We start from the raw sequence: 54,247 nt of genomic DNA on the forward strand, positions 1-54,247 counted from the left end.
TCATCGTTCAGTTTTCAAAGTCCAATATGTCATTTGACGACTTTTAAATCTTACAGTAAAGTAATAAGTGATGTCAATTACTTTTTTGAAGTTTTTTTCGTCTGTGACGCTCGCGTTTGGCGTGTGCCTCAGCGACATGTATTAATATATCAACTCTTGTTTTTTTCGTCAACTGTTTTTCTAAAAAAACTTTAGAAAAAAGATAGACCCGCTTGAACTGGTAAAACACTACCCGTTCGCGGGTCTTTTTCGTTACGCCTGTTTTTGCGATTGTCCTTGAGAAGCTGGCTTTTCTTGCAAGCGATGCAGCATTAGAATCTGATACGCATTACAGATTAAAAGTGTCGCAAGCGCCGCCCATAACATCCGCTTATCTTGTGTTGCCTGCAAAGCAGGTACCCATTCGATCAACGTGATGACTGTCATGAGGAACAAAGTCGGAATGAACGCTGTGAAGTTCGTTTCCCGTGCTTTCGTCCGCGCGACTAAGAACGCTATTACAAGCAAGACGACCATCTCACCAATATAAAGACTCGTCTTATCAAAGCCGTATGCTAATCCGCGCAGGTAGACACCATCAAATAGTGCAAATGCGATCAAGACGACCTGGACACGGTTCCAAAGCTTTGCACCGCGGAATAAATCGAGTCCGACGCGATGTAAGATCAAGTACGAGAAGAATCCCATCAAACTGATGGCTGTCCACGTACTACTGTAGGAGAGAGCCGTCACATATCCGCTAATCGATTGATTTCGGATATATCCAGGTTCTGCTACCAAGTTAAACACGAAGCCGGCGAGCGTTCCGATTAGGAGCGTCATCCAAAACAGCTTCAAAAATCCTTTAATCTTCATTCTTATCCCTCTACTTTTTCGATGACACGCGTGGCGAGTTCATTATAGTATGTCTCAAATGGATGTTCATCGCGATAGATCGATGGGGCGAAGTCCGCATCATTCGCATATGGTTGTCCAAGTGGAATCTTAGCTAGAATATCGGTTTTTAACGCTTCTGACAACCTCTCTCCGCCACCACTACCGAAGACATATTCTTTTTCGCCTGTCACTTTACTTTCAAAGTACGCCATGTTCTCGACGATTCCGAGGAGACGGTGGTTCGTTTTGATTGCCATTGCTCCTGCTCGTGCTGCAACGAAAGCGGCTGTTGCGTGAGGTGTCGTGACGATGACTTCCTGACAGCTCGGGAGCATCGAATGAATATCGAGTGCGACATCCCCTGTTCCTGGTGGAAGATCAAGCAACAAGTAATCGAGATCGCCCCATTCGACGTCTGCGAAGAAGTTGTTGAGCATCTTCCCGAGCATTGGTCCCCGCCAGATGACTGGTGCATTATCTTCGACGAAGAAGCCCATTGAGATGACCTTGACGCCAAAGCGTTCTGGTGGAACGATTCGGTCGTTCACGACAGTCGGACGTGTTTCGATTCCCATCATGTCTGGAACACTAAAGCCGTAGATATCGGCATCAATCAAACCGACCTTCTTCCCTGCTCGTGCGAGGGCGACTGCTAAGTTAACGGAAACCGTCGATTTCCCGACGCCCCCTTTACCAGAAGCGATCGCGATGAACGTCGTACCAGATTCTGGTTTGAGAATTGATGGTGTCGTAGCTGCTTGAATCCCGTGATCACCGAGTGCCTCAAAACGGAGTCCCACCGTCTTGAATCCTTTTTCTTTCAGTTCCTTGACGATTTGCTGTTGGAGCACGAGTTGCTCCCCAGAACCGGATTGTGCTAAAGCGATTTTCAGACTGACATAATCACCTTTAATCCGGACGTCACGAATGCCGTTCGTATCTGCAAGCGGGCGGTCAATCGTCGGATCGACGAGCGTTCCGACTACCTCGCGAATTTCTTGTTCATTCAACATAGTGCCTTCCCCCTGAAAACGTTCGATTTAATCCCTATTAGTATAACAAAAATAAGAGAGCGCTTGCACATTTCGACACCGGAAAGGATGACTTTTCCATGTCCAGTGTCAGTTTTCATCATTTTACTCGATCATTCGCTCGTTTTAGAACATTCGGTTCCATGTACGAGGACCCACGACACCATCAACGTCAAGTCCTTGACGTGTTTGATAGGCACGCACCTTCTGAGCCGTCTCTGCATCAAAGCGCCGAGTCACGGTTGCTTTGACTGCACGCTGAATTCGTTCGATATCCCGTGGATTCATATTGGTTGCCCCTTGATACAACGGACGACCTGGATACGGAACGATCGCACGAGAGCGATTCGGCGTTTCTTCAGACACTCCTAGTAATTCAAAGTGTGGATAATCCTTAAAGCTCGTCCAGTCCCCACCCCAAGAAAAGCCACGTCGTTTCATCGCAGCAACAATCTTTTGAAAGCTTTGGTCATTTCGAAATAGCGCTTGTGTACCGTCATGGGAATATTGAAAGAGGTCGACGGCAATTCCACGGTTATGATTCGATTGTCCCCCGCGTGCATTCGTTACGATTGGTCCCGGTAGTGTCCGTCCCTGTGCGTACAACCGATTCTGTTCTGCGATCGATCGGTACCCTTGTGCGACGCCTACATAAATCCCTTGTGCATGCATCTCCCGAATGACCTCTTGCGTTCGTTTAGCGACTTCTCGTGACAGTCCCGAAGCATTCAACTTCCGATTCGCTCGCTCGAGTAACCAGCTGATCGATAATGCCATCTACGCTCACCCCTTTGTCTCCTGTTCCCGAAAACAAAATCCGCTATACTTATGGAATGTAGAATGATTTTAACTCATATCAAAAGGAGCATCCTATGAAAAAACGCATCATTTGGACACTTAGCGTCACCTGTCTTTTAGATCTTAGCTTCGTCCTGTATCTGACGTTGCAACCGACTGTCGCTACCAAGACGGAGTTACCGGACAATACAACCGTCTTAAGTGAAGAAACCTCTTTTACGGGACATGTCGGTCAAACGACGGCACATACACCTACCCAATTCATACAATCTCTCTTTGTTTGGAGCATCCCGCTGACGATCGTCATCTTCTATCTTCTTCTGACGGTGTTGCACCGATTACGCTCCACTAAATCGACTTGACTTGAATCGCTGTTCTGACACTTCTCAGGAGAGCAATTTTTTAGTGCACAAAAAAACCTCCCACCACAAGGGTGAGAGGGATTCGAAAAGAATTAACGTTTCGAGAATTGTGGTGCACGACGAGCTGCTTTAAGACCGTATTTTTTACGCTCTTTCATACGAGCATCACGAGTCAAGAAGCCTTTCGCTTTGAGTGCGCCGCGGAATTCTGGATCCGCTTGAAGAAGAGCACGTGAGATACCGTGACGGATAGCGCCTGCTTGACCAGTGAAGCCGCCGCCTTTGACCGTTACGATTACATCGTACTTGCCTTCTGTTTCTGTGATTACGAGTGGTTCTTTTGCAGTCATGATCAATGTCTCATAACCGAAGTATTCGCTGATATCGCGACCGTTAACTGTGACTTTACCGTCTCCAGCAACGAGGAAAACGCGCGCTGCCGCGTGTTTCCGGCGACCAGTGCCGTAGTAACGTACATCTGCCATCGTGTAGTTCCTCCTAAATTCGTATTAACCGCGAAGTTCGTAAACTTCTGGTTGTTGTGCTTCGTGCTTGTGTGCAGCTCCAGCGTAGACGTGGAGTTTGTTGAACATTTGACGACCGAGGCTACCTTTTGGAAGCATCCCTTTGATCGCGAGTTCAAGCATGCGCTCAGGTTTGTTAGCAAGCATATCGCGTGCAACAGTCTGCTTTAAGCCGCCTGGATGACCAGAGTGACGGTAGTAGACTTTTTTGTCGAGTTTGTTACCAGTTAAAACGATTTTCTCAACGTTGATGAGGATAACGTTATCCCCACAGTCAACGTGTGGTGTGAACGTAGGCTTGTGCTTACCACGGAGAAGTGATGAAACTTCGCTCGCAAGGCGACCGAGTGTTTTACCTTCAGCGTCGATAAGGAGCCATTTGCGTTCTACATCAGTAGCTTTCGCCATGAAAGTTGTGCGCATGTAAAATACCTCCTAAGGAATTAAAAGTTCTGTTTTTGATTTTTCATTTATTCACTAGGTGAATCTATCATAATCTTAGGTGTACGGGGCTAAGATTGTGGTTTCATAATAAATGAAATGCCAATAAACATTGTATGTTTTTTAATAGCCAATGTCAATTGCCTTTTTTTACTCCGGATAGAAAACTTCCCATAGATAGAGTCCATGAGGAGGCGCCGTCACGCCTGCGACGTTCCGGTCCTTTGCCAGCAACATTTTTTTAATGTCCTCTGGTGCAAAACGACCGCGTCCGACGTCAAGTAACGTCCCGACCATGATCCGGATTTGATTATAGAGAAAACCACTGCCCTGGAACCGAAAGACGAGTTCGTCACCGATCGTCATCAACTCTGCCTCGTAAATCGTCCGGACCCGGTTATCCGTTTCCGTCTTCGCGACACAGAACGAACTGAAATCGTGCGTGCCGACGAGATGTGCTATCCCTTGACGGATGCGCTCGAGATCGAGCGGATACGGAATATGAACCGATAGATTCCGACGAAACGCATTTTCTTCGCGGCGGACGAAATAGCGGTATTCCTTCCCTACGACATCGTAACGCGCTTCAAAGGTCGGTTCGACCTCCTCGCAGCTCCGGACACGAATATCCGCTGGTAAGAGCGTATTCAGTGCCTTGACGACGTTCTCCGGGGGAATCGCTAGTTTTGTATCAAAATGAATGACTTGCCCGTAGGCATGCACCCTCGCATCCGTCCGTCCCGACCCGATGATCTTGACGGGATGTTTGTGCATCCGCGCAAGCGTCGTTTCAATCACTTCTTGAATCGTCAATCCGTTTGGTTGCACCTGATACCCGGCGTAGCCGGTTCCATCATATTGAATCGTACATTTTAAACGACGCATTACCCGATCCCTCGCAATCCTACTAAACTGATCGTCAGGAGGACGAGCAAGATCATCAGACCCGTATCCCGCATCGTCCACTTGGACTCCCGTAGACGTGTCCGTCCCTCTCCTCCACGGTACCCCCGCGCTTCCATCGCTGTCGCAAGATCCTCTGCCCGCTTAAAGGCGGAGATGAACAAGGGAATCAATAACGGAATGATCGCCCGTAAACGTTCCTTAATCGGTCCTGCTGACAAATCGACACCACGTGCTTGCTGTGCCTTCATGATTTTCTCTGTCTCCTCTGCTAAGGTTGGTAAGAACCGAAGTGAGATCGACAACATTAAGGCGATCTCATGCGTCGGGACACGGACGACCTTGAACGGCTTCAATAACAATTCAATCGCATCCGTCAATTCGATCGGTGAGGTCGTCAACGTGACGAGTGTCGTGATCGAGACGAGATAGAAGAAACGTAATGAGACGATGATCGCGAGTCGCAGTCCTTCTTCATAGATCCGAAGCCAGCCGAACTCAAAGAGGACAGACCCTTCGCGCGTGAAGAACAGCTGGATGACGAACGTAAAGACGATCAGGAAAAGAATCGGTCGCAGTCCTTTTAGAACATACCGAAGTGGTAACCGACTACTCATGAGTGCTAAGAACGTAAAGACAAGTAAAAAGATGTTCGTTGCTGCATTGTTTGCGAGAAAGACGAGCGGAATGAAGCAGAAAGCAAAGATGATCTTCGCAAGTGCCGACGACCGATGCAAGTACGACTGACCGGGAATATGTTGTCCGACGATCATTCGCTCACCCCTTTCGTCATCAACCACTCGATCAATTCGGTCTCCGTCCGGATCTCCGGTCGTTGCAATCCACGCCGATCAGCGACTTGCCAAGCAAGCGATAGGACGTGCGGGAGATCGAGGTGGAATTGCTCGAGCAATGTCTCTTCTTTAAACAGATCAAGCGGTAGCCCGTCAAACGCCACCTGGGCGTCTTCCATGACGATCACACGCTCAGCATACTCAAGCACCTGATCCATGTCGTGCGTGATCAGGAGCAACGTCATACCGGTTTCAGCATGGAGCCGGGCAAACAGACTCAGCATATGCTTGCGCCCTTGCGGATCGAGTCCTGCCGTCGGCTCATCGACGATCAACACGTCTGGTTGACTAGCGAGTACGCCGGCAATTGCAACACGCCTCATTTGCCCACCAGACAGGTCAAACGGCGAACGACTCCAAAAGACTTCATCGAGTCCGACAGTCCGTAATGCCTCTTTCGCTAATTGCTCAGCCATCGCGGCATCATGACCGAAGTTCATCGGACCGAACATGACATCCTTTAAGACCGTCTCTTCGAACAATTGATATTCCGGATATTGAAAAACAAGCCCGACGCGACGTCTTAATGGCTTGAGGTCCTGTTTTTTCTTCGGTTCGACGATGATGTCATCGACTTGTACCTTCCCCGCTGTCGGCTTGAGCAACCCATTGATGTGCTGCACGAGCGTCGATTTCCCGGATCCGGTATGCCCTACAAACGCAACAAGCGCCCCTGACGGAATCTCAAGATTCACATCACGTAGCGCGACTCGTTCGAACGGACTATTGAGTTGATACGTATAATTTAATTCCTGGATTAAGATTGGCATAAACGGTTCACCAATTCTCTTTCATCTAGTATCGTCTCCTCGAGTGAGAGACCTTGCGCCCGTAAACGTTCTTGTACCCGAACAACGAATGGAACATCGAGTCCGATGTCTTCTAAGAACGATGCATGACGAAAGACTTCCTGAGGGGATCCTTCTAATACGATTTTCCCGGCATCCATGACGATGACACGACTAGCCCGTAATACTTCGTCTAATTCGTGTGTAATCGCGATGACCGCCATTGGGTGAGTCGCATGGAGTTCCTGAACGGTCGACATGACCTCTTGTCGTGCTAATGGATCAAGCATCGATGTAGCTTCATCGAGCACGAGAACATCAGGGCGCATCGCAAGCGCCGAAGCGATTGCGACACGCTGCTTCTGTCCGCCGGATAGTTGATGGGGTTCCCGATCAACAAAATCCGTAAGGCCAACGCGCGCTAGACTGTCGTCGATACGACGAACCATTTCCTCGCGTGGCACACCCCAGTTTTCTAGAGCAAATGCCACGTCGTCGCGCACGGTCGTGCCAACGAATTGATTATCTGGATTTTGGAAGACGATGCCGATTGCTCGGCGCATCTCCCACAGTTGCTCCGGATTCGCACTTGAAAAGCGCTCAGCAACCGTAACGGTCCCTGTCTCCGGTAACAACAATCCATTAAACAATTTCGTCAGCGTTGATTTTCCAGAGCCGTTGTGACCAACGATGGCGACCCATTCACCTGAACGAATCGTCAGAGAGACCTCGTGTAAGGCTGCTTGCTCCTGTTCCGGATACCGATAGGTGACCTGTTCCAGTTCAATCAGCTTGTCCATGATCTCTCCTCCTTCATCAAATCAATACTTTCATTTTGTAGCAAAAGGGCAGAAGCGGGATACGCACTGCCCTTTTATGGCGAATCATTTAATGAGGATTAAACGAGTTCGATGATGACCATTTCTGCGCCGTCACCACGACGTGGTCCCATTTTCATGATGCGTGTGTAACCACCTTGACGCTCAGCAAAACGTGGAGCCACATCAGCGAATAATTTTTGGATCGCGTCTTGTGCTTTGCCCTCTGCGTTTTGACCAGCAGCTTCACGGCGAACGAACGATGCAACTTGACGACGAGCGTGGAGATCACCGCGTTTACCTAAAGTGATGAGTTTCTCTACGACTGGACGAAGTTCCTTCGCTTTTTGTTCTGTAGTTTGGATACGCTCATTGATGATGAGATCAGTCGCAAGGTCACGCAAAAGTGCCTTACGTTGTGAGCTTGTACGGCCTAATTTCGAGTATGCCATGGATGGATTCCCTCCTTCGTGCAATTAATAGTATTAGTCTTCTTTGCGCAAGCCTAGTCCGAGTTCGTCGAGTTTCGCTTGAACTTCCTCGAGTGATTTACGTCCGAGGTTACGGACTTTCATCATCTCGTCTTCGCTCTTGTTCGCGAGTTCTTGAACCGTGTTGATACCAGCGCGTTTCAAACAGTTGTACGAACGAACTGAGAGATCGAGTTCTTCGATCGTCATTTCGAGTACTTTTTCTTTTTGATCTTCTTCCTTTTCGACCATGATTTCAGCATGGAGCGCTTCGTCTGTAAGACCAACAAAGATGTTTAAGTGTTCTGTCATGATTTTCGCACCGAGTGACACTGCTTCTTCAGGGCGGATTGAACCGTCCGTCCAAACATCAAGCGTCAATTTATCGAAGCTCGCATCTTGACCAACACGTGTTTTTTCAACTTGATAATTTACACGTTGAATTGGCGTGTAAATTGAGTCGATTGGGATGACACCAATTGGCATATCGTCCCGTTTGTTATCTTCAGCCTGAACATACCCACGACCACGGCGTGCTGTAAGACGCATATGAAGTGATGCACCTTCTGCAAGCGTTGCGATGTGAAGTTCTGGGTTGAGGATTTCGACGTCGCTGTCATGCGTAATGTTCGCAGCAGTGACAACACCAGCGCCTTGAATATCGATCTCAAGCGTTTTCTCTTCTTCCGAGTACACTTTGAGGGCGAGTTTCTTAAGGTTCAAGATGATTTGGGTAACGTCTTCTACAACGCCATCAATCGTCGAGAACTCATGAAGAACGCCATCGATTTGGACTGCAGTGACTGCAGCACCCGGAAGTGAAGACAATAGGATACGACGCAATGAGTTACCAAGCGTTGTACCGAATCCACGTTCAAGCGGCTCAACTACGAATTTACCAAACGTAGCGTTCTCGCTTAACTCGATCGTTTCAATCTTCGGTTTTTCGATTTCGATCATCTGAACCCCTCCTTGAATATCGTCATGTTGGCCATCGCGTTCAATCGCCAACCGCCTTGTGTACGTTTCTACTGCCTTGCTTGGTCAAACGATCAACAAAAGTCTACTCGAATCCCCGCTCTGCAGTACAAGACGGGTTACACGCGACGACGTTTTGGAGGGCGGCAACCGTTGTGTGGTACTGGAGTAACGTCACGGATTGCAGTGACTTCGAGACCGATTGCTTGAAGAGCACGGATAGCTGCTTCACGACCTGCACCAGGACCTTTAACGTTAACTTCTACAGTACGCATACCGTTATCCATTGCTGTTTTAGCAGCTGTTTCAGATGCCATTTGTGCAGCGAAAGGAGTCGATTTACGTGAGCCTTTGAAGCCCATGTTACCTGCAGTTGCCCAAGAGATTGCATTCCCTTGCATATCAGTGATCGTAACGATCGTGTTGTTGAATGTTGAACGGATATGCACGATACCAGATTCAATATTCTTTTTGACTTTACGTTTACTACGAACGTTCTGTTTGCGTTTTGCCATCTTAGTTTACCCTCCCTTACTTCTTCTTGTTCGCTACTGTACGGCGTGGGCCTTTACGAGTACGCGAGTTGTTTTTAGTGTTTTGACCACGAACTGGAAGACCACGACGGTGACGAACACCACGGTAGCAACCGATTTCGATCAAACGTTTGATGTTGAGTGAGATTTCACGACGAAGGTCACCCTCAACTTTGATTTTATCTAAACCATCACGAAGTTGGTTCAATTGTTCCTCAGTCAAGTCGCGAGTACGAGTATCTTCAGAGATACCAGTTTCTTTCAAGACTTTTTGAGCAGTCGTTTTACCAACACCATAGATGTAAGTGAGTGAGATGACGATGCGTTTCTCACGTGGAATATCTACACCAGCAATACGTGCCATGTGTGCACCTCCTTGTTTAATTACCCTTGTTTTTGTTTATGCTTAGGGTTTTCGCAAATAACCATTACTTTGCCTTTACGGCGGATAACTTTACATTTTTCACAGATCGGTTTAACCGAAGGTCTTACTTTCATTGTGAATACCTCCTCCTGAAAAAATCGGAGTTTTTATTTGAAACGGTATGTGATCCGTCCGCGAGTCAAGTCGTATGGTGACAACTCAACCGTTACTTTATCTCCTGGCAAGATCCGAATGAAGTGCATCCGAATTTTTCCTGAGACGTGCGCGAGGACCGTGTGGCCGTTTTCTAACTCCACCTTAAACATCGCGTTTGGAAGCGGCTCGATAACCGTACCTTCCACTTCGATTACATCTTGTTTCGCCATCAATTATACCCCTTTCTCTATAAAGTTGATTGGGAGCCCAGACGATTTGTAGCGCTAGGGGCTTTCTACAAGAGCCATTGAGAGATCATCGGTCACAAACACGAGTGGATACTGGCTTATAGAAAGGTGACACCAATAACGCGCACAGCTCACTCTGCATCGACCGTTAAGATCTCGTAGCCGTCGTCTGTGATGGCGATGGTGTGCTCAAAGTGGGCGCACATGCTACCGTCCACCGTCACTACCGTCCAATTGTCGGATAGTGTGCGAACATAGCGTTTCCCGACGTTGACCATTGGCTCAATTGCCAGTGTCATGCCGGTTTTCAGGCGCGGCCCTTTCCCCGGTGGTCCATAATGTGGAATTTGCGGATCTTCATGCAAATTTTGTCCCACGCCGTGGCCCACATATTCGCGGACTACAGAAAAATTCGCTGCTTCAACATGTGACTGAATCGCATGCGAAATATCTGTCAGGTGCACGCCAGCTTTGGCGCGCTCCAATCCTTTATACAGAGATTCTTCAGTTACGTCAAGTAACCGCTTCGTCTCTTCAGAGATTGTACCTACCGGATATGTCCAGGCTGAATCTCCGTGATACCCATTGTACTCTGCTCCGATGTCAATCGAGATGATGTCACCGTCCTGAAGTACACGATCTCCCGGAATACCATGGACAAGCTCTTCGTTCACGGAAGCACAGATGCTACCCGTGAAACCATTATACCCTTTAAACGATGGTGTTGCCCCTTGACTTCGAATATAGCGTTCAGCGATCGCGTCGAGTTGCCCCGTCGTGATACCTGGACGAATATGAGCTTGAAGCTCCTTATGCGTCCGGGCAACGATTTGTCCTGCTTTACGCATGATGTCGATTTCACGCGGCGCTTTCGTGATGATCATTACTGATCACCAAGGAGTGCCTGAACATCGGAATATACATCGTTGATTGGACGATCACCGTCCAAATTACGAAGATACCCTTTTTCTGCGTAAAAGTCAATCAAAGGTTGCGCTTGAGCGACGTTGACTTCCAAGCGACGACGTACTGTCTCCTCTTGGTCATCTTCACGTTGTACAAGTGCTGATCCGTCGATATCACAGATCCCCTCCACTTTTGGTGGGTTGTAGAGAACATGATACGTTGCTCCGCAAGTTGGGCAAATCCGGCGACCTGTCAAACGAGGGACAAGTTTCTCCGGGTCTACACCGATGTGGATGACGTGATCAATTTGTTTGCCCAGATCTTCAAGTAATGCTTCAAGAGCATCTGCTTGTTTCACTGTGCGTGGGAAACCGTCAAGGAGAAAACCATTTGCACAGTCTTCTTTGGCGAGACGCTCACGTACGATGCCGATTGTGACTTCGTCCGGAACGAGTTCCCCTTTATCCATGTATGATTTCGCTTCTTGTCCGAGTGGCGTTGAATCTTTGATCGCCGCGCGGAACATGTCGCCTGTCGAGATGTGGGGGATCGCATAGTCTTCGATGATTTTCGCAGCCTGCGTTCCTTTACCAGCACCCGGCAAACCCATCAATACTAGATTCATGTCGGTAGCCTCCACTTCTATAGCTCTATAGACACAACAGAAAGGAAAGGGATGGTCCCCTTCCTCCCGCCTTATCGGATAAAGCCTTTGTAGTGTCGTTTAACCAATTGACTTTCAATCTGTTTCATCGTCTCTAGTCCTACACCGATGACGATCAGCAAGCTCGTACCACCAATCTGCACCGAGTTCGGCAAGCCAGCAAACTTAATAAAGAATGTCGGCGTTACCGCGATGACAGCGAGGAAGAGTGAACCGAAGAATGTCAGACGGTATAGAATCTTCGTGATGTACTGCTCCGTTTGCTTACCAGGACGAATACCAGGAATGTATCCGCCTTGTTTTTGAAGGTTCTCTGCCATTTGTTCCGGGTTAACCTGAACGAATGTGTAGAAGTACGAGAACGCGATGATCAGTGCCACATAGATCGACATACCGATTGGACTCGTATAGTCGAAAATGTCACGGATCTTCGTTGCCGTCTCCGGACTTGCAAAGAAACTCGCAATCGTTGGTGGCGTCACCATGAACGACACCGCGAAGATGACAGGGATAACACCGGCAGCGTTCAATTTGATCGGCAAGTGTGCCGATTGACCGCCAACTGGTGTCCGGTTCACCGTACGCTTAGCGTACTGAATCGGAATCTTACGTGCAGCTTGCTGAACATAGATGACTCCGACGATGACCGCGATGATGATTAAAAGCAAGAGTACGATATAAAGCACGTTTACAAACAAAGCATCCCCTGCATTTTGGAGCTTCGTTTCGTAAATCTGGCGGAATGCATTCGGGAAGCCCGCGACGATCCCAGCGAAGATGATCATTGATATCCCGTTACCAATGCCCTTCTCCGTGATGAGTTCACCGATGAACATCAAGAATGCTGTTCCCGCTGTCAATACGAGTGCAATCATAACGTATGTCCAGGTGCCGAACTGTTCGTCGACAAGACCTGGGTAGATACGGTTAAATCCAAGCGCGATTCCAAACGCTTGGACTAAGCCGAGTACGATCGTTCCATAGCGCGTTACCGTTGCTAACTTCTTACGGCCCGCCTCTCCTTGTTTTGCCCATTCGGCAAACTTTGGAACAACGTCCATCTGTAAGAGTTGGACAACGATCGAGGCCGTGATATACGGCATGATTCCCATCGCAAAGAGTGAGAAATTCTGCAAAGCATTCCCGCCGAACGAGTTCAAGAAACCAAGAATACCATTCTGGTCGATCTTGAACACTTCCGTGTTTACCATCGGCACCGGGATATGTGCTCCGATCCGGAACACGATGACCAATGCCAAGGTAAAGAGAATGCGCCGACGAATGTCAGCTACGCGCCACATATTGGAGATCGCTTGAAACATTAGATCACCTCAACCGTACCGCCGGCAGCTTCGATTGCTTGCTTCGCAGCGTCGGAGAACTTATGAGCTTTGACTGTTAGTTTCTTTTCGATCTTACCGTTAGAAAGAATTTTCACGCCGTCTTTCATGCCTTTGACTGCACGAGTCTCGACAAGAAGTTCTGGAGTGACTTCAGTTCCTTCTTCAAAACGGTTGAGTGTGTCAAGGTTAATGACCGCGAACTCTTTACGAGTTGGGTTGTTGAAGCCGCGTTTTGGTAAACGACGGTAAAGTGGGTTTTGTCCACCTTCGAAACCTGGACGAACACCACCGCCTGAACGAGCTTTTTGACCTTTGTGACCACGGCCAGAAGTCTTACCGTTACCAGAAGACATACCGCGACCTACACGGTTGCGTTCTGAACGTGAACCAGCAGCTGGTTTCAATTCATGGAGTTTCATAGTGGGGCACCTCCTCATAAAATTATATCGAACTATTACTCTTGAATTTCTTTTACTGTCACTAAGTGTGACACGTGGTTAATCATCCCACGCATAGCAGCGTTGTCAGGTACGACAACAGTCTGGTGCATCTTACGGAGACCAAGCGTACGAGTAGTAACGCGTTGGTTCTCCGGACGACCGATCATGCTGCGTGTGAGGGTAACTGCGAGTTTCGCCATCTGTTTTCCCTCCCTTTCTTAACCGCGAAGTTCTTCGACGGTTTTACCGCGGAGTTTCGCAACTTCTTCAGCACGTTTGAGTGATGTGAGACCTTCGACAGTCGCACGAACCATGTTGATTGGAGTGCTTGATCCAAGTGATTTTGAAAGAATGTCGTTGATTCCCGCTAATTCGAGAACCGCACGAACTGGACCACCAGCGATGACTCCAGTACCTTCAGAAGCAGGCTTCAAGAAGACGTGACCTGCACCGAATACACCGTTGACTTCGTGTGGAATTGTTGTGTTAACGATTGGAACGTTAACCATGTTTTTCTTAGCATCTTCGATTGCTTTACGGATCGCTTCAGGCACTTCCTGAGCTTTACCCGTACCGAAACCTACGTGACCATTCTTGTCACCAACGACGACGAGGGCAGCAAAACGGAAGCGACGGCCACCTTTTACTACTTTCGCGACGCGGTTTACGGTAACAACGCGTTCTTCGAGTTGATCCATGTTAATTTCTAACTGGCGCATGTAGAGGTTCCCTCCTTTTCTATTAGAATTTGAGACCAGCTTCACGAGCTGCTTCAGCTACAGCTTTGATACGTCCATGATAGAGATATCCTCCACGGTCGAAAACGACTGTTTCGATACCTTTTTCAAGAGCGCGCTCAGCTGCGAGCTTACCAACTGCTGCCGCAGCGTCAGTCGTGTTGCCTTTTTCAAGGTCGAGTGATGATGCAGATGCGAGTGTTGCATGTGTTGCATCGTCAATGACTTGTACGTAAATGTTCTTGTTCGAACGGAATACGTTCATACGTGGACGTGTTGCAGTCCCGATGATTGTACGACGGACACGACCATGACGTTTTTTACGCGTAGCGTTTTTATCTGCCTTTGAGATCATTTATGCCACTCCTTTCCGGTCAATTCGCATGTGCGAATTACTTACCTGTTTTACCTTCTTTACGACGAACGACTTCATCACTGTAACGAATACCTTTACCTTTGTACGGCTCAGGTTGACGGTACGAACGGATCAATGCAGCGACGTGACCAACACGTTCTTTGCTGATTCCGCGAACGATGAGTTGCGTATTCGTAGGAACTTCGACTTCGATGCCTTGTTCCGGAGTGTACTCGATTGGGTGTGAGTAACCGAGGTTGAGTACGATTTTGTTACCTTGCTTTTGTGCACGGTAACCAACACCTTGGATATCGAGTGTCTTAGCGAAACCGTTGCTTACACCTTCGACCATGTTCGCGATAAGCGCACGAGTCGTTCCGTGGATCGTACGGCTTGCTTTCTCGTCGTTCGGACGAGTGACAGTCAATTCATTACCTTCTACGTTGATCGCCATAGCTGGGCTGAACTCGCGTGAGAGTTCCCCTTTAGGACCTTTTACCGTAACCGTGTTGTTTTCAACTGTTACTGTAACGCCTGCTGGGATGACGACTGGCTTTTTACCAATACGTGACATTTAAGACACCTCCGTTCTTTTTATGCGTGTATTACCAGATGTATGCGATCACTTCGCCGCCGACTTTTTGTTGGCGAGCTTCTTTATCAGTCATTACACCTTTAGATGTTGAAACGATAGCGATTCCGAGACCACCGAGTACTTTCGGGATTTCATCAGCTTTCGCGTAAACGCGAAGACCTGGTTTCGAGATACGTTTGAGTCCAGTGATGACGCGCTCGTTGCTTGCGCCGTATTTAAGGAATACGCGGAGCGTACCTTGTTTGCTGTCCTCGAGATATTCAACATCGCGGATGAAACCTTCACGTTTGAGGATTTCAGCGACTTCACGTTTGATTGTAGAAGCTGGCATTTCCAACTTCTCATGGCGAACCATGTTTGCATTACGAATGCGTGTAAGCATATCTGCAATCGGATCTGTCATAACCATGCGATGTACCTCCTTTCACAACTTTAATGAATTACCAGCTTGCTTTTTTAACACCAGGGATTTGACCTTTATGAGCAAGATCACGGAACTTAATACGGCTGATACCGAATTTACCAATGTAACCGTGTGGACGGCCAGTGATACTACAACGGTTGTGTAAACGAACCGCTGAAGAGTTACGTGGGAGTTTGCTCAAGCCGATGTAGTCGCCTTGTGCTTTCAATTCTGCGCGTTTTTCAGCGTAGCGCTCAACGAGTGCTTGACGTTTTACTTCACGTGCGATCATTGATTTCTTAGCCATGTTGTCGACCTCCCTTATTTTTGGAATGGCATGCCGAGTGCAGTGAGAAGCTCACGTGACTCTTCATCCGTGTTAGCAGTAGTTACGATAACGATGTCCATACCACGGACTTTCGATACGCGATCGTAGTCGATCTCTGGGAAGATCAATTGTTCCTTCACGCCTAGCGTGTAGTTACCACGGCCATCGAAAGATTTTTTCGATACGCCACGGAAGTCACGTACACGTGGAAGTGACACGTTGATCAACTTGTCGAGGAATTCGTACATGCGCTCGCCACGAAGTGTAACCTTCGCACCGATTGGCATACCTTCACGAAGTTTGAAACCAGCGATTGATTTCTTAGCTTTCGTGATGAGTGGTTTCTGACCAGTGAGGAGCTGAAGCTCTTCAACTGCCATGTCAAGTGCTTTAGAGTTCGTAACAGCGTCACCAACACCCATGTTGATTACGATTTTATCGACTTTCGGCGCTTGCATTACAGAACTGTAATTGAATTTCTCCATCATTACTTTGACGATTTCGTCTTGGTATTTAGCTTTTAAACGGTTCATCAGAAAGTGGACCTCCTTTCTTTAAATCTTCTTATTTATCTAAAGCTTCGCCCGATTTTTTAGCGATACGTACTTTCTTGCCGTCAACCACAGTGAAACCAACGCGTGTTGGGTTACCTGTCTTAGGGTCGATGAGCATAACGTTCGATACGTGAATCGGTGCTTCTTTCTCGACAATTCCGCCTTGCGGGTTGAGTTGAGAAGGTTTTGAGTGTTTTTTGATCATGTTAACGCCTTCGACGATTACGCGATCTTTTTTAGGCATAGCTGTAAGGACAACGCCTTGTTTGCCTTTGTCTTTACCAGTCATAACCTGAACTTTATCACCTTTTTTGACATGCATCGTTAGAGCACCTCCTTGTAGGAATTCTTTGGAATTAAAGTACTTCCGGTGCCAACGAGACGATCTTCATGAAGTCTTTTTCACGAAGTTCGCGTGCGACTGGTCCGAAGATACGTGTGCCACGTGGGCTTTTGTCATCTTTGATGATGACTGCTGCGTTTTCGTCAAAACGGATGTACGAACCGTCTTTACGACGAACGCCACGTTTAGTACGAACGACTACTGCGCGTACAACTTCACCTTTTTTGACAACGCCACCTGGTGTTGCTTGTTTTACTGTACAAACAATAACGTCACCGATGTTAGCAGTTTTACGACCAGAACCACCGAGGACTTTGATCGTCAAGACTTCACGAGCTCCTGAGTTGTCTGCTACTTTTAAGCGAGATTCTTGTTGAATCATACGATTGTACCTCCCTCCGGATGTTTATTCACCCGAACTAATTAGAGTTTAGATGATTACTGCTTCTTCAATGACTTCTACGAGACGGAAACGTTTGTCCTTAGATAATGGACGTGTTTCTTGAATGCGTACAACATCACCGATTTTAGCTGTGTTGTTTTCATCATGCGCTTTGTACTTTTTAGAGTAGTTTACGCGTTTGCCGTAAAGCTTGTGCTTTACTTTTGTTTCAACTGTAACTACGATCGTTTTGTCCATTTTGTCAGAAACGACGCGTCCAGTTAACACTTTGCGGTTGTTAGTGCGTTCCATTGAGTGTTCCTCCTCTCAGAATCCGAGTGAATTATGCGTTGTTGATGCCGAGTTCGCGTTCACGAAGAACGGTTTTCGCGCGTGCAATCGACTTGCGCACTTCACGGATACGAGCAGGGTTCTCAAGCTGACCAGTCGCGAGTTGGAAACGAAGGTTGAACAACTCTTCTTTCCACGAACCGACTTTACCGTTAAGCTCTTCAGTTGTTTGCTGACGGAGATCAGTTGCTTTCATTCGTATCACCACCATTTTCTTCACGTTTTACGAACTTACATTTTACTGGAAGTTTGTGTGATGCAAGACGGAGAGCTTCGCGTGCGATCTCTTCCGATACTCCTGCGATTTCGAACATTACTTTACCCGGTTTGACGACTGCTACCCAGCCCTCCGGAGCACCTTTACCTGAACCCATTCGGACTTCAAGAGGTTTTTTAGTGTATGGCTTGTGTGGGAAGATCTTGATCCACACTTTACCACCACGTTTCATATAACGAGTCATCGCGATACGCGCTGATTCGATTTGACGGCTAGTGATCCAGCTAGCTTCTTGAGCTTGGATACCGAACTCGCCGAAGTGTACTGTAGTACCACGTTTCGCTTTACCACGCATGTTGCCGCGGTGAACACGACGATATTTTACACGTTTTGGTAACAACATGTTGTGTTGCCTCCTTCCCTAGACGGATGTGGATTATTCTTCGTTTGCTGCTGCTTTTTTCGTAGGAAGCACTTCACCGTGGTGGAGCCATACTTTTACGCCAATTTTGCCGTAAGTTGTATCAGCTTCTGCAGTACCGTAATCGATGTCTGCACGGAGTGTATGAAGTGGAACTGTTCCTTCCGAATACTTCTCAGAACGAGCGATATCAGCGCCACCAAGACGACCAGAAACTTCAGTCTTGATTCCTTTGATACCAGAACGCATTGAGCGTTGGATTGATTGCTTCATAGCACGACGGAACGATACGCGACCTTCAAGTTGGCGAGCGATGTTCTCAGCGACGAGCTTAGCAACTGCATCCGGGTTTTTCACTTCAACGACGTTAACGTGAACGCGTTTGCCTTTTGCAAGGTTAGTGATGTCTTTACGAAGTGTTTCGATTTCAGAACCGCCTTTACCGATAACCATACCAGGCTTAGCAGTGTGAAGTGAGATGTTCAAGCGGTTAGCTGCGCGCTCGATTTCTACTTTAGAGACACTAGCGTCTTTAAGACGTTTTTCGATATATTCACGAACTACGTAGTCTTCATGAAGGAGATCAGCATAGTCTTTATCTGCGAACCAACGTGATTCCCAGTCTTTGATGATACCTACGCGAAGACCAGTTGGGTTAATCTTCTGACCCACGGTAATCCCTCCTTATTTTTCAGATACCACGATGTGAACGTGGCTCGTACGTTTGTTGATGCGGCTTGCGCGACCCATTGCACGTGGGCGGAAACGTTTGAGCGTTGGACCTTCGTTTACGTAAGCCTCAGTGACTACGAGGTTTTCGATGTTCATGTCGAAGTTGTGCTCAGCGTTCGCGATTGCCGATTTCAATACTTTCTCAACGATTGGCGTTGCTGCCTTGTTCGTGTAAGCAAGAATCGAAAGTGCTTCGCCGATTTGCTTCCCGCGGATTAAGTCTACTACGAGACGTGCCTTACGAGGAGCAATGCGAACCATATTAGCCGATGCTTTTGATTGCATAATGAGTACCTCCCCTCAGATTAACGTTTCGTTTTCTTATCGTTTCCAGCATGTCCTTTGTAAGAACGTGTTGGAGCGAATTCACCAAGTTTGTGACCGACCATATCTTCTGTCACGTAAACCGGTACGTGTTTACGACCATCGTAGACAGCGATCGTGTGACCGATGAACTCTGGGAAGATTGTCGAGCGGCGTGACCAAGTTTTGATGACATGTTTGTCACCAGCTTCGTTGGCTTTATCAACCTTAGCGAGCAGATGGTGATCTGCGAATGGACCTTTTTTCAAGCTGCGACCCATAGTTGTACCTCCCTTTGGCATGATTTCTGAACGGTTCCTACGAACCGTTCAGAAATCATGTAATTATTTTTTAGAACGACGGACGATATATTTATCGCTCGCTTTGTTTTTCTTACGAGTTTTGTATCCGAGTGCCGGTTTACCCCAAGGAGTAAGTGGGCCCGAACGACCGATTGGAGCACGTCCTTCACCACCACCGTGTGGGTGATCGACTGGGTTCATGACAGAACCACGAACTGTAGGACGTTTTCCGAGCCAGCGTGAACGACCAGCTTTACCGATATTGACGAGCTCGTGCTCTTCATTACCGACAGCGCCGACTGTTGCACGGCAAGTAGCAAGGATCATACGAGTTTCGCCTGATTGAAGACGAACGATCGCGTATTTACCATCTTTACCGAGAAGCTGAGCAGAAGTACCAGCTGCGCGAACGAGCTGACCACCTTTACCTGGCTTAAGTTCGATGTTGTGGATCAACGTACCGACTGGGATGTTTGAAAGTGGAAGAGCATTACCGACTTTAATGTCAGCTTCTGGTCCAGCCATGACTTGCATGTCTACTTTCAAGCCTTTCGGTGCGAGGATGTAGCGTTTTTCACCATCGATGTAGTGGATCAATGCGATGTTAGCAGAGCGGTTTGGATCGTACTCAATTGTAGCGACACGACCAGCGATGCCATCCTTGTTCCGTTTGAAGTCGATGATACGATATTTACGTTTGTGTCCGCCACCTTGGTGACGTACTGTCAAGCGACCTTGGTTGTTACGTCCGCCCTTTTTCGAAAGCTTTTCAGTTAACGATTTTTCAGGACGTGAAGCCGTAATCTCAGCAAAGTCAAGTGCAGTCATATTACGACGACCGTTAGTGGTCGGTTTAAACTTTTTAATTCCCATCGAGAGTTCCCTCCTTTTCTACAGAGTTCCGATTAACCGAGGTAATCGAGTTCTTTGCTATCTGCAGTAAGCGTGACGACCGCTTTTTTGCGGCGTGCTGTGTAACCAGCGTGACGACCTACGCGTTTTGCTTTTGGTTTTGAGATCAATGTGTTGACTTTGTCAACTTTCACTCCGAAGATCGCTTCGACTGCATCTTTGATTTGAGTCTTAGATGCCTTCACGTCTACTTCGAATGTGTACTTTTTCTCAGCCATTTGGTTTACTGAACGTTCAGTAATGACAGGACGTTTGATAATGTCGTGTGTGTGTGCCATTATGCAAGCACCTCCTCTACTCTCGCAACAGCGTCCTTCGTAATGATGACTTTGTCATGAGCGACAAGATCAAGGACGTTTACACCTGCAGCGTCAACGACTGTGACACCTGGGATGTTGCGTGTTGAAAGAACGACTGACTCGTTGTAATCAGCAGTAACGACGAGAACTTTACGTTCGATTGAAAGAGCAGCGAATACTGCGATCATGTCCTTAGTTTTAGGAGCATCGATTGTCAATCCTTCAAGAACGATGAACTCGTTGTTAGCGACTTTCGAAGAAAGTGCTGAACGAAGTGCGAGACGACGAACCTTTTTAGGAAGTTTGTAAGCGTACGAACGTGGTGTTGGACCGAAGACTGTTCCACCGCCAACCCATTGTGGCGAACGGATCGAACCTTGGCGTGCACGACCAGTACCTTTTTGTTTCCATGGTTTACGGCCGCCACCGCGAACTTCCGAGCGACCTTTTGTATCATGTGTACCTTGGCGACGTGAAGCTTGTTGCATGACGATTGCATCGTATACGACTGCTTCATTTGGCTCGATTCCGAAAACGGCATCTGCGAGCTCGATGTCTCCAACTTGTGTACCTGTTTGGTTAAGCAAAGCTACTTTAGGCATTCGTTATTCCTCCTTTCCTTGCAAACGGATTAGTTGCCTTTAACCGCAGTTTTGATGACAACTTGGCTCTTACGTGCGCCTGGGATAGCACCCTTGACGAGGAGTAAGCCGCGTTCTGCATCAACTTTTACGATTTCAAGGTTTTGAACAGTGATTTGCTCTCCACCCATGCGTCCAGGGAGCAATTTCCCTTTGAATACACGGTTAGGAGCAACAGGACCCATTGAACCTGGGCGACGGTGGTAACGCGAACCGTGAGCCATTGGACCACGTGATTGGTTGTGACGCTTGATTGCACCAGCGAAACCTTTACCTTTCGACGTACCTGTTACATCAACCATTTCGCCTGCAGCGAAAGTATCTGCTTTAATCTCTTGACCGATTTCGAAATCTGCTACTGATGTACGGATTTCTTTAATGAAGCGCTTAGGTGTCGCGTTTGCTTTCGCAGCGTGACCTTTTTGCGGTTTGTTTTGACGACCTTCTTTGATATCACCAAAGCCGAGTTGAACTGCTTCGTAACCGTCAACTTCCGTTGTTTTCAATTGAAGAACAACGTTACCTTCGACTGAAACGACAGTAACAGGGACGACTTCGCCTGACTCGTTGAAGATTTGTGTCATACCGAGTTTAGTTCCTAAGATTCCTTTAGCCATGAGATACACCTCCTAATATTGAATGATTTTGATCTTCTGGCTAGTATCAACTATCTATAGAAGAAAAATTAAAGTTTGATTTCGATGTCAACGCCCGATGGAAGTTCGAGACGCATAAGCGCATCAACAGTTTTCGGTGTTGGGTTAACGATGTCGATCAAACGTTTGTGTGTACGCATTTCGAACTGCTCACGAGCATCTTTGTACTTGTGAACGGCACGAAGTACTGTGTAGACCGCTTTCTCCGTTGGGAGTGGGATCGGACCAGATACAGTAGCACCTGAACGTTTTGCTGTGTCGACAATCTTCTCAGCCGATTGATCAAGCACGCGGTGATCGTATGCTTTCAAACGGATCCGAATTTTTTCATTTGCCATGTTATTTCCCTCCTTTTCGCCTATTTCGTAAATAGACATTCTCCGCGGAAATTTCCACACTAGCCATGGCAATGCCGCCTGGTGTGTCATAACCTCCCGCTTCATCGCGTTGTGTTTGTGACCAACATATTCTATCATACTGAATCACCAGCAAGAATGCAAGCACTAATAAAATAGAATATGTATTCAAGTCTCTCACCACTCGCACAAACACTTTCCTCAGTATATAAGATGTCAGACCATGTTGCAAGACTGTTTTCAAAGAAATGAAAAAAGGTCTTCCGCCACGGGAGACGGAAGACCTTTGTCTTAAAAATTACTCAACGATTTCTGTAACTGATCCAGCGCCTACTGTACGGCCACCTTCACGGATTGAGAAACGAGTTTCTTTTTCAAGAGCGATTGGTGCGATGAGTTCAACAGTCATTTCGATGTTGTCCCCAGGCATAACCATTTCAGTACCTTCTGGAAGTTGAACCATACCAGTTACGTCAGTTGTACGGAAGTAGAACTGCGGGCGGTAGTTCGCGAAGAATGGCGTGTGACGGCCACCCTCTTCTTTAGAAAGAACGTAAACTTGCGCTTTGAACTTTTTGTGTGGTGTGATTGTGTTTGGTTTCGCGAGAACTTGTCCACGCTCGATGTCGTCACGTGATACACCACGGAGAAGAGCACCGATGTTGTCGCCAGCTTCAGCATAGTCAAGAAGCTTACGGAACATCTCTACACCAGTACATACTGATTTTTTAGTTTCTTCGTGAAGACCAACGATTTCGATCTCGTCGTTGACTTTAAGAACTCCACGCTCAACGCGGCCAGTAGCAACTGTACCACGACCAGTGATTGAGAAGACATCCTCAACTGGCATCATGAAGTCTTTTTCAGTGTCACGAGTTGGTTCTGGGATGTACTCATCGACAGCTGCCATGAGTTCCATGATTTTTTCTTCCCATTTAGCTTCGCCGTTAAGCGCGCCAAGAGCAGAACCTTGGATAACTGGGAGGTCATCACCTGGGAAGTCGTACTCAGAAAGAAGCTCACGGATTTCCATTTCGACGAGCTCAAGAAGCTCTTCGTCGTCAACCATGTCAACTTTGTTCATGAATACTACGATGAAAGGAACACCTACTTGACGTGAAAGCAAGATGTGCTCACGTGTTTGTGGCATTGGACCATCTGTTGCAGAAACAACGAGGATCGCGCCGTCCATTTGTGCAGCACCAGTGATCATGTTTTTAACATAGTCAGCGTGACCTGGGCAGTCAACGTGTGCATAGTGGCGTTTTTCTGTTTCGTACTCGATGTGAGCTGTTGCGATTGTGATACCGCGCTCGCGCTCTTCTGGAGCACCATCGATTTGGTCAAACTTAGTTGCAGCTTTACCTTGTGCTTTTGCAAGTACAGCTGAGATAGCTGCTGTTAAAGTTGTTTTACCGTGGTCGACGTGGCCGATTGTACCAACGTTAACGTGCGGTTTAGAACGGTCGAATTTTTCCTTACCCATTCTGAATTCCTCCTCTATGTGTCTAATAATTTTTTATAACTAGGAAGGTGAGTCGTAAGATAACGTACACCTTCCTTAGCTTACACTAATCATAAAAGCGTGACAACCTGTGAAGGATTAGCCGTTCGCTTTTTTGATGATTTCTTCCGCAACTGATTTCGGTACTTCTTCGTAGTGATCGAAGTGCATCGAGTACGTTCCGCGACCTTGCGTGCGTGAACGAAGACCAGTAGCGTATCCGAACATTTCAGAAAGTGGAATCATTGAACGGACAACTTGAGCGTTACCGCGTGCTTCCATACCTTCTACGCGACCACGGCGTGATGTAACATCACCCATGATGTCTCCCATGTATTCGTCTGGGATGACGATTTCAACTTTCATCATTGGCTCAAGGATAACAGCGCCGCTCTTATCTTTGAGTTGTTTGACTGCCATTGAAGCCGCAACTTTAAATGCCATCTCGTTTGAGTCGACATCGTGGTACGATCCGAAGACGAGTGAAGCTTTTACGTCAACGACCGGGTAACCAGCAAGGATACCGTTTTGAAGTGCTTCTTCGATTCCGTTCTCAACCGCTGGGATGTATTCACGTGGAACAACACCACCGACGATTTTGTTGTTGAACTCGAAGCCAGCGCCTTCTTCGTTCGGCTCGAATTCTACGACGACGTGACCATACTGACCACGACCACCAGATTGACGAGCGAACTTCGAATCGATCTTCGCCGCTTGGCGGATCGTTTCACGGTAAGCTACTTGTGGAGCACCAACGTTTGCTTCGACTTTGAACTCGCGACGCATACGGTCAACGATGATGTCGAGGTGAAGCTCACCCATACCTGAGATGATCGTTTGACCAGTCTCTGGGTTTGTTTCAGTGCGGAACGTTGGATCCTCTTCAGCAAGCTTAGCGAGGGCTTGACCCATTTTATCTTGGTCAGCTTTCGTTTTTGGTTCGATAGCGACCGAGATAACTGGTTCTGGGAATGTCATTGATTCGAGAACGACGTTGTCTTTCTCTGCACAAAGCGTATCTCCAGTAGTTGTATCTTTCAAACCTACAGCTGCAGCGATGTCACCCGCGTATACCATCGGGATCTCTTCACGGCTGTTTGCGTGCATTTGAAGGATACGTCCAAGACGCTCACGTTTGCCTTTTGTTGAGTTTTTAACGTACGATCCTGCCGAAGCTGTACCAGAGTACACACGGAAGAATGTAAGTTTACCGACGTAAGGGTCAGTCATGACTTTGAACGCGAGTGCAGAGAATGGTGCTTCGTCCGAAGACTCACGCACGATTTCTTCATCCGTATCCATGTCGATACCTGAGATCGCTTTAACGTCGATTGGTGATGGGAGGTAATCGAGAACTGCGTCAAGCATAAGCTGAACACCTTTGTTCTTGAATGCCGAACCTACGAGTACAGGATAGAAGTCAACTGTCAGAGTTGCTTTACGGATAGCCGCTTTCAACTCGTCGATTGTGATTTCTTCACCCTCGAGGTATTTCATCATCAATTCTTCTTCGTAATCCGCAACTGCTTCGATCAATGATCCACGGAGTTCTTCAGCTTGATCAGCGAGATCAGCTGGGAAACCGTCAGTCACTTCGATGTCAGTTCCGAGATCGTTGCCGTACATGTATGTTTTCTGTTCGACGAGGTCGATGATTCCTTTGAATTCATCTTCCGCACCGATTGGAAGTTGGATCGCGTGTGCGTTCGCTTGGAGGCGTTCGCGAAGCGTTCCGACCGAGTACAAGAAGTCTGCACCGATTTTATCCATTTTGTTAACGAAAACGATACGTGGTACGCCGTAAGTTGTAGCTTGGCGCCATACTGTCTCAGTTTGTGGCTCAACACCAGACTGAGCGTCAAGTACTGCTACCGCACCATCAAGTACGCGAAGTGAACGTTCAACCTCAACTGTGAAGTCTACGTGTCCAGGTGTATCGATGATGTTTACGCGGTTACCTTTCCATTGAGCAGTTGTTGCTGCCGATGTAATCGTGATCCCACGCTCTTGCTCTTGCTCCATCCAGTCCATTTGTGAAGCACCTTCGTGCGTTTCACCAATCTTGTGGATACGACCCGTGTAATACAGGATACGCTCAGTCGTTGTTGTTTTACCAGCATCGATGTGAGCCATGATCCCGATGTTACGAGTGTTCTTAAGGGAGAATTCTCTTGCCATCTTTAAACATTCTCCTTTCGCATTTTAGTTTAGTGGTCGTGTGTTGCCACACGTCATGACTATACCCGAAAGCCACCTCATAATTCCATTAAAAATGGCATGCATGAGGTGGTGATTTTCGGAATTACCAGCGGTAGTGAGCAAACGCTTTGTTCGCTTCCGCCATTTTGTGCATATCTTCGCGCTTCTTAACAGAAGCACCAGTGTTGTTTGCAGCGTCCATGATTTCGTTAGCAAGGCGCGCATCCATAGTTTTTTCGTTACGGAGACGTGAGTAGTTCACGAGGTAACGAAGTGCGAGTGTCGTACGACGCTCTGGGCGAACTTCGACAGGAACTTGATAGTTAGCTCCACCTACACGGCGTGCTTTAACTTCAAGAACTGGCATGATGTTGTTCATCGCTTCTTCAAAGACTTCCATTGCATCGCGACCTGAACGTTCAGCGATAGTTTCGAAAGCTTTGTATAAGATTTGTTGAGCAGTACCTTTTTTACCATCTAACATAAGACGGTTGATAAGGCGGGTAACGAGTTTAGAGTTGTAGATCGGATCAGCCATTACATCACGACGTTCTGCTTGACCTTTACGTGGCATTCCGAGTCCCTCCTTTCATATAGTGAGGTGATATCTTAAGATATCTAAATTATTTTTTAACTTTAGGACGTTTAGTACCGTATTTCGAACGACCTTGCATACGGCCGTCAACACCAGCTGTATCAAGCGCACCACGAACGATGTGGTAACGTACCCCTGGTAAGTCTTTTACGCGGCCGCCACGGATAAGAACAACACTGTGCTCTTGAAGGTTGTGGCCGATACCTGGGATGTAAGCTGTTACTTCCATTGTGTTCGTCAAACGTACACGTGCGTATTTACGAAGAGCCGAGTTCGGTTTCTTCGGAGTCATTGTACCTACACGAGTACAAACACCACGTTTTTGTGGTGAGCTGATGTCAGTACGAGCTTTAATGAAGCTGTTGTACCCTTTGTTCAGCGCTGGCGAATCTGATTTCACAACTTTTGATTGACGTCCTTTACGGACTAATTGGTTGATAGTAGGCATCTTTGAGATCCTCCCTTCCTGAATTCATGACAAATTTCAAAACCACCGAGCCGGGTGGTTCATCGAAAGTCATAATGAAACGTTTTGCGTGGCTCAGGCATTCCATCGCCACACAAAACGCATTATCAAACTTTCTTAATGGCAACAGCGGTTGCTGCGACATCGATTCCACAAGCTTTTCCAAGCTCTTGCTTAGAAGGAACATTCACGACTGGAACGTTTGCTTGTTTCGCCGCATCGAGCAATGCTTGTTTTACGTGTTCATCTGCGTCATCCGCAATGATCACTTCCGACGCCTTGCCAGATCGCAATGCTTTGAGCGTTTGCTTTTGACCGACAAACTTCAAATCTGCGCCGACTACTTTTTTGTAAGACATGAAGATATCCTCCAAAATAACACAGCCGGTTGGCAACACTATATCATAGTAGCACCGCCATACCGGCGTGTCAAGGCGTTTTATTCTACCGGAGAATCGGCTTCTACAGGTGCTTCGCCAGCTACTTCGAGATCGATCTGACGGTAACGTGACATCCCAGTACCAGCTGGAACCAACTTACCGATGATGACGTTCTCTTTCAAGCCGCGAAGGTAGTCGCTCTTCCCTTTAATCGCTGCATCCGTAAGGACACGAGTCGTTTCTTGGAACGACGCAGCCGATAGGAATGAATCTGTTTCAAGTGACGCTTTCGTGATACCGAGAAGAACTGGTTTCGCCGAAGCGAGAGCTTTCCCGTTACGGAGCGCTTCTTTACAAGCTTCCTTGAACGTGCTGATATCGACGAGCGAACCTGGTAAGAGTGAAGTCTCACCAGACTCGATGACACGTACGCGACGGATCATTTGGCGAACCATGACCTCGACGTGTTTGTCACCGATCTCAACCCCTTGCATCCGGTATACTTTTTGAACTTCTTGAAGCAAGTAGTTCTGAACGCCGGATACACCTTTAACGTTCAAGAGTTCTTTCGGATCGATCGAACCTTCCGTGAAGACTTGACCAGCTTTGACCTCGTCCCCGAGCTGAACACGTAGACGCGAACCGAATGGGATCGTGTATGTGCGTGTTTCGCTGAGTCCTTGGACCGTCAATTCACGTTTGTCACGCGATTCCGTGAAGTCGATGACTTGACCATCGATTTCCGAGATGACCGCTTGACCTTTCGGGTTACGCGCTTCGAACAACTCTTGGATACGCGGAAGACCTTGTGTGATATCGTCTCCGGCAACCCCACCTGTGTGGAAGGTACGCATCGTAAGCTGCGTTCCTGGCTCACCGATTGATTGTGCCGCGATGATACCGACAGCTTCGCCGACTTCGACGTCGTTGCCTGTTGCCAAGTTGCGTCCGTAACATTTCTTACAGACACCATGGCTTGTGTTACATGTGAAGGCAGTACGGATCTCAACGTTATCGACACCAGCGTCAGTGATGACACGCGCGATGTCTTCATCGATGAGTTCGTTCGTTGAAACGAGGACTTCTCCTGTTTCAGGGTGAACGACGTTTTCGAATGCCGTACGGCCGACGAGGCGGTCGTAGAGGCTTTCGATTTCTTCCGTTCCTTCACGGAGTGCTGTGACGCGGATACCACGATCCGTTCCACAATCATCTTCACGGATGATGACGTCTTGAGCAACGTCAACGAGACGACGAGTCAGGTAACCCGAGTCAGCCGTTTTCAAGGCTGTATCGGCAAGACCTTTACGTGCACCGTGTGTCGAGATGAAGTATTCCTGTACCGTTAGACCCTCACGGAACGATGATTTGATCGGGAGCTCGATGATCCGTCCACTTGGAGCGGCCATGAGTCCACGCATACCAGCGAGCTGCGTGAAGTTCGACGCGTTACCACGGGCACCGGAGTCACTCATCATGAAGATCGGGTTGAGACGGTTGAGGGATTTCATCAGACGAGACTGAATTTCATCCTTCGCATCATTCCACGATTTAACGACGCGCTCATAGCGCTCGTCTTCTGTGATGAGACCACGACGGTACGATTTCATGACGCGGTCGACATTGTCCTGCGCTTCAACAAGAATTTCTTGTTTATCTGGAAGAACGATGATGTCCGCGATCCCTACCGTGATACCGGCACGAGTCGAGTGTTTGAATCCGAGGTTTTTCATGCGGTCGAGCATGCGGCTTGTTTCTGTCGTCTCAAACCGTTTGAAGACTTCCGCGATGACATTTCCAAGGAATCCTTTTTTGAATGGGTCGATGATCGGACGGTTCTTCAGTTCTGCCGCGACATCTGTTCCTTTTTCAAGGAAGTACTTGTCCGGCGTCGCTTCTTGAAGGTTCGTCATCGTTGGTTCGTTCAAGTAAGGGAACGTCGTTGGGAGGATCTCGTTGAAGATCAACTTACCGACTGTTGTAATCAATAATTTCTCGTTTTGCTCTTCCGTGAATGTCGGGTTCTTGAGAACGCCGGCTGGAATCGCAACACGTGTATGGAAGTGCGCATAACCATTTTGGTAAGCGATGAGCGCTTCATTCACTGTCGAGAAGATTTTACCTTCGCCGATCGCGTTTTCGCGCTCGAGCGTGAGGTAGTAGTTACCGAGGACCATATCCTGCGATGGTGTAACAACAGGTTTACCGTCTTTCGGGTTCAAGATGTTTTGTGCAGCGAGCATGAGAAGACGTGCTTCTGCTTGTGCTTCTGCTGAAAGTGGTACGTGAACCGCCATTTGGTCACCATCGAAATCGGCGTTGTACGCCGTACATACGAGTGGGTGAAGGCGAATCGCGCGTCCTTCGACGAGCGTTGGTTCGAATGCCTGGATACCGAGACGGTGAAGTGTCGGTGCACGGTTCAAGAGAACCGGATGCTCACGGATGACTTCTTCGAGGACATCCCAGATTTCAGGTTGAACGCGCTCGATTTTCCGTTTCGCACTCTTAATGTTCGGTGCGATGCCACGAGAGACGAGTTCTTTCATGACGAACGGTTTGAAGAGCTCAAGGGCCATTTCTTTTGGAAGACCACATTGATACATCTTCAGGTTTGGACCAACGACGATAACCGAACGACCAGAGTAGTCGACACGTTTACCGAGCAAGTTTTGACGGAAACGTCCTTGTTTCCCTTTCAACATGTGTGAAAGTGATTTAAGTGGACGGTTACCTGGTCCAGTGACTGGACGACCACGACGACCGTTATCGATCAAAGCATCGACTGCTTCTTGAAGCATCCGTTTTTCATTCTGAACGATGATGTTCGGAGCGCCAAGGTCAAGAAGACGCTTGAGACGGTTGTTACGGTTGATGACGCGGCGGTACAAGTCGTTCAAGTCAGACGTTGCGAAACGTCCGCCATCGAGTTGAACCATCGGACGAAGTTCCGGTGGGATGACTGGAAGTACTTCAAGCACCATCCATTCTGGATTGTTGCCTGAGTTACGGAACGCATCGAGGACTTCAAGACGTTTGATCGCACGAGTACGACGTTGTCCTTGAATCATACGAAGCTCTTCACGTAATGCAGCGACTTCTTTATCGAGTTCTACGTCACGGAGCAATTTACGAACTGCTTCCGCACCCATTTCAGCAGTGAACGAACGACCGAACTTCTCACGATATGCACGGTATTCTTTCTCTGAAAGGAGTTGTTTCTTCTCAAGTGTCGATTCGCCTGGATCTGTGACGACGTACGACGCGAAGTAGATGATCTCTTCTAACGCACGCGGTGACATGTCGAGGACGAGTCCCATACGGCTAGGAATTCCTTTGAAGTACCAGATGTGCGAAACCGGTGCTGCGAGCTCGATGTGACCCATGCGCTCACGACGGACTTTCGACTTCGTGACTTCAACGCCACAGCGGTCACAAATGATTCCTTTATAGCGGATCCGTTTGTATTTACCACAGTAACATTCCCAGTCTTTTGTTGGACCAAAGATACGTTCACAGAACAAACCGTCTTTCTCCGGTTTGAGTGTACGATAGTTGATCGTCTCCGGCTTTTTCACTTCCCCGAAAGACCATGAACGGATCTTTTCGGGGGAAGCGAGGCCGATTTGCATATATTCAAATCTATTAACATCTACCAAGGGGTGGACCTCCCTTTCGCTTATTCCTCTTCAGTAACAACTGGTGCGACAGGCGCTTGAACTTCTTCGAGTGCTGGAGTCGCGTTCGGGATATTGTCCTCGTCTTCGTCGCGCATTTCGATTTCTTCATCATCAGCAGACATCATCTTGACGTCCATACCGAGGGATTGAAGCTCTTTAATGAGGACTCGGAACGATTCCGGTACGCCCGGTTGTGGTACATTCTCACCTTTGACGATTGCTTCGTACGCTTTAACACGACCGATCGTGTCATCCGACTTGATTGTAAGGATCTCTTGGAGCGTGTAGGCTGCGCCGTATGCTTCAAGTGCCCATACTTCCATCTCACCGAAACGCTGACCACCGAACTGGGCTTTACCACCGAGCGGTTGTTGTGTGACGAGTGAGTATGGTCCTGTCGAACGTGCGTGAAGTTTATCATCGACCATGTGAGCAAGTTTAATCATATACATGACACCGACAGAGATGCGGTTATCGAACGCTTCACCCGAACGACCATCATAAAGGACAGTCTTCGCGTCGCGATCCATACCTGCTTCTTCAATCGTTGCCCAAACATCTTCCTCACGCGCACCATCGAATACCGGTGATGCGACTTTGATGCCGAGTTGACGTGCTGCCATCCCGAGGTGAAGCTCGAGCAACTGCCCGATGTTCATCCGTGATGGAACCCCAAGTGGGTTCAACATGATGTCAATTGGCGTACCGTCTGGCATGTACGGCATGTCTTCTTCTGGAAGGATACGCGAGATAACACCTTTGTTACCGTGACGCCCCGCCATTTTGTCACCCTCGTGAATCTTACGCTTCTGAACGATGTAAGCACGGATCAACTGGTTGACACCAGGTGAGAGCTCGTCCCCATTATCGCGGTCGAAGATTTTGACGTCGAGGATGATTCCATCACCACCGTGTGGTACACGGAGAGATGTATCACGGACTTCACGTGCTTTTTCACCGAAGATTGCATGAAGAAGACGTTCTTCCGCTGTCAATTCCGTTACACCCTTCGGCGTAACTTTACCGACGAGGATATCGCCGTCCTTGACTTCCGCACCGACGCGGATGATTCCGCGATCGTCGAGGTTTTTCAAGGCATCATCACCGACGTTCGGAATATCACGTGTGATTTCTTCCGGTCCGAGTTTCGTATCACGCGACTCACATTCGTATTCTTCGATGTGGATCGATGTGTAGACGTCGTCTTTGACAAGACGCTCACTCATGATGACAGCATCCTCATAGTTGTAACCATCCCATGTCATGAAACCGACGAGTACGTTACGACCAAGCGCAAGTTCCCCACCGTCCATCGATGGACCATCTGCAAGGATCTCGCCTTTATCGACTGGGTCGCCTGCTTTGATGATTGGTTTTTGGTTATAACACGTTCCTTGGTTAGAACGGATGAATTTTTGAATCTTGTAACGGTCGAGTTCCCCTTCAACGATGTTGCCATCGACTTCCGTCGTACGACGGACAAGGATTTCACGCGCCGTGACACGCTCAGCGATCCCTGCGTGCTTCGCAACGACAGCGGCTCCTGAGTCTTTCGCAGACACGTACTCCATTCCTGTACCGACAATCGGAGATTCCGGGTTCAGAAGTGGGACGGCCTGACGTTGCATGTTCGCTCCCATGAGGGCACGGTTCGAGTCATCGTTCTCAAGGAACGGGATACAAGCCGTTGCGGCAGATACAACCTGCTTCGGTGAAACGTCCATGTAATCGACACGTGCTGGTTCGACAGACAAGTTTTGTCCACGGAAACGTGAAAGGACGTGTGAATCTTTAAACGTCTTCTCTTCCGTCAACAACATGTTTGCCTGTGCGACGACGTAGAGATCCTCTTCGTCAGCAGTCATGTAGTGGATTTCATCCGTGACGACGCCCGTTTCCGGATCGACACGACGATATGGCGCTTCGATGAAGCCGTACTCATTGACCTTCGCGTACGAAGACAACGAGTTGATCAAACCGATGTTTGGTCCCTCTGGCGTTTCGATCGGACACATACGGGAATAGTGCGAGTAGTGTACGTCACGAACTTCGAAACCAGCGCGCTCACGTGTCAAACCACCAGGTCCGAGTGCTGAAAGACGACGTTTGTGCGTCAATTCCGCAAGCGGGTTCGTTTGGTCCATGAACTGAGACAACTGCGAGCTACCGAAGAACTCTTTAATCGATGCGATAACTGGACGAATGTTGATCAATGCCTGTGGCGTGATTGCATTCTGATCCTGAATCGACATCCGTTCCTTAACGACACGTTCCATCCGTGAGAGACCGATCCGGAATTGGTTCTGGAGCAGCTCACCGACTGAACGAAGACGACGGTTACCGAGGTGGTCGATATCGTCTGTCGTACCGACTTCATGCAACAAGTTAAAGAAGTAGTTGATGGAAGCAATCATGTCAGCAGGCGTGATGTGCTTGATGTCACGATCGATGTTACCGTTACCGATGATATTGATGATGCGTTCACCTTCAGCATCGTCCGGTGCGAACACCTTGATTGACTGTAAGTTGAAAGCCTCACCCTGCGTCACGCCGCCTGTAGGCGTCGCTTCGATGTAACCAACGGATCCTTCGAGGAATGGAAGGACTTTATCGAGCATACGACGATCAAGGACCGTTCCTGCTTCCGCGATGACTTCACCTGTCTCAGGATCAACAAGCGTTTCCGCGAGTTTTTGACCGAAGAGACGGTTCTTAAGATGAAGCTTTTTATTGATTTTATAACGACCAACGTTTGCCAAATCATAACGTTTCGGGTCAAAGAAGCGCGACACGAGCAACGCTTTTGCGTTTTCGACTGTCGGCGGCTCTCCCGGACGTAGACGCTCATAAATCTCGATGAGGGCTTTTTCCGTTGATTCCGTATTATCTTTTTCAAGTGAATTCCGGAGGTACTCATCATCACCGAGAAGATCGATGATTTCCTGATCCGTACCGAAACCAAGAGCACGTAAAAGAACCGTTACTGGAATCTTACGCGTGCGATCAATGCGAACATAAACGATGTCTTTCGCGTCTGTCTCGAGCTCGAGCCATGCACCACGGTTTGGGATGACTGTCGCGGAGAATCCACGCTTACCGTTCTTATCTAACTTATTGTTGTAATAAACACTTGGCGAACGAACAAGCTGCGAAACGATTACGCGCTCCGCTCCATTGATGATGAATGTTCCCGACTCCGTCATAAGCGGGAAGTCACCCATGAAGACTTCTTGTTCTTTCAATTCACCCGTCTCTTTATTTTGAAGACGGACTTTAACGCGTAGTGGTGCCGAATAGGTCACGTCGCGCTCTTTCGATTCATCGATCGAATACTTCGGCTCTCCGAGCGAGTAGTCGATGAATTCTAATACGAGATTCCCTGTGAAATCGGAAATCGGCGAAATGTCATGAAACATCTCACGAAGACCTTCCCGCAGGAACCACTCATACGAATTCGTTTGAATCTCGATTAAGTTTGGAAGTTCCAATACTTCGCTGATACGTGCATAGCTTCTTCTCTGACGGTGACGACCGTACTGAACAAGTTGACCAGTCAACTGATTCACCTCTCAGACCCACTTCTTCTTATAGAGAAGGACGGGTGTAATATCGAACATTGAAGCCATTTTTTGATTGATAAGCGCAAAAAAGCGACGTCTTGTCTACTCAATCATCTGTAGTCGAGAACGCCAGCTGCTTTCAAACATCTTATCCAAAAATCACTCCAATGGCATTTTATAATACTATCATAGACACAACATGCGGTCAACGACAAATCCTTCGATTTGTCAAGACCGAATTGATTTAAATATCGAGTACCCTTTATCGCGGGTAACTGTCTCACACATACCGAATACGTCTTCCATCAATTTCTTCGCTGATGGTCCACCTTGTTTCTTTTGAATGACGACCCAAAGCTCGCCGCCGACGACAAGGTGATCATACGCTTCCCGGAGAATACGATGAACGACCGTTTTTCCCGCCCGAATCGGTGGATTCGTCACGATCGCTGCGAATGTCGATTCGCCTACCCCATCATACCCGTCACTCACACCGGTCGTCACGGAAACACCGTTCGCGCGCGCATTGTCTGCCGCTAGTTCGAGCGCCCGTTCATTGACATCGATCAAGTGCGCCGGACGACCCGTCGACTTCGAAAGCGCGATGCCCATCGGTCCGTATCCGCAACCGACATCCAAGATGTCTCCCGCTACAGCCGGTTCCGTGAATGCCTCGATCAACAGACGGGAACCAAAATCGATTCCGTTCTTCGAAAAGACACCATGGTCCGATGTAAAGCGGAGCGTCTGACCACGCAGGACATATTCCCACGTCTTCGGATCTCGTTTCGATGAAGGGTCATTCGTATAATAATGATCCGCCATGTTTCCTTCCCCTCTCATGTAAAAGATGAAAACAAAAGAAGCTCGCAATGCGAGCTTCTCTTGTTTCTACGGAAGAAGAAAATTACTTAACTTCTACAGTAGCGCCAGCTTCTTCAAGCTTAGCTTTCATTGCTTCAGCGTCTTCTTTCGAAACGCCTTCTTTAACTGGTGCTGGAGTTCCGTCTACGAGAGCTTTCGCTTCTTTAAGACCGAGACCAGTCAATTCGCGAACTGCTTTGATGACGTTGATTTTACCAGATCCAGCGTTAGTAAGGATAACGTCGAATTCAGTTTGCTCTTCAGCTGCTGCGCCTGCGCCAGCACCTGCAACTGCTACTGGAGCTGCTGCTGATACGCCGAATTCTTCTTCGATTGTTTTTACGAGTTCGTTAAGTTCAAGAACAGTCATGCCCTTGAGGTCTTCGATAAATTGCTCTTTGTTGAAAGCCATTATGGTTTTCCTCCTTTGATTTAGCCCACGTTGGGGTGTGAAAATTGTGTTGGTTGCCTATCCCGCTAAGCAGAAATTAAGCAGATTGTTCTTCTTTTTGCTCTGCGATTGCGTTCGTTGCCACCGCGAGTCCACGGATTGGCGCTTGAAGCACGCTGAGGAGCATCGAAAGGAGACCTTCGCGTGATGGAAGTTCCGCAAGGGCTTTGACATCTTCTACTGAAGTGACTTTGCCTTCGATGATACCACCTTTAAGTTCGAGAGCCTTGTGCGTTTTAGCGAAGTCGTTCAAGATCTTAGCTGGCGCGATAACGTCTTCATTGCTGAAGGCGATCGCACTAGGACCTGTGAAGACTTCATCAAGACCTTCGAGGTTGCTTTGAACTGCCGCGCGGCGGAGGAGACCGTTTTTGTAAACTTTGAATTCAACGCCCGCTTCGCGGAGTTGTTTACGAAGTTCAGTGACTTCTTCTACTGTGAGACCACGGTAGTCGACGACAACTGTTCCTGCGCTCGCTTGGAGTTTCTCAGCGATCTCAGATACGAGATCCGCTTTGACAGCGATAACTTTTTCGTTTGCCATTTCTGTTGCACCTCCTGGTAGATGAAATGTACCGGTGCGAGGGGCTGCTCGATTTCAAATAAAAAGCCTCCGTCTGCAGAGCAGAGGAGGCGTAATCGTCAAAAAGGATACCTGAACAAACAGGCTCTCTGAGCAAGAACACCTCGGAAGGATTTATGCCCATGTGAGCACCTTCTGTCTACGGTATGTCGAAATATATCAACGTTTTATACTGTAACAGCGTTCTTAGAACGTTGTCAAGTTCGTTTTAGACGAAATTATTTCGCGAAGTCAGCTGAAGATACTTTTACACCAGGACCCATTGTAGAAGCGATCGCGATGTTCTTAAGGTATACACCTTTAGCAGTAGCAGGCTTAACTTTTACGAGAGTTTCGATAACTGTGTTGATGTTATCAACGAGTTTCTCGTTATCGAATGATTTTTTACCGACAGGAACGTGGATGTTACCTGATTTGTCGACACGGTACTCAACTTTACCAGCTTTGATATCGTTGATTGCTTTTGTGACGTCAAATGTAACTGTACCTGTTTTCGGGTTTGGCATGAGGCCTTTTGGTCCGAGAACGCGACCAAGTTTACCAACTTCACCCATCATGTCTGGTGTCGCGACGATAACGTCGAAGTCGAACCATCCTTGTTGGATTTTGTTGATGTACTCAGCATCACCAGCGTAATCTGCTCCAGCAGCTTCCGCTTCTTTTAATTTCTCACCTTTCGCGAAGACGAGAACTTTTTGTGTTTTACCAGTACCGTGTGGCAATACGACTGCTCCACGGATTTGTTGGTCTGCTTTCTTCGGATCTACTCCGAGACGAACAGCCAATTCGATAGTCTCATCGAATTTCGCAGTTGCAGATTTTTTAGTCAAATCTACAGCTTCTGCGAGTTCGTATGAAACCGTACGATCGATAAGCTTAGCAGCTTCTTTGTACTTCTTACCCATTTTAGGTTCCTCCTTTGTGGTTGTGCGGAAAATCCTCCCACATAATGAAAGGGTAGCAGGCTTCAAGAAACTATCCGCCTGCGACCCTCATCGTTGTTCATGGTAATCAAAAAGACATTAGTCTTCGATTACGATACCCATAGAACGTGCAGTACCTTCAACCATCAACATTGCTGTTTCAACAGATGATGCGTTAAGGTCTGGCATTTTTGTTTCAGCGATTTCACGAACTTTGTCACGTTTGACAGTCGCTACTTTCTTACGGTTCGGTTCACCTGAACCACTCTCAATTCCAGCTGCTTTCTTCAAGAGAACTGCTGCTGGAGGAGTTTTAGTGATGAATGTGAATGAACGATCTTCAAAAACCGTGATGACTACAGGGATAATCAAGCCGGCTTGGTCTTGTGTACGAGCGTTGAACTCTTTACAGAAGCCCATGATGTTCACACCTGCTTGACCGAGTGCCGGTCCAACTGGTGGAGCTGGGTTTGCTTTGCCCGCAGGAATTTGAAGTTTTACGAGTTTCATAACCTTCTTCGCCACGAGACACACCTCCTTAATTCTTTAATGTGGTTTAATTGGACGTTGCGCGTCCTCCCACTCATTCTATTCGACGAGTTATTTATCGAAATAAGCACAACATCAAACACGAAAAATTGTATCATTAAAACAAAACATTCGCAATAGGAAACTTAATCGATTTTATCGACCTGTGCGAAATCAAGCTCGACCTTCGTTTCGCGACCGAACATATCAACAGAGACTTTCATTTTCTCAGCATCTGTATCAAGCTCCTCGATCGTACCTTCGAGATTTTCGAAAGCTCCTTCTTTGATTCGGACGATTTGTCCGAGTGAGAAGTCGTAACGGCTCTTCAGATCGACGAGACCCATTGATCCAAGGATGTTTTCTGCTTCTTCCGGAAGGAGCGGTGTCGGTTTTGAACCGCCGCCGACTGATCCGAGGAAGCCCGTGACGTTCGGAGTATTCCGGACGACATACCAGGAATCATCCGTCATGACCATCTCAACGAGGACATACCCCGGGAAGATCTTGACTTCACGTTCCTTGATTTTCGTTTCTCCCTTTTTGTTCGTTACTTCTTCTTGTACCGTTTCAATCGGAACGAGTACACGGAAGATTTTTTCGTCCATGTTCATGGATTCAATCCGACGTTCAAGGTTCGCCTTGACGTTATTTTCGAATCCGGAATACGTTTGGACGACAAACCATTGTTTCTCCATGGTAGGCCACCTCTTCTTTTTACTTAATCAACCAGCTCATCAATGCGCTAAGCCCTGAATCGACGCCGAAGATGAAGACACCCATGAAGATCACCATACCGATGACCGTCAATGTGTATTTCGTCAGCTCTTTCCGTTTTGGCCAGCTCGTCTTTTTCAATTCATTCCATACGTCACGCAAAAATTTCATCGTACTTTCCCTCCAGGATGTAATAAATCGGGACAGATGAAGCCTTATTTCGCTTCTTTATGAATCGTATGCGCGTTACAACGACGGCAGAATTTCTTCAATTCCAAGCGGACAGTGACGTCCTCTTTTTTCATCGTCGTATAGTCGCGGGCACCGCAATTATCACAAGCAAGGCCTACTTTCTTCGCCATCTCAAAGTCCTCCTTCTTTGCCACTCTTCTCTTCTGTTGAGGTACTTTCCTTCCGAAAAAGAGCGTAAAAAAAAACGCCTATGAGCGGCGTCTCGCTAGTAAGGCGCTAGTTATACAGTAGCATAGGAAGGGATTACGGTCAATCTACCTCTCTGTTAGACCGTCATCTTTCGTGCTTCGAGATAACGCTCAAGCTTGCGCTTGACGCGTTGCAAGGCATTGTCGATCGATTTGACATGACGATCGAGGTCGTCAGAGATTTCCTGATACGTCCGTCCGTCAAGATAGAGCGCGAGGACTTTGCGTTCAAGGTCGCTTAAAATTTCATCCATCTTCGATTCAATGTCTGCATATTCTTCCCGGTTGACGATCAAGATTTGTGGGTCAGAAGGTGCTGTCGACGTAATGATATCGAGTAACGTCCGCTCCGATTCATCGTCATAGATCGGTTTATCGAGTGAGATGTAAGAGTTCAACGGGATATGTTTCTGACGTGTCGCCGTCTTGATCGCAGTGATCATCTGTCTCGTAATGCATAATTCGGCAAATCCTTTAAACGAGGCAAGCTTATCCGTTCGGTAATCCCGTACCGCCTTATAGAGACCGATCATTCCTTCTTGAATGATGTCTTCGCGGTCTGCCCCGATCAAAAAGTAAGAACGGGCTTTGGCGCGCACGAAATTTCGATACCGCTCGATCAAAAATTCGAGCGCATCGCTGTTGTCGAACTCTTTCGCTTGTTCTACAAGCGCTTCATCGGTCATGCACCCAAACTGGTCGAACGAAACCAAACTCATCCTGTATCCCTCCAAGCATCATTGACGAATAGTTCAATTGTTTTTAATTATACAATAATTACCTGTCGCACGACAATGAAAATTGGCATGACCTCTTTTGTTGTATCCAAAATGTATCTTTTCATAAAAAACACCGTTCTTCCAAAGTAGGAAAAACGGTGATCTGCTCATGCGAATGGTTCATATCATGTATCTGAATTCTTTCGACGACGGATCGCTTCTAAACGTGCGACGACGTCTTCTGGTAAATCAATCTTCGAGCGCGGTTGAGCCGTCGTCTTCGCAGACGTCGTCTGTTGTTTGATGACAGCGACTGCCGCTTTCCACTCTCGCCGGAGCTCTTGCGCCGATATGCGGAGTGCTCCGAGCGTGAAGATGACCCACTGCTCCGTATAATCATTCGTCGCTACCGTTAACTTGACCCGGATATCTTGTAGCCAATCAGCAGCTGTCTTTTCAATCCATTCATCTGCCGTCTCGTTCTCCCGTGTGTAGACGATATCAATCCCGCTTTTTTGCATCCGGGATTCACGTCCCGGTTGAAGATAGGCATCGAAGACGATCGTAACGCTGAGACCTGTGACAGCTTGGTATTCCGCCATCGCATGAATCAGCCGTTCCCGTGCCAATTCAAAATCTTGCTCCCGCAACGTCCGAAATTCTGGCCATGCGCCAATGATATTATAGCCATCTACGATGAGACGATCATATTTCATCGCGCATACGGCTTTCTAGTCCGGTAGACTTCATATAGTAATAACGAAGCAGCAACCGATGCGTTGAGCGATGTGACATGTCCCGCCATCGGGAGGTGGACGAGGAAATCACATTTCTCACGGACGAGCCGGCTCATTCCTTTTCCTTCACTTCCAATGACGATTCCGAGTGGCATCGTCCCATCAAGTGTCCGGTAGTCATCACTTTCGCGCGCATCCGTTCCGACGAACCAGATGCCTTGTTTCTTTAGATCCTCCATCGTCCGCGCAAGGTTCGTCACGCGAACGACAGGAATATGTTCGATCGCGCCTGTTGATGCTTTTGCGACGACTTGCGTCAATCCGACTGATCGACGCTTCGGAATGATGATCCCGTGTGCCCCGACAGCATCTGCTGTCCGCAAGATTGATCCGAGATTATGCGGATCCTCGAGTTCATCGAGTAGGATCAAGAGCGGTGTTTCGTCCTTTTGACGCGCGAGCTCAAAGATGTCTTCCATCTCGGCGTACTCATACGCCGCTACCGCTGCGACGACACCTTGGTGATTTTCCGTTCCGGCTAAACCCGTTAACCGCGAACGCGGGACGAGCTGGATTTGAATCCCTGCTTCCTGCGCCATCGCGTGGATGACGGCAAGTGGTCCTTTTTGTTGTCCTTCCTGCAGAAACAGCTTGTTCATCTCTCGTCCGCTCCGTAATGCTTCTAGAACCGGATTTCGACCCGACAAGAAATCTTGTCCTTCTTCGAGCGGTTCGATCGCGACTGGCTGTTCCTTGACCGGAGCGGCTTTTCGTTTCTCTTGTGCTGGACGCTGTGCCTTCGTTTTTGGCTTCGCGCTTGTAGCCTTAGGATTCGTCTGTTTTTTCGGCTTCGAGTAATTCGAACGCTTGTCCGATGAGTTCTTCAAGGCGATCCCCTCCTTCTGAAAGATAAATATAACCGAGTAATGCTTCAAATGCTGTCGCGTAGCGATACGTGTGGACGTCTGTACTCTTCGGGATGGAACCGGATTTCGCGTTCTTCCCGCGCCGGACGACCGCTGCCTCTTCTTCCGTCAACGCATCCGTGTTCAACCAGTGCGTCACGACCGTCGCTTGTGCTTGTGCCCGAACGTACCGGACAGCTGCTTTGTGCAACTCGCCCGGCTTCACATAACCTTGTTCGAGCAATCGCTCCCGCACACGAATCTCATAGACGACATCGCCCATGTACGCTAACGCGAGTGCATTCAGTTGTTTGTAGTTCTTCATCCGCGCTTCCACCGCATCCCTTGTGCTGTATCTTCGAGCAGAATGCCTTGGTCACGTAGTTGGTCGCGGATTGCGTCCGCTCGTGCGAAGTCACGATTTTGACGGGCTGTGTTCCGCTCTTCGATCAACTGTTCGACTTCTTCATCGAGTAAGCCTTTATCAACTGTCAACGTCACACCTAGGACGCCTGATAATTCCGAGAAGAGTGCGAGGAACTGTTCGAGAACCTGTTTCGATACATGCGCTTCTCCGAGGTATAGGTTGGCTTCTTTCGAGAGATCAAACAAATCCGTCACCGCGTTCGCTGTATTGAAATCATCATCCATCGATGTGATGAAGTGTTCCTTGATTGCCGCTAGACGATTCAACCACTTCTCTTCACCTGTTCCGAGATCAGCCGTCATGTCAAGTCGGTGTTCAATGTTTGCGACCGACTCCCGGATCCGTGCGAGACCATTCGCTGCTTGGTCGATCAGTTCACGACTGTAGTTGATCGGATGACGATATTGAACCGACAACATGAAGAATCGTAACACCATCGGATCGACCGCTTGGATTGCTTCATGGACCGTCAGGAAGTTACCGAGCGACTTCGACATCTTCTCATTTTCGATGTTCAAGAACCCGTTATGCATCCAGTAGTTCGCGAACTTCTGAGAATTGCATGCTTCCGACTGAGCGATCTCATTCTCATGGTGCGGGAACTTCAAGTCTTGTCCACCGGCATGGATATCGATCGTCTCTCCGAGGTATTTCTTCGCCATCGCCGAGCACTCGATGTGCCAGCCTGGTCGCCCTTCGCCCCACGGACTCGTCCATGCCGGCTCGCCTGGTTTTGCTGCTTTCCAGAGCACGAAATCAAGCGGATCTTCTTTTTTCTCTCCGACTTCGATTCGTGCACCTGCACGCAACTCGTCGATCGACTGTTGGCTTAATTGTCCGTAATCCTTGAAACTACGCGTCCGGAAGTAGACATCCCCGCTTGAAGCGTAGGCATTGCCTTTTTCAACAAGGACTTCGATGAATGCGATGATATCGTCCATCGTTTCCGTGACGAGTGGATGGATGTCCGCTTTTTGGACATTCAAGGCGCCCGTATCCGCGTGATAAGCTTCAATGAAACGTTTCGTCAACGCATGATAATCTTCTCCGAGTTCGTTTGCTGTCCGGATGATCTTATCGTCGACGTCCGTGAAGTTCGAGACGTATTTGACCTCATATCCGCGGTATGTGAAGTAGCGACGGACTGTATCGAAGACGATCGCTGGACGTGCATTGCCGATATGAATGTAGTTGTAAACCGTCGGACCACAGACATACATCTTGACCTTTCCTTCTTCTAATGGTTTAAATGGTTCCTTTTTTCCGGTCATGCTGTTGTACAGTTGAATCATGACGTCGCCCTCCTTTAATCCGTTCAATTTCTTGTTTTAATACTTCTAGTTCCATTTCAATCCGCTCTTGGCATTCGCTGACCGGATCCGGGAAACGATGATCAAGTGGTGCTTCGACCTTCATGCCGTCTTGAATGACGACACGTCCCGGAATGCCGACGACGGTCGCATTTGGAGGAACGTGTTTTAAGACGACGGAACTGGCACCGATTTTTGAGTATGCCCCGATCGTGATATCACCTAGGACACGAGCACCGGCAGAGACAAGTACGCCGTCTTCAATCGTCGGATGACGCTTTCCTGTTTCTTTCCCCGTTCCGCCGAGTGTCACGCCTTGAAACAACGTGACGTCATCGCCAATGATCGTCGTCTCACCAATGACGACACCCATCCCATGGTCAATAAAGAATCGGCGTCCAATCGTCGCTCCTGGATGAATCTCGATGCCTGTCAAAAAGCGACTGAATTGCGAAATCAATCGACCGAGCAAGCGAAACTTCGCGTTCCAGAGCCGATGGGCCAGGCGATGCATCCAAATCGCATGTAAGCCCGGGTATGTCAAAATGACTTCTAACGTGCTGCGGGCAGCTGGATCTTGCTCAAACACATTGCGGATATCTTCTCGCATCCGTGTCATATACGTTCTCCTTTCCATAAGAAAAAGCGCCTCTATGCATTGCTGCACAGAGACGCTAACGAAGCGCGGTCCCACTCTGTTTGGACGATTGACTCGTCCCTCTCGACGTCCGTTAACGCCGGAGATACGTCTGCGCCTACTTTCACGGATTTCGGGCAGCACTCAGAGGGGCATTTCATGATTCGCTTCTTCAAGCCCTCGCACCATTCGAGCTTGTCTCTGGAGAAGAAGACGCATCGTTACTTTCCTCGTCTACGCTTTCGTTATTCTGCTTCAAGCCGTGCAAGCACACGGTCTTTTCCTAGTAAATGAATCGTGTTCGGGAGTTCTGGACCATGCGTCTGTCCTGTCGTCGCGACACGAATTGGCATGAATAAGTTCTTTCCTTTTTGACCAGTCGCTTTTTGCGTCGCTTTGATCGATGCTTTAATTGCTTCTGGTGTCCACTCTTCGAGAGCACGTAACTGGTTCGCGAATTCTGCAAGTACAGTCGGAACCGTCTCGCCACTCAAGACAGTGTTTGCCTCTTCATCATACACCACTTCGTCCTCAAAGAACATCTCTGAAAGCTTGACGATTTCCGCGCCATGCGTCATCTGTTCGCGGTATAACGCGACGAGATCACGTGCCCAAGCGAGCTCTTCTTCTGAAGGTGACGCTTCGATGCGACCTGCTTCTTGTAGGAACGGAAGACTGGCTTCGAATACTTCTTCGAACGATTGATGTTTCATGTACTGGCTATTGATCCAAGCCAATTTGTTTTGGTCAAAGACAGCTGGACTCTTCGATAGACGATCCGCGTCAAAGATTTCGATGAACTCTTCTTTTGTGAAGATCTCTTGTTCGCCGACTGGTGACCAACCGAGAAGCGTGATGAAGTTGAGCAATGCTTCCGGGAGATAACCGAGCTCTTTATACTGCTCGATATACTGAATGATCGAGTGATCACGTTTCGAGAGTTTCTTGTGTGATTCGTTGACGATCAATGTCATGTGACCGAACGTCGGGTATTCCCAACCGAACGCATCATAGATCATCATCTGTTTCGGTGTGTTCGAAATATGATCATCCCCACGAAGAACATGACTGATCGCCATCAAGTGATCGTCGATGACGACGGCAAAGTTATACGTCGGAATGCCGTCTTTTTTGACGATGACCCAGTCACCGAAGTCTTTTGATTCGAATGAGACGTCGTCTTTAACGATATCATTCCATGTATACGTGACATCTTCCGGTACACGAATCCGAATGGACGGTGTGCGACCTTCTGCGCGGAACGCTTCTTCTTGTTCTGCTGTCAGGTTACGGTGTGCCCCTGAATAACGTGGTGCTTCTCCACGTGCGATTTGTGCTTCGCGTTCTGCTTCGAGCTCTTCCGATGTCATGTAGCAACGGTAAGCAAGTCCTTTTTCAAGTAACTCGTCCGTGTACTTTTGATAGATATCGAGACGCTCCATTTGTGAATAAGGACCGTACTCGCCACCGCGATCTGGACCTTCGTCCCAATCGACACCGAGCCACTCGAGGTTCTTCATTTGACTCTCGACACCGCCTGCGATGTTCCGCTTTTGGTCCGTATCCTCGATTCGTAATACCATCTTACCGCCTAAGTGGCGCGCAAACAGATAGTTAAATAATGCAGTCCGGGCATTCCCGATATGCAAGTGTCCTGTTGGACTTGGGGCATAACGTACTCGTACTTCTGCCATTGCCAATCACTCCTTCGACTAAAATTCGCTTATCTAGTATACCTTATTCTTCGATTCGTTTCAGTAGAATCACTGCTTGACAAGCGATTCCCTCTTCTCGCCCCGTAAAACCTAACCATTCCGTTGTCGTTGCCTTGACATTGATCTGTTCAATGTCCGCTTCGAGTAATTCCGCGATTCGCGCACGCATCGTGTCGATGTACGGACGAAGCTTTGGTGCCTGTGCGATGACTGTCGCATCTAGGTTGCCAAGCTCATACCCTTGTTGTTTAACGAGCGCGTAGACATGCTGCAGCAATTTTGCTGAATCGGCATCCTTGAATTCCGGATCCGTGTCCGGAAAATGTTTTCCGATATCTCCTGCTGCGATTGCACCAAGTGCCGCGTCGGCAATCGTATGTAACAAGACGTCTGCATCCGAATGACCGAGCAATCCTTTCGTGTGCGGAATCTCGATGCCGCCTAAAATCAATTTCCGATCCTCTGCAAAGGCATGTACATCAAAACCTTGTCCAATTCGAATCATCGTCATTTCCCTCGTTTCATTAGAATCGCTTCACCGAACCATAGATCGTCCGGTGTCGTCATCTTGATATTTTCGTAGTGACCGTGGACGATCGTTACTTTTCCTCCGTCCCATTCTATCAAACTTGCATCATCGGTTCCTAGGTATTTCGTTGTCGCTTTTTCGTGAACCGTGCGAATCGTCGCAAGATCAAACGCTTGTGGTGTCTGCGCTGCCATCAGGTGTTCCCGCGGGACGGTCTCGCTGATATGGTTCGCTTCAACCCGTTTGACGGTGTCTTTGATCGGCACGGCAAGAATCGCTGCCTGATCTAGGACAGCCGCCTGGACGACCGCATGAATCGCTGCTTGTGAAATAAACGGTCGGGCCCCATCATGGATCAGAACGATTCCTTCGCCTTCTAACGCTTCAAGACCACGGAGCACACTTTCCTGACGTTCGGTACCACCCGCGACAAGTCTAATCGATGTCTTATAAGACGCGATAATACTTGTAAACCATTCCTGTTCTAGTGGATTGATCGCGAGGACGATTTCCGTACATGCCGGATCTGCCTCGAAGACATCCAGTGTCCAAGCAATGATTGGACGGTCTCTTAGTTCAAGCATCAATTTATTACGATCTGCGCCCATCCGCTTACCGGCACCGGCAGCGGGGATGACGACGCGATATGTGGCTGTAGACATCCCATTCCCTCTTTTCTCTCTCACTGATCATCGTGATCCATTCCATCACACCGAAAACGGACTCGATCATGAAATCGAATCCGTTGCGGGGTCTATCCGAATGCCTCTCGATGTCTCTCTAGGCATAGTGTCTCATTTTTCTTGTGGTTTCGCAAAAATCATTCGTCCAGCTGACGTCTGCAAGACACTCGTGACGACAACGCCAATCGTTTTCGAAATGAGGTGTTTTCCGCCTTCGACGACGACCATCGTCCCATCTTCGAGATAGGCAATGCCCTGTTTTTGTTCTTTTCCTTCCTTGATGACAAGAACGGTCATCTCTTCTCCTGGAATGACGACTTGTTTGACGGCATTCGCCAGGTCATTGATGTTAAGAACAGGAACATGTCGGACTTCACAGACTTTGTTCAAGTTATAGTCGTTCGTGACGACGATCCCTTTGACGAGTTCCGCGAGTTTAATCAGTTTGATGTCTACTTCCGGTACATCCTCGAAGTCGCCATCGTAAATTTCGACCTCAACACCGGGAATCTCTTGTAACTCTTTTAAGACATCGAGTCCACGACGTCCACGGTTTCGTTTCAACGTGTCCGAAGAATCGGCGATGTACTGCAACTCCCCAATGACGAATTGCGGAACGATCAGCTTTCCTTCGACGAAACCGGTCTTCGTGATATCCGTGATCCGCCCGTCGATGATGACGCTCGTATCGAGTACCTTACTGTTTGACTTAACTGGGGCGACGACTTCAGGTGCCGTCTTTTTCTCACTTTGGTTGCTACGTAAGAAGATTTTCGTCAATTCATGACGTTTACGATACCCGACTGTAAAGCCGAGATATCCGAATAACGCGGTCACGAAGATCGTTAAGACATTACTGAGGACAGGAATACCTACCAAATCAATCAATGTACTGACGAGGAAAGCCAGTACCAACCCAATCAACAAACCAAATGTTCCAAAAAAGAGATCTGCCACTGGGGCTTTGACGAGCCGTTCTTCTAAAAATCGGAGAAGTCGAATTACCGAATCCGTAATGAATAATCCAATTAATAAGAATATGAGTGCACCAATCGTTCCAGTTACGTATTCGCTCATCAACCACGAGGGGAATGTCGTATTCGTTGCCGTTTCAATTAATTGGAAGAACTGAGGAAGCAACAAGATCCCGAGGGCAAGTCCGAGTAATGCAAAAAATACCCGAATGACGATTTTCAATCTTCTCACCTCCTTTGCTTATTTTAAGTTCATTGTAACATGTACTGATTTGAACTACCTACGCCGGAAGGAGGGGAAACTGTTTACATATCCATTACAGTTCCCCCATTTTTTGCGTCATTCCAGCTTAAAACGGAATCGTTTCACGTAATGCTTCATCCACACTCTCGACACCGACGACCGTAATCCCGTCCGGATACGTCCAACCACCCAAGTTGTTTTTCGGAATGATCGCCCTCGTGAAACCGAGTTTAGCTGCTTCTGCTACACGTTGTTCAATCCGCGATACACGGCGAACCTCACCTGTCAATCCGACTTCACCAATGACGACATCCGTCGGACGCGTCGGCTTGTCACGGAAACTAGAAGCAATTGCCACACAAACGGCCAAGTCAATCGCCGGTTCATCAAGCTTCACACCACCGGCTGCCTTGAGGTACGCATCTTGTGTCTGAAGGAGAAGACCCGACCGTTTCTCAAGCACAGCCATCAATAAGGCTACCTTGTTTTGATCGATTCCGGTCGCCATCCGTCTTGGATTTCCGAATGACGTCGGTGAAATCAGTGCTTGCAGTTCGACAAGGACCGTCCGTGTCCCTTCCATGGAAGCGACGATCGTCGAACCGGATACACCGGACGTCCGCTCCTCGAGGAAAATTTCTGACGGATTCAAGACCTCTTCAAGACCAGACTCCCGCATCTCAAAAATTCCGATCTCATTCGTTGAACCAAATCGGTTTTTGACGGCACGCAGAATCCGGAACGTATGGTGACGTTCGCCTTCGAAATACAAGACAGCATCCACCATGTGCTCCAGTAAACGTGGTCCAGCAATCGAACCCTGTTTCGTGACGTGACCGACGATGAAGATCGCAATACCGCGACTCTTCGCAATTTTCATCAGCATCGCCGTACATTCACGTACCTGTGTCACGCTCCCGGGTGCGGACTGGATTTCATCAATGTAAACGGTTTGAATCGAGTCGATGATTAAAAAACGTGGCTGTTCTTCATCGACGACACGTTCAATCATGTTCATGTCCGTCTCACTCAGGACGAACAAATCCTGTGTCGGTAAGCCAAGCCGTTCCGCGCGCAATTTCGTTTGTTTGAGCGATTCTTCTCCTGAGATGTAGAGCACTTTTTCGCCGCGTTGGGCAAGACGTGCGCTCGTCTGCAATAAGATCGTCGACTTCCCGATCCCCGGATCTCCTCCAACAAGCACCATCGAACCTGGAACGATACCGCCTCCGAGGACACGGTCGAATTCACCACTTCCGGTAAAGACGCGACTCTCTTCTTGCGAGACGATGTTCGCGAGGCGCTCTGGCTTCAATTGTTTTGTCGTCGTATGAACGAAAGCAGCACCGCGCCGCCCTTTTTTCTCTTCGACGACTTCTTCGACCATCGTGTTCCATTCTCCGCACCCGGAACAACGTCCCATCCATTTCGGGGATTCGGTCCCACAGCTTTGACAAACGAATTTTGTTTTTAACTTAGCCAATCGATTCATCCTTTCTGTTTCAAAAAAAGAACCAGCTTCGCTCAGAAAGTGCGAAAGCTGGCCCTGTGCTCAGTGCTTATTCCGTTGCGGCAGAACTTACGTGATTCCGGCGAACGATGAATTCGTTCTCTTCGACATCAAGCGCAACACGTTCTCCTTTTTGGATATCGCCTGCGAGCAATGCTTCTGACAACCGGTCTTCCGCTTCCCGTTGAAGGGCACGACGGATTGGACGTGCGCCGTACTCTGGATCGTATCCGATATCGGCAATCTTCGAGAGGGCAGCTGGTGTCAATTCGAAATGAATTTCCTGTTCAGCCAAACGTTTTTCAAGGGTTTTCGCCATCAACTTCACGATCTCTTCGATGTGTTGTTTCTCGAGTGAGTGGAAGACGATCGTTTCATCAATCCGGTTCAAGAACTCTGGACGGAACGCCCGTTTGAGTTCTTCCATGACTTTATCTTTCATGTCTTTGTATTCGCGATCCGTATCTTCAGAAACAGCGAATCCGACATATTTATTACGTTTAAGGGCACTTGCACCGACGTTCGATGTCATGACGATGATCGTGTTACGGAAATCAACCGTCCGACCTTTCGAGTCTGTTAAGCGTCCATCATCAAGTACTTGCAAGAGAATGTTGAAGACTTCCGGGTGCGCCTTCTCGATTTCATCAAGTAAGATGACCGAGTATGGTTTCCGACGAACTTTTTCCGTCAATTGACCGCCTTCTTCGTAACCGACATATCCTGGAGGTGAACCGACGAGACGGCTCGTTGCATGTTTCTCCATGTACTCTGACATGTCGATCCGGATGATCGCATCCTCATCTCCGAACATCGCTTCGGCAACCGCACGGGCAAGTTCTGTCTTACCAACCCCAGTAGGACCGAGGAAGATGAACGAACCAATCGGACGTTTTGGATCTTTGAGTCCAGCACGTGCGCGACGGATGGCTTTTGAAATTGATTTAACGGCTTCATTTTGTCCGATGACACGATCGTGAAGGATTTCTTCGAGGCGAAGGAGACGATCCGTCTCTTCTTCCGCGATCTTCGTGACCGGTACACCTGTCCAGTTGGCAACGACTTGTGCGATGTCATCTTTTGTGACTTCAAGTTTTTCGTTGCCTTGTTTATTCTGCCATTCCTCTTTCAAACGCTCAAGCTCATCGCGTAATTTTTGTTCCGTATCGCGGAGGCTTGCTGCTTTTTCGAACTCTTGGCTTTGGACCGCTTCGTCCTTGTCCTTACGGATACCTTCGAGTTTTGCTTCGACTTCTTTTAAGTTCGGTGGTGCTGTGTATGAACGCAACCGAACTTTCGATGCCGCTTCATCAATCAAATCGATTGCTTTATCCGGAAGGAAACGATCCGAAATGTATCGATCTGACAATGTGACGGCTTCTTGAATCGCTTCGTCTGTGATCGTCACACGGTGGTGTGCTTCATAACGATCGCGAAGACCAAATAGGATTTGTGTTGCTTCATCCGTTGTTGGCTCTGCGACTTGGATCGGTTGGAAACGACGTTCGAGTGCCGCATCTTTCTCGATGTATTTCCGGTACTCATCAAGAGTCGTTGCTCCGATACACTGGAGTTCGCCTCGTGCGAGCGATGGTTTAAGGATGTTAGATGCATCGATCGCACCTTCTGCTCCACCCGCTCCGATCAATGTATGCAACTCATCGATGAAGAGAATGATGTTCCCCGCTTGACGAATCTCATCCATGACCTTTTTCAAACGATCTTCGAATTCACCACGGTATTTCGTACCAGCGACAAGTGTCCCCATGTCGAGTACCATAACACGTTTATTGCGTAACGTCTCCGGTACTTCATTGTTGATTATTTGTTGAGCGAGACCTTCGACGACAGCCGTTTTACCGACCCCTGGTTCCCCGATCAAGACCGGGTTATTTTTCGTACGGCGGCTCAAGACTTCGATGACACGTTGAATTTCTTTCGCACGACCGATAACTGGATCAAGACGTGTTTCGCGCGCTTGTTGTGTCAAATCACGAGCAAGACCATCAAGTGTTGGTGTTGCGACACCTGAACCTGCTTGCGACGCGTTTGCTGTCGTTTCGCTGTTCCCGAGCAACTGGAGTACTTGCTGACGGGCTTTTGAAAGACTGATACCTAAGTTATTCAAGACACGAGCAGCAACGCCCTCTCCTTCTCGGATCAATCCGAGCAAGAGGTGTTCTGTCCCGACGTAAGAGTGACCAAGTTTACGTGCCTCATCCATTGACAACTCGATGACCTTTTTCGCACGTGGTGTATAGTGAATCGTCGTTGCACCATCTTGTCCGCGACCGATCAATGCTTCGACTTCCATTTGAATTTTATCTGAACTGAGACCGAGTGCTGTTAATGCTTTCGCAGCAATTCCGTCTCCTTCACGTACAAGTCCGAGTAAAATGTGTTCTGTTCCGATATTGTGGTGCCCCAACCGTACTGCCTCTTCTTGAGCAAGTGCCAATACACGTTGTGCACGTTCTGTGAATCGTCCAAACATCATTATGCAAAACCTCCTTGTGTGTGATCCCTGTTTGTTTGTTCGGTTAACATCGTCCGGATTCGTTTCGCCCGTTCGATGTCCCGTTCTCTAGATGTTAATTGTTTCCCGAAATGCTTTTGTAGAAAACCTGTTTGTAATGAAACGAGCAGTTGATGAAAAAGATTTGGAGGCAGATTGACCTCTAGTCCCAGACTGTCTGCTAAGCGAACATCCGATAGTCGTTCCGTTGCTTCCCGCGCTGTAATCAGTCGAGCTGATGTCAGGATACCGTAGGAACGATATAGTCTGTCCTCTAGTTCTTCTTGATACATCTCCAATAATCCTTTTCGTGCTGCCTGTTCTGCTTCAATTAATGCTTCGACGGCAAATTGATAGTCCGTGATCAGCATATCCTCACTTGCCCCAAGCGTCCGTTGGTTCGAAAGTTGGAACATGCGACCAGAGGCATCGCTTCCCTCTCCGTAACGCCCACGAATCGCGAATCCGAGCTGTCGTAAGTGTTTGATATAGCCTTGAATCTGATTCGTCAGGACCAGTCCCGGTAAGTGCAACATCACGGAAGCACGAAGACCTGTTCCGACGTTACTCGGACATGTCGTTAAATAACCAAGCGTATCATCAAAAGCAATCTTAAAGCGTTCGCTGATCAAGCGATCGACTTGTTTTGCGATCCGAAACGCTTCTTCAAGCTGTAGCCCAGGTAATAATGTCTGGATCCGGAAATGATCCTCTTCGTTTACCATGACACTGATCTGCTCATCCTCACTAATGAAGAGTCCTGTCCGTGGATGACTCGCTAACGCCGGACTGATCAGATGCTTTTCTACTAAAGCGGTTCGCGTCAGGACATCCGCCTGATCGACACGACCAAATCGGAACCCTTTCATCCCGTTTAGTTGGCGTTCCGTCTCTTCAATGAGTGCATTGGCTTGTGCTTCTGACAACATCGTTGAGAACGGATAACGTGTCGTATTGCGCGCCAACCGAATCCGTGTCGAAACGACGATGTCGTCAAAGGGAGAAGATTGATTCATCGATTCGCTTAAAGGGTGTTGAAGCAACTCTTCAAACATGACGCAAATCCTCCTCGACACTCTCAATCTGTTGTTTTATGACTTCTGCTTCTTCATAATCTTCTGCTAAGATTTTGCGGTTGAGTTGTTCTTTGAGTCGACTAAGTTGCTGGTTTAATCGTTTCTCCACGGATTCCTCATCAGGGCGTGAACCATAATGTTGCGTATGACCGTGTTGGAACTGACGAACCATGCCGTCGACTTCGTCTTTGAAAAATGAATAACAAGTCGGGCAACCGACTTTACGAAGATGAAGCAATTGTTGACGGCTCATACCACAAGACGGACATGCCGTCCCTTGATATTCACGTGCTAACTCCCGTACACAAACCGAGCATAAGAACTTCTCATCGGTTTCCGATTCTTGTGGGAGTTTGACACGGACGATTGCTTCTCGTTCGCCACATCGTTGACAACGCATCGTGCATTCCTCCAATGTCCGACGACTAGAGTCGCTTCATGGTTTGAAGAAGCGTCCGCATCAAGTGGGCACGCATCCGGTGTTGATCTTCGACCGCCATTGGCAAACTCTCTTTTTGCAACAGCGATTGAATCAAAATAGCTTCCCGCCGCGTCAATAATTGTTCGTTCATCAAACGAATCAAATAATCTTCTGCAGCTTGTTCCGTCAAATGATCACCGATCCATGAACTGACTTCGTCTAATAGATCGTGACTATCGAGCACAACGATTTTTTGAATCCGAATGTATCCACCGCCGCCCCGCTTACTTTCAACAAAATAACCCTTTTCGACCGTAAAACGAGTATTAATGACGTAATTGATTTGTGATGGAACACAGTCAAAACGTTGTGCAATTTCTTGACGTTTGATTTCAATCGTCTTTTCGTCGTGTAAAATTTGCTTTAAATAGGCTTCGATGATATCTGTGATGTTTTGCATTGGCACCACCTCTCTGACCATCTTTGACTATTGTTTGATTTAATAGTAATCATCTAAAAAAAGAAATGCAACTGATAAGGCTTTTTAGAAAACACAAAAAGACCGACCTGC

70 protein-coding genes and 2 other annotated features are annotated in these 54,247 nt (G+C 48.0%); of the genes, 1 reads left to right on the forward strand and 69 read right to left on the reverse strand.

Going from position 1 to position 54,247, the window contains the following annotated elements; genetic code table 11:
- Positions 1 to 252 precede the first annotated feature (252 nt).
- The 3 genes from B4C70_RS14795 to B4C70_RS14805 all read right to left on the reverse strand — a co-directional run bounded on the left by B4C70_RS14795 (position 253) and on the right by B4C70_RS14805 (position 2,684).
- Complete coding sequence (locus B4C70_RS14795) at positions 253 to 855, reverse strand: KinB-signaling pathway activation protein (RefSeq protein WP_064300977.1); 603 nt, start codon at positions 853 to 855, stop codon at positions 253 to 255.
- Positions 856 to 857: 2 nt separating this feature from the next.
- Positions 858 to 1,889, reverse strand: a complete 1,032-nt coding sequence (locus tag B4C70_RS14800) for an Mrp/NBP35 family ATP-binding protein (protein ID WP_023466657.1) — start codon at positions 1,887 to 1,889, stop codon at positions 858 to 860.
- A gap of 144 nt (positions 1,890 to 2,033) precedes the next feature.
- On the reverse strand, positions 2,034 to 2,684 hold the full coding sequence (locus tag B4C70_RS14805; protein ID WP_290780694.1) for a M15 family metallopeptidase: 651 nt from the start codon (positions 2,682 to 2,684) through the stop codon (positions 2,034 to 2,036).
- A 95-nt stretch (positions 2,685 to 2,779) separates the two neighbouring features.
- Between B4C70_RS14805 and B4C70_RS14810 the strand changes: the two genes are divergently transcribed.
- Entirely contained in the window at positions 2,780 to 3,067 is a 288-nt protein-coding gene (locus B4C70_RS14810; protein ID WP_290780696.1) for a hypothetical protein, read from the forward strand.
- Positions 3,068 to 3,159: 92 nt separating this feature from the next.
- Here the strand turns inward: B4C70_RS14810 and rpsI are convergent, their stop codons facing one another.
- The 66 genes from rpsI to B4C70_RS15140 form a co-directional block, all read right to left on the reverse strand.
- Positions 3,160 to 3,552, reverse strand: a complete 393-nt coding sequence (rpsI, locus tag B4C70_RS14815; protein WP_023466655.1) for a 30S ribosomal protein S9 — start codon at positions 3,550 to 3,552, stop codon at positions 3,160 to 3,162.
- 24 nt (positions 3,553 to 3,576) lie between these two features.
- Complete coding sequence (rplM, locus tag B4C70_RS14820) at positions 3,577 to 4,014, reverse strand: 50S ribosomal protein L13 (RefSeq protein WP_023466654.1); 438 nt, start codon at positions 4,012 to 4,014, stop codon at positions 3,577 to 3,579.
- 168 nt (positions 4,015 to 4,182) lie between these two features.
- Positions 4,183 to 4,917: a tRNA pseudouridine(38-40) synthase TruA gene (gene truA / locus B4C70_RS14825; RefSeq protein ID WP_290780699.1), complete on the reverse strand. Its 735-nt coding sequence runs from the start codon at positions 4,915 to 4,917 to the stop codon at positions 4,183 to 4,185.
- Positions 4,917 to 5,708, reverse strand: a complete 792-nt coding sequence (locus tag B4C70_RS14830) for an energy-coupling factor transporter transmembrane component T family protein (RefSeq protein ID WP_064300980.1) — start codon at positions 5,706 to 5,708, stop codon at positions 4,917 to 4,919. Before B4C70_RS14830 ends, truA begins: the two co-directional genes overlap by 1 nt.
- Entirely contained in the window at positions 5,705 to 6,559 is an 855-nt protein-coding gene (locus B4C70_RS14835) for an energy-coupling factor transporter ATPase (protein ID WP_064300981.1), read from the reverse strand. Before B4C70_RS14835 ends, B4C70_RS14830 begins: the two co-directional genes overlap by 4 nt.
- The gene (locus B4C70_RS14840; protein WP_029343095.1) at positions 6,547 to 7,377 is read right to left on the reverse strand and encodes an energy-coupling factor ABC transporter ATP-binding protein; all 831 of its coding nucleotides are present in this window, start codon (positions 7,375 to 7,377) and stop codon (positions 6,547 to 6,549) included. The genes B4C70_RS14835 and B4C70_RS14840 overlap by 13 nt, the downstream gene beginning before the upstream one ends.
- Positions 7,378 to 7,475: 98 nt before the next feature.
- Entirely contained in the window at positions 7,476 to 7,847 is a 372-nt protein-coding gene (gene rplQ, locus B4C70_RS14845) for a 50S ribosomal protein L17 (RefSeq protein WP_023466649.1), read from the reverse strand.
- 33 nt (positions 7,848 to 7,880) lie between these two features.
- On the reverse strand, positions 7,881 to 8,825 hold the full coding sequence (locus B4C70_RS14850; protein WP_023466648.1) for a DNA-directed RNA polymerase subunit alpha: 945 nt from the start codon (positions 8,823 to 8,825) through the stop codon (positions 7,881 to 7,883).
- Between the two features lie 137 nt (positions 8,826 to 8,962).
- On the reverse strand, positions 8,963 to 9,358 hold the full coding sequence (gene rpsK / locus B4C70_RS14855) for a 30S ribosomal protein S11 (RefSeq protein ID WP_023466647.1): 396 nt from the start codon (positions 9,356 to 9,358) through the stop codon (positions 8,963 to 8,965).
- A 16-nt stretch (positions 9,359 to 9,374) separates the two neighbouring features.
- A complete protein-coding gene (gene rpsM / locus B4C70_RS14860) occupies positions 9,375 to 9,740 on the reverse strand; it encodes a 30S ribosomal protein S13 (protein ID WP_023466646.1) in 366 nt (121 codons plus the stop codon).
- A gap of 20 nt (positions 9,741 to 9,760) precedes the next feature.
- A complete protein-coding gene (gene rpmJ, locus B4C70_RS14865; RefSeq protein ID WP_003156543.1) occupies positions 9,761 to 9,874 on the reverse strand; it encodes a 50S ribosomal protein L36 in 114 nt (37 codons plus the stop codon).
- A 33-nt stretch (positions 9,875 to 9,907) separates the two neighbouring features.
- The gene (infA, locus tag B4C70_RS14870) at positions 9,908 to 10,126 is read right to left on the reverse strand and encodes a translation initiation factor IF-1 (protein ID WP_012369032.1); all 219 of its coding nucleotides are present in this window, start codon (positions 10,124 to 10,126) and stop codon (positions 9,908 to 9,910) included.
- A 149-nt stretch (positions 10,127 to 10,275) separates the two neighbouring features.
- Positions 10,276 to 11,028 carry a type I methionyl aminopeptidase gene (gene map / locus B4C70_RS14875; RefSeq protein ID WP_023466644.1) on the reverse strand — a complete coding sequence of 251 codons (753 nt, stop codon included), beginning with the start codon at positions 11,026 to 11,028 and terminating at the stop codon, positions 10,276 to 10,278.
- Positions 11,028 to 11,675 carry an adenylate kinase gene (locus tag B4C70_RS14880; protein WP_023466643.1) on the reverse strand — a complete coding sequence of 216 codons (648 nt, stop codon included), beginning with the start codon at positions 11,673 to 11,675 and terminating at the stop codon, positions 11,028 to 11,030. Before B4C70_RS14880 ends, map begins: the two co-directional genes overlap by 1 nt.
- Positions 11,676 to 11,746: 71 nt before the next feature.
- Positions 11,747 to 13,036, reverse strand: coding sequence for a preprotein translocase subunit SecY (gene secY / locus B4C70_RS14885; RefSeq protein WP_023466642.1), 1,290 nt, complete (start codon positions 13,034 to 13,036; stop codon positions 11,747 to 11,749).
- Positions 13,036 to 13,476: a 50S ribosomal protein L15 gene (gene rplO / locus B4C70_RS14890; RefSeq protein WP_035399353.1), complete on the reverse strand. Its 441-nt coding sequence runs from the start codon at positions 13,474 to 13,476 to the stop codon at positions 13,036 to 13,038. Before rplO ends, secY begins: the two co-directional genes overlap by 1 nt.
- A 35-nt stretch (positions 13,477 to 13,511) precedes the next feature.
- On the reverse strand, positions 13,512 to 13,697 hold the full coding sequence (gene rpmD, locus B4C70_RS14895; protein ID WP_023466640.1) for a 50S ribosomal protein L30: 186 nt from the start codon (positions 13,695 to 13,697) through the stop codon (positions 13,512 to 13,514).
- An 18-nt stretch (positions 13,698 to 13,715) separates the two neighbouring features.
- Positions 13,716 to 14,216, reverse strand: a complete 501-nt coding sequence (rpsE, locus tag B4C70_RS14900) for a 30S ribosomal protein S5 (protein WP_023466639.1) — start codon at positions 14,214 to 14,216, stop codon at positions 13,716 to 13,718.
- Between the two features lie 22 nt (positions 14,217 to 14,238).
- The gene (gene rplR / locus B4C70_RS14905; protein ID WP_023466638.1) at positions 14,239 to 14,589 is read right to left on the reverse strand and encodes a 50S ribosomal protein L18; all 351 of its coding nucleotides are present in this window, start codon (positions 14,587 to 14,589) and stop codon (positions 14,239 to 14,241) included.
- A 37-nt stretch (positions 14,590 to 14,626) separates the two neighbouring features.
- The gene (gene rplF / locus B4C70_RS14910) at positions 14,627 to 15,163 is read right to left on the reverse strand and encodes a 50S ribosomal protein L6 (protein WP_023466637.1); all 537 of its coding nucleotides are present in this window, start codon (positions 15,161 to 15,163) and stop codon (positions 14,627 to 14,629) included.
- Positions 15,164 to 15,194: 31 nt separating this feature from the next.
- Positions 15,195 to 15,593: a 30S ribosomal protein S8 gene (rpsH, locus tag B4C70_RS14915; protein WP_012369023.1), complete on the reverse strand. Its 399-nt coding sequence runs from the start codon at positions 15,591 to 15,593 to the stop codon at positions 15,195 to 15,197.
- Positions 15,594 to 15,624: 31 nt separating this feature from the next.
- Positions 15,625 to 15,894, reverse strand: a complete 270-nt coding sequence (gene rpsN / locus B4C70_RS14920) for a 30S ribosomal protein S14 (protein WP_023466636.1) — start codon at positions 15,892 to 15,894, stop codon at positions 15,625 to 15,627.
- Positions 15,895 to 15,908: 14 nt separating this feature from the next.
- On the reverse strand, positions 15,909 to 16,448 hold the full coding sequence (gene rplE / locus B4C70_RS14925) for a 50S ribosomal protein L5 (RefSeq protein WP_023466635.1): 540 nt from the start codon (positions 16,446 to 16,448) through the stop codon (positions 15,909 to 15,911).
- A 31-nt stretch (positions 16,449 to 16,479) separates the two neighbouring features.
- Positions 16,480 to 16,791: a 50S ribosomal protein L24 gene (rplX, locus tag B4C70_RS14930; RefSeq protein WP_012369020.1), complete on the reverse strand. Its 312-nt coding sequence runs from the start codon at positions 16,789 to 16,791 to the stop codon at positions 16,480 to 16,482.
- A 34-nt stretch (positions 16,792 to 16,825) separates the two neighbouring features.
- Positions 16,826 to 17,194, reverse strand: a complete 369-nt coding sequence (gene rplN, locus B4C70_RS14935; RefSeq protein WP_012369019.1) for a 50S ribosomal protein L14 — start codon at positions 17,192 to 17,194, stop codon at positions 16,826 to 16,828.
- 48 nt (positions 17,195 to 17,242) lie between these two features.
- The gene (gene rpsQ / locus B4C70_RS14940; protein WP_023466634.1) at positions 17,243 to 17,506 is read right to left on the reverse strand and encodes a 30S ribosomal protein S17; all 264 of its coding nucleotides are present in this window, start codon (positions 17,504 to 17,506) and stop codon (positions 17,243 to 17,245) included.
- A gap of 31 nt (positions 17,507 to 17,537) precedes the next feature.
- Complete coding sequence (gene rpmC / locus B4C70_RS14945) at positions 17,538 to 17,741, reverse strand: 50S ribosomal protein L29 (RefSeq protein ID WP_012369017.1); 204 nt, start codon at positions 17,739 to 17,741, stop codon at positions 17,538 to 17,540.
- Positions 17,728 to 18,165: a 50S ribosomal protein L16 gene (gene rplP / locus B4C70_RS14950; protein ID WP_012369016.1), complete on the reverse strand. Its 438-nt coding sequence runs from the start codon at positions 18,163 to 18,165 to the stop codon at positions 17,728 to 17,730. Before rplP ends, rpmC begins: the two co-directional genes overlap by 14 nt.
- Positions 18,166 to 18,198: 33 nt before the next feature.
- On the reverse strand, positions 18,199 to 18,855 hold the full coding sequence (gene rpsC / locus B4C70_RS14955) for a 30S ribosomal protein S3 (RefSeq protein WP_023466633.1): 657 nt from the start codon (positions 18,853 to 18,855) through the stop codon (positions 18,199 to 18,201).
- A gap of 12 nt (positions 18,856 to 18,867) precedes the next feature.
- Complete coding sequence (gene rplV, locus B4C70_RS14960; protein WP_012369014.1) at positions 18,868 to 19,200, reverse strand: 50S ribosomal protein L22; 333 nt, start codon at positions 19,198 to 19,200, stop codon at positions 18,868 to 18,870.
- Between the two features lie 20 nt (positions 19,201 to 19,220).
- The gene (rpsS, locus tag B4C70_RS14965; protein WP_012369013.1) at positions 19,221 to 19,499 is read right to left on the reverse strand and encodes a 30S ribosomal protein S19; all 279 of its coding nucleotides are present in this window, start codon (positions 19,497 to 19,499) and stop codon (positions 19,221 to 19,223) included.
- Between the two features lie 63 nt (positions 19,500 to 19,562).
- Positions 19,563 to 20,393: a 50S ribosomal protein L2 gene (rplB, locus tag B4C70_RS14970; protein WP_023466632.1), complete on the reverse strand. Its 831-nt coding sequence runs from the start codon at positions 20,391 to 20,393 to the stop codon at positions 19,563 to 19,565.
- A gap of 32 nt (positions 20,394 to 20,425) precedes the next feature.
- Entirely contained in the window at positions 20,426 to 20,710 is a 285-nt protein-coding gene (gene rplW, locus B4C70_RS14975; protein ID WP_023466631.1) for a 50S ribosomal protein L23, read from the reverse strand.
- Positions 20,710 to 21,333, reverse strand: coding sequence for a 50S ribosomal protein L4 (gene rplD / locus B4C70_RS14980; RefSeq protein ID WP_023466630.1), 624 nt, complete (start codon positions 21,331 to 21,333; stop codon positions 20,710 to 20,712). Before rplD ends, rplW begins: the two co-directional genes overlap by 1 nt.
- Positions 21,334 to 21,362: 29 nt before the next feature.
- Positions 21,363 to 21,989 carry a 50S ribosomal protein L3 gene (gene rplC / locus B4C70_RS14985; protein ID WP_023466629.1) on the reverse strand — a complete coding sequence of 209 codons (627 nt, stop codon included), beginning with the start codon at positions 21,987 to 21,989 and terminating at the stop codon, positions 21,363 to 21,365.
- Between the two features lie 68 nt (positions 21,990 to 22,057).
- Positions 22,058 to 22,366 (reverse strand): 30S ribosomal protein S10, encoded by a 309-nt coding sequence (rpsJ, locus tag B4C70_RS14990; protein ID WP_029343090.1) that lies wholly within the window; start codon positions 22,364 to 22,366, stop codon positions 22,058 to 22,060.
- Between the two features lie 316 nt (positions 22,367 to 22,682).
- Positions 22,683 to 23,870: an elongation factor Tu gene (tuf, locus tag B4C70_RS14995; protein WP_023466627.1), complete on the reverse strand. Its 1,188-nt coding sequence runs from the start codon at positions 23,868 to 23,870 to the stop codon at positions 22,683 to 22,685.
- 117 nt (positions 23,871 to 23,987) lie between these two features.
- Positions 23,988 to 26,066 carry an elongation factor G gene (fusA, locus tag B4C70_RS15000; protein WP_023466625.1) on the reverse strand — a complete coding sequence of 693 codons (2,079 nt, stop codon included), beginning with the start codon at positions 26,064 to 26,066 and terminating at the stop codon, positions 23,988 to 23,990.
- A 124-nt stretch (positions 26,067 to 26,190) separates the two neighbouring features.
- Positions 26,191 to 26,661, reverse strand: a complete 471-nt coding sequence (gene rpsG / locus B4C70_RS15005; RefSeq protein ID WP_023466623.1) for a 30S ribosomal protein S7 — start codon at positions 26,659 to 26,661, stop codon at positions 26,191 to 26,193.
- Positions 26,662 to 26,710: 49 nt separating this feature from the next.
- The gene (gene rpsL / locus B4C70_RS15010; RefSeq protein WP_023466621.1) at positions 26,711 to 27,130 is read right to left on the reverse strand and encodes a 30S ribosomal protein S12; all 420 of its coding nucleotides are present in this window, start codon (positions 27,128 to 27,130) and stop codon (positions 26,711 to 26,713) included.
- 125 nt (positions 27,131 to 27,255) lie between these two features.
- Complete coding sequence (locus B4C70_RS15015) at positions 27,256 to 27,507, reverse strand: ribosomal L7Ae/L30e/S12e/Gadd45 family protein (RefSeq protein WP_023466620.1); 252 nt, start codon at positions 27,505 to 27,507, stop codon at positions 27,256 to 27,258.
- An 80-nt stretch (positions 27,508 to 27,587) separates the two neighbouring features.
- Positions 27,588 to 31,187 carry a DNA-directed RNA polymerase subunit beta' gene (gene rpoC, locus B4C70_RS15020; protein WP_035413153.1) on the reverse strand — a complete coding sequence of 1,200 codons (3,600 nt, stop codon included), beginning with the start codon at positions 31,185 to 31,187 and terminating at the stop codon, positions 27,588 to 27,590.
- A gap of 20 nt (positions 31,188 to 31,207) precedes the next feature.
- Positions 31,208 to 34,765: a DNA-directed RNA polymerase subunit beta gene (gene rpoB / locus B4C70_RS15025; protein WP_064300988.1), complete on the reverse strand. Its 3,558-nt coding sequence runs from the start codon at positions 34,763 to 34,765 to the stop codon at positions 31,208 to 31,210.
- A 231-nt stretch (positions 34,766 to 34,996) separates the two neighbouring features.
- Positions 34,997 to 35,593 carry a class I SAM-dependent methyltransferase gene (locus B4C70_RS15030; protein WP_023466614.1) on the reverse strand — a complete coding sequence of 199 codons (597 nt, stop codon included), beginning with the start codon at positions 35,591 to 35,593 and terminating at the stop codon, positions 34,997 to 34,999.
- An 82-nt stretch (positions 35,594 to 35,675) separates the two neighbouring features.
- Positions 35,676 to 36,044 (reverse strand): 50S ribosomal protein L7/L12, encoded by a 369-nt coding sequence (gene rplL, locus B4C70_RS15035; RefSeq protein WP_023466613.1) that lies wholly within the window; start codon positions 36,042 to 36,044, stop codon positions 35,676 to 35,678.
- A gap of 76 nt (positions 36,045 to 36,120) precedes the next feature.
- Entirely contained in the window at positions 36,121 to 36,627 is a 507-nt protein-coding gene (gene rplJ / locus B4C70_RS15040; protein ID WP_023466611.1) for a 50S ribosomal protein L10, read from the reverse strand.
- Positions 36,628 to 36,677: 50 nt separating this feature from the next.
- Positions 36,678 to 36,829 (reverse strand) — a sequence feature (ribosomal protein L10 leader region).
- Between the two features lie 55 nt (positions 36,830 to 36,884).
- Positions 36,885 to 37,571 (reverse strand): 50S ribosomal protein L1, encoded by a 687-nt coding sequence (gene rplA / locus B4C70_RS15045; protein ID WP_064300983.1) that lies wholly within the window; start codon positions 37,569 to 37,571, stop codon positions 36,885 to 36,887.
- A 117-nt stretch (positions 37,572 to 37,688) separates the two neighbouring features.
- Positions 37,689 to 38,114 (reverse strand): 50S ribosomal protein L11, encoded by a 426-nt coding sequence (gene rplK / locus B4C70_RS15050; protein ID WP_023466609.1) that lies wholly within the window; start codon positions 38,112 to 38,114, stop codon positions 37,689 to 37,691.
- Between the two features lie 149 nt (positions 38,115 to 38,263).
- Positions 38,264 to 38,815 carry a transcription termination/antitermination protein NusG gene (gene nusG, locus B4C70_RS15055; RefSeq protein WP_023466607.1) on the reverse strand — a complete coding sequence of 184 codons (552 nt, stop codon included), beginning with the start codon at positions 38,813 to 38,815 and terminating at the stop codon, positions 38,264 to 38,266.
- A 19-nt stretch (positions 38,816 to 38,834) separates the two neighbouring features.
- Positions 38,835 to 39,005, reverse strand: a complete 171-nt coding sequence (secE, locus tag B4C70_RS15060) for a preprotein translocase subunit SecE (RefSeq protein WP_023466605.1) — start codon at positions 39,003 to 39,005, stop codon at positions 38,835 to 38,837.
- A 44-nt stretch (positions 39,006 to 39,049) separates the two neighbouring features.
- A complete protein-coding gene (rpmG, locus tag B4C70_RS15065) occupies positions 39,050 to 39,196 on the reverse strand; it encodes a 50S ribosomal protein L33 (protein WP_023466603.1) in 147 nt (48 codons plus the stop codon).
- Between the two features lie 155 nt (positions 39,197 to 39,351).
- Positions 39,352 to 39,993 (reverse strand): RNA polymerase sporulation sigma factor SigH, encoded by a 642-nt coding sequence (gene sigH, locus B4C70_RS15070; protein ID WP_035413147.1) that lies wholly within the window; start codon positions 39,991 to 39,993, stop codon positions 39,352 to 39,354.
- A gap of 185 nt (positions 39,994 to 40,178) precedes the next feature.
- Positions 40,179 to 40,709 carry an NYN domain-containing protein gene (locus tag B4C70_RS15075; RefSeq protein WP_035413144.1) on the reverse strand — a complete coding sequence of 177 codons (531 nt, stop codon included), beginning with the start codon at positions 40,707 to 40,709 and terminating at the stop codon, positions 40,179 to 40,181.
- Entirely contained in the window at positions 40,706 to 41,389 is a 684-nt protein-coding gene (gene rlmB, locus B4C70_RS15080; RefSeq protein WP_369792041.1) for a 23S rRNA (guanosine(2251)-2'-O)-methyltransferase RlmB, read from the reverse strand. Before rlmB ends, B4C70_RS15075 begins: the two co-directional genes overlap by 4 nt.
- A 166-nt stretch (positions 41,390 to 41,555) precedes the next feature.
- On the reverse strand, positions 41,556 to 41,960 hold the full coding sequence (locus B4C70_RS15085; RefSeq protein WP_035413140.1) for a Mini-ribonuclease 3: 405 nt from the start codon (positions 41,958 to 41,960) through the stop codon (positions 41,556 to 41,558).
- A complete protein-coding gene (gene cysS / locus B4C70_RS15090; RefSeq protein ID WP_290780712.1) occupies positions 41,957 to 43,354 on the reverse strand; it encodes a cysteine--tRNA ligase in 1,398 nt (465 codons plus the stop codon). The genes B4C70_RS15085 and cysS overlap by 4 nt, the downstream gene beginning before the upstream one ends.
- Positions 43,308 to 44,027, reverse strand: a complete 720-nt coding sequence (epsC, locus tag B4C70_RS15095) for a serine O-acetyltransferase EpsC (RefSeq protein ID WP_255344377.1) — start codon at positions 44,025 to 44,027, stop codon at positions 43,308 to 43,310. The genes cysS and epsC overlap by 47 nt, the downstream gene beginning before the upstream one ends.
- Before the next feature lie 9 nt (positions 44,028 to 44,036).
- Positions 44,037 to 44,255, reverse strand: a binding site (T-box leader).
- A complete protein-coding gene (gene gltX, locus B4C70_RS15100) occupies positions 44,255 to 45,703 on the reverse strand; it encodes a glutamate--tRNA ligase (RefSeq protein WP_290780714.1) in 1,449 nt (482 codons plus the stop codon). It overlaps the preceding feature by 1 nt.
- Before the next feature lie 43 nt (positions 45,704 to 45,746).
- Positions 45,747 to 46,229: a 2-C-methyl-D-erythritol 2,4-cyclodiphosphate synthase gene (gene ispF, locus B4C70_RS15105; protein WP_029343079.1), complete on the reverse strand. Its 483-nt coding sequence runs from the start codon at positions 46,227 to 46,229 to the stop codon at positions 45,747 to 45,749.
- A 2-nt stretch (positions 46,230 to 46,231) separates the two neighbouring features.
- The gene (gene ispD, locus B4C70_RS15110) at positions 46,232 to 46,915 is read right to left on the reverse strand and encodes a 2-C-methyl-D-erythritol 4-phosphate cytidylyltransferase (protein ID WP_290780718.1); all 684 of its coding nucleotides are present in this window, start codon (positions 46,913 to 46,915) and stop codon (positions 46,232 to 46,234) included.
- Positions 46,916 to 47,047: 132 nt separating this feature from the next.
- On the reverse strand, positions 47,048 to 48,133 hold the full coding sequence (locus B4C70_RS15115; RefSeq protein WP_290780721.1) for a PIN/TRAM domain-containing protein: 1,086 nt from the start codon (positions 48,131 to 48,133) through the stop codon (positions 47,048 to 47,050).
- A 127-nt stretch (positions 48,134 to 48,260) separates the two neighbouring features.
- Positions 48,261 to 49,637, reverse strand: a complete 1,377-nt coding sequence (gene radA, locus B4C70_RS15120; protein WP_029343076.1) for a DNA repair protein RadA — start codon at positions 49,635 to 49,637, stop codon at positions 48,261 to 48,263.
- A gap of 76 nt (positions 49,638 to 49,713) precedes the next feature.
- Complete coding sequence (gene clpC, locus B4C70_RS15125; RefSeq protein WP_023466588.1) at positions 49,714 to 52,161, reverse strand: ATP-dependent protease ATP-binding subunit ClpC; 2,448 nt, start codon at positions 52,159 to 52,161, stop codon at positions 49,714 to 49,716.
- Positions 52,161 to 53,234: an ATP--guanido phosphotransferase gene (locus tag B4C70_RS15130; RefSeq protein WP_023466586.1), complete on the reverse strand. Its 1,074-nt coding sequence runs from the start codon at positions 53,232 to 53,234 to the stop codon at positions 52,161 to 52,163. The genes clpC and B4C70_RS15130 overlap by 1 nt, the downstream gene beginning before the upstream one ends.
- Positions 53,227 to 53,655, reverse strand: coding sequence for a hypothetical protein (locus tag B4C70_RS15135; RefSeq protein WP_290780727.1), 429 nt, complete (start codon positions 53,653 to 53,655; stop codon positions 53,227 to 53,229). Before B4C70_RS15135 ends, B4C70_RS15130 begins: the two co-directional genes overlap by 8 nt.
- 25 nt (positions 53,656 to 53,680) lie before the next feature.
- Complete coding sequence (locus tag B4C70_RS15140) at positions 53,681 to 54,136, reverse strand: CtsR family transcriptional regulator (protein WP_023466578.1); 456 nt, start codon at positions 54,134 to 54,136, stop codon at positions 53,681 to 53,683.
- Between the last annotated feature and the right edge of the window lie 111 nt (positions 54,137 to 54,247).

Source organism: Exiguobacterium sp. UBA5002, assembly GCF_002396765.1.
Classification (GTDB): domain Bacteria; phylum Bacillota; class Bacilli; order Exiguobacteriales; family Exiguobacteriaceae; genus Exiguobacterium_A.

Excerpts from the sequence above, each read along its gene's own strand:
- rplF (WP_023466637.1), bottom strand. The coding sequence starts at position 15,163 with ATGTCACGTATTGGTAAAAAGCCAGTCGTCATCCCAGCAGGCGTTACA.
- rpmJ (WP_003156543.1), bottom strand. The coding sequence starts at position 9,874 with ATGAAAGTAAGACCTTCGGTTAAACCGATCTGTGAAAAATGTAAAGTT.
- cysS (WP_290780712.1), bottom strand. The coding sequence starts at position 43,354 with ATGATTCAACTGTACAACAGCATGACCGGAAAAAAGGAACCATTTAAA.
- rpsK (WP_023466647.1), bottom strand. The coding sequence starts at position 9,358 with ATGGCAAAACGCAAACAGAACGTTCGTAGTAAACGTAAAGTCAAAAAG.
- B4C70_RS15130 (WP_023466586.1), bottom strand. The coding sequence starts at position 53,234 with ATGTTTGAAGAGTTGCTTCAACACCCTTTAAGCGAATCGATGAATCAA.
- rplX (WP_012369020.1), bottom strand. The coding sequence starts at position 16,791 with ATGCATGTCAAAAAAGGTGATAAAGTTCAGGTTATGACTGGTAAAGAC.
- rpsQ (WP_023466634.1), bottom strand. The coding sequence starts at position 17,506 with ATGGAACGCACTAACAACCGCAAAGTGTTAACTGGACGCGTCGTTTCT.
- rpsM (WP_023466646.1), bottom strand. The coding sequence starts at position 9,740 with ATGGCACGTATTGCTGGTGTAGATATTCCACGTGAGAAACGCATCGTC.
- rpsS (WP_012369013.1), bottom strand. The coding sequence starts at position 19,499 with ATGGGTCGCAGCTTGAAAAAAGGTCCATTCGCAGATCACCATCTGCTC.
- B4C70_RS15015 (WP_023466620.1), bottom strand. The coding sequence starts at position 27,507 with ATGTCTTACAAAAAAGTAGTCGGCGCAGATTTGAAGTTTGTCGGTCAA.
- B4C70_RS15085 (WP_035413140.1), bottom strand. The coding sequence starts at position 41,960 with ATGAAGAACTACAAACAACTGAATGCACTCGCGTTAGCGTACATGGGC.
- B4C70_RS14810 (WP_290780696.1), top strand. The coding sequence starts at position 2,780 with ATGAAAAAACGCATCATTTGGACACTTAGCGTCACCTGTCTTTTAGAT.
- rplO (WP_035399353.1), bottom strand. The coding sequence starts at position 13,476 with ATGAAACTCCATGAATTGAAACCAGCTGCTGGTTCACGTTCAGAACGC.
- rplD (WP_023466630.1), bottom strand. The coding sequence starts at position 21,333 with ATGCCTAAAGTAGCTTTGCTTAACCAAACAGGTACACAAGTTGGAGAC.
- B4C70_RS14835 (WP_064300981.1), bottom strand. The coding sequence starts at position 6,559 with ATGCCAATCTTAATCCAGGAATTAAATTATACGTATCAACTCAATAGT.
- infA (WP_012369032.1), bottom strand. The coding sequence starts at position 10,126 with ATGGCGAAACAAGATGTAATCGAAGTGGAAGGTACGGTTATCGAGCCG.
- map (WP_023466644.1), bottom strand. The coding sequence starts at position 11,028 with ATGATCATCACGAAAGCGCCGCGTGAAATCGACATCATGCGTAAAGCA.
- B4C70_RS14840 (WP_029343095.1), bottom strand. The coding sequence starts at position 7,377 with ATGGACAAGCTGATTGAACTGGAACAGGTCACCTATCGGTATCCGGAA.
- rplQ (WP_023466649.1), bottom strand. The coding sequence starts at position 7,847 with ATGGCATACTCGAAATTAGGCCGTACAAGCTCACAACGTAAGGCACTT.
- ispF (WP_029343079.1), bottom strand. The coding sequence starts at position 46,229 with ATGATTCGAATTGGACAAGGTTTTGATGTACATGCCTTTGCAGAGGAT.
- rplP (WP_012369016.1), bottom strand. The coding sequence starts at position 18,165 with ATGTTGTTACCAAAACGTGTAAAATATCGTCGTGTTCACCGCGGCAAC.
- B4C70_RS14880 (WP_023466643.1), bottom strand. The coding sequence starts at position 11,675 with ATGAATCTAGTATTGATGGGTTTGCCGGGTGCTGGTAAAGGAACGCAG.
- sigH (WP_035413147.1), bottom strand. The coding sequence starts at position 39,993 with ATGAGTTTGGTTTCGTTCGACCAGTTTGGGTGCATGACCGATGAAGCG.
- rpsI (WP_023466655.1), bottom strand. The coding sequence starts at position 3,552 with ATGGCAGATGTACGTTACTACGGCACTGGTCGCCGGAAACACGCGGCA.
- B4C70_RS14805 (WP_290780694.1), bottom strand. The coding sequence starts at position 2,684 with ATGGCATTATCGATCAGCTGGTTACTCGAGCGAGCGAATCGGAAGTTG.
- rplA (WP_064300983.1), bottom strand. The coding sequence starts at position 37,571 with ATGGGTAAGAAGTACAAAGAAGCTGCTAAGCTTATCGATCGTACGGTT.
- fusA (WP_023466625.1), bottom strand. The coding sequence starts at position 26,066 with ATGGCAAGAGAATTCTCCCTTAAGAACACTCGTAACATCGGGATCATG.
- rplJ (WP_023466611.1), bottom strand. The coding sequence starts at position 36,627 with ATGGCAAACGAAAAAGTTATCGCTGTCAAAGCGGATCTCGTATCTGAG.
- rplC (WP_023466629.1), bottom strand. The coding sequence starts at position 21,989 with ATGGCTAAAGGAATCTTAGGAACTAAACTCGGTATGACACAAATCTTC.
- rplN (WP_012369019.1), bottom strand. The coding sequence starts at position 17,194 with ATGATTCAACAAGAATCTCGCTTAAAAGTAGCAGACAACTCAGGAGCT.
- B4C70_RS15030 (WP_023466614.1), bottom strand. The coding sequence starts at position 35,593 with ATGGCGGATCATTATTATACGAATGACCCTTCATCGAAACGAGATCCG.
- rpmG (WP_023466603.1), bottom strand. The coding sequence starts at position 39,196 with ATGGCGAAGAAAGTAGGCCTTGCTTGTGATAATTGCGGTGCCCGCGAC.
- rplW (WP_023466631.1), bottom strand. The coding sequence starts at position 20,710 with ATGGCACACACACACGACATTATCAAACGTCCTGTCATTACTGAACGT.
- rpsL (WP_023466621.1), bottom strand. The coding sequence starts at position 27,130 with ATGCCTACTATCAACCAATTAGTCCGTAAAGGACGTCAATCAAAAGTT.
- rplB (WP_023466632.1), bottom strand. The coding sequence starts at position 20,393 with ATGGGAATTAAAAAGTTTAAACCGACCACTAACGGTCGTCGTAATATG.
- secY (WP_023466642.1), bottom strand. The coding sequence starts at position 13,036 with ATGTTTCAAGCGATCTCCAATATGTGGCGCGTAGCTGACATTCGTCGG.
- rlmB (WP_369792041.1), bottom strand. The coding sequence starts at position 41,389 with ATGAACAAGCTGTTTCTGCAGGAAGGACAACAAAAAGGACCACTTGCC.
- rpsH (WP_012369023.1), bottom strand. The coding sequence starts at position 15,593 with ATGGTTATGACAGATCCGATTGCAGATATGCTTACACGCATTCGTAAT.
- B4C70_RS14800 (WP_023466657.1), bottom strand. The coding sequence starts at position 1,889 with ATGTTGAATGAACAAGAAATTCGCGAGGTAGTCGGAACGCTCGTCGAT.
- B4C70_RS14830 (WP_064300980.1), bottom strand. The coding sequence starts at position 5,708 with ATGATCGTCGGACAACATATTCCCGGTCAGTCGTACTTGCATCGGTCG.
- rpsJ (WP_029343090.1), bottom strand. The coding sequence starts at position 22,366 with ATGGCAAATGAAAAAATTCGGATCCGTTTGAAAGCATACGATCACCGC.
- rpsN (WP_023466636.1), bottom strand. The coding sequence starts at position 15,894 with ATGGCTAAGAAATCAATGATCGCACGTGAAGTAAAACGTCAAGCACTC.
- nusG (WP_023466607.1), bottom strand. The coding sequence starts at position 38,815 with ATGGAGAAACAATGGTTTGTCGTCCAAACGTATTCCGGATTCGAAAAT.
- gltX (WP_290780714.1), bottom strand. The coding sequence starts at position 45,703 with ATGGCAGAAGTACGAGTACGTTATGCCCCAAGTCCAACAGGACACTTG.
- rplR (WP_023466638.1), bottom strand. The coding sequence starts at position 14,589 with ATGATCTCAAAGGCAGATAAAAACGCTACGCGTAAAAAACGTCATGGT.
- B4C70_RS14795 (WP_064300977.1), bottom strand. The coding sequence starts at position 855 with ATGAAGATTAAAGGATTTTTGAAGCTGTTTTGGATGACGCTCCTAATC.
- rplM (WP_023466654.1), bottom strand. The coding sequence starts at position 4,014 with ATGCGCACAACTTTCATGGCGAAAGCTACTGATGTAGAACGCAAATGG.
- B4C70_RS14850 (WP_023466648.1), bottom strand. The coding sequence starts at position 8,825 with ATGATCGAAATCGAAAAACCGAAGATTGAAACGATCGAGTTAAGCGAG.
- B4C70_RS15135 (WP_290780727.1), bottom strand. The coding sequence starts at position 53,655 with ATGCGTTGTCAACGATGTGGCGAACGAGAAGCAATCGTCCGTGTCAAA.
- tuf (WP_023466627.1), bottom strand. The coding sequence starts at position 23,870 with ATGGGTAAGGAAAAATTCGACCGTTCTAAACCGCACGTTAACGTTGGT.
- B4C70_RS15140 (WP_023466578.1), bottom strand. The coding sequence starts at position 54,136 with ATGCAAAACATCACAGATATCATCGAAGCCTATTTAAAGCAAATTTTA.
- clpC (WP_023466588.1), bottom strand. The coding sequence starts at position 52,161 with ATGATGTTTGGACGATTCACAGAACGTGCACAACGTGTATTGGCACTT.
- secE (WP_023466605.1), bottom strand. The coding sequence starts at position 39,005 with ATGAAATTTTTGCGTGACGTATGGAATGAATTGAAAAAGACGAGCTGG.
- rplL (WP_023466613.1), bottom strand. The coding sequence starts at position 36,044 with ATGGCTTTCAACAAAGAGCAATTTATCGAAGACCTCAAGGGCATGACT.
- rpsG (WP_023466623.1), bottom strand. The coding sequence starts at position 26,661 with ATGCCACGTAAAGGTCAAGCAGAACGTCGTGATGTAATGGCTGATCCG.
- truA (WP_290780699.1), bottom strand. The coding sequence starts at position 4,917 with ATGCGTCGTTTAAAATGTACGATTCAATATGATGGAACCGGCTACGCC.
- rpmC (WP_012369017.1), bottom strand. The coding sequence starts at position 17,741 with ATGAAAGCAACTGATCTCCGTCAGCAAACAACTGAAGAGCTTAACGGT.
- rpmD (WP_023466640.1), bottom strand. The coding sequence starts at position 13,697 with ATGGCGAAACTCGCAGTTACCCTCACACGCAGCATGATCGGTCGTCCG.
- rplV (WP_012369014.1), bottom strand. The coding sequence starts at position 19,200 with ATGCAATCAAAAGCATCGGCTAATATGGTTCGCATTGCTCCTCGTAAG.
- rpsE (WP_023466639.1), bottom strand. The coding sequence starts at position 14,216 with ATGCGCCAGTTAGAAATTAACATGGATCAACTCGAAGAACGCGTTGTT.
- ispD (WP_290780718.1), bottom strand. The coding sequence starts at position 46,915 with ATGTCTACAGCCACATATCGCGTCGTCATCCCCGCTGCCGGTGCCGGT.
- B4C70_RS15075 (WP_035413144.1), bottom strand. The coding sequence starts at position 40,709 with ATGAAATATGATCGTCTCATCGTAGATGGCTATAATATCATTGGCGCA.
- rplE (WP_023466635.1), bottom strand. The coding sequence starts at position 16,448 with ATGAACCGTTTAAAAGCTAAATACCAAGACGAAATCGTCAAAGTAATG.